Genomic DNA, 50,134 nt, shown 5'->3' with positions numbered 1-50,134 from the left:
GGCGGTGCGCCCGCCGCGACCGACGCGGCCCTGGGCGCCCTGACGACGGGGCAGGGATCCGCAACGACCTGGACGGACGGGCAGGAGTCCGCCAGCGGCAGGCAGAAGCCCAGCAGCACCAGGAAGAGGGCCACTGGCGACAGGCAGAGGTCCACCGGCAACCGGCGGGAGTCGTCCAACAGCAGAAAGGAATCCACGGGCGACAGGCAGGAATCGTCAGGTAACGAGTGGGAATCATCCGGTAACGAGTGGGAATCCTCCGACGGCGGATGGGAGTCCTCCGCTGGCAGGCAGGAGTTCCCCGGCAGGTCGTTGCGGCTGGGCAGCCAGGGCGACCCGGTGGCGCGGCTGCAGATCCGGCTTGGGATCTTCGCCGACGGGAGGTTCGGCCCGCGGACCGCACGCGGCGTCCGCACCTTCCAGTCCGGCGTCGGCCTGACCATCGACGCCGTGGTCGGCCCGCGGACCTGGGGTGCACTCTTCGGCGCGTCAGCCGCGCCGGCGGTGTCCGCCCCGGCCTCAGCCCAGCCGGTGCCAGCGCTGCTGACAACTCCGGCGGTGGCACAAACGGCGGTGGCGTCAACGGCGGCGCTGACAGTGGCTCCGGTCGGGGCGTCCACCTCGGTCGCGGCGGCGGCGTTCGCGGTCGCCCAACAGCAGATCGGCAAACCGTACCGCTACGGCGCCGCTGGGCCGAACGACTTCGACTGCTCTGGTCTGATCAAGTACGTGTACACCCAGGTCGGCGCCTCGGTCCCCCGTACCACCTACGACCAGTTCGCCGCGTTGCAACCGGTCAGCCGCGCCGACGCCCGGCCAGGAGACGTGATCTTCTTTCTCGACGCCGAGGGGGAGGCCTACCACGACGCCATCTACGCCGGAAACGGACAGATGATCGTTTCGCGTCGGCCCGGCACCAATGTCCAGTACCAGGAGATCTGGTCGGGCGACTATCGCATCGGACGGGTCTGAAGACCGGAGGACCTGTAGCTTCCAGCCGGACGGGAAGCATGATCGCATCACCTTGGGCGCTCTGACCGTAGACTCTGCGCCACGCGCTGCCGGCGATCATAGCTGTGATTCTGCTCACCCTTGCGATCGTCAGGAACACCGTCCCCGATTCCCCGGGGGCGGGCGGGGACCCGGGATGCCCGGTTTGGTAGCACCGGGCATCTACTACGAGTGGTAGTACATATACACAACGCTGCGATTTGACAACGGAACGCCGATCGACAGGGCCAGAACCGGGTGTGTTGGGCGCGCTGCGGACGCGAGCGTTCCGGAACCCTTGCTATCCCGTCGAGAGCCGTCTACGTTCCTCGGTTAACGAGACGAGACGGGTTCGTTTCCGACGAAGAGGGTGTCCAGGCGTGCGCAATTCATGCCGGACAACCCTGAGTCCGTCCCTCCCCGAGGTTGTGGTTCCGCGTGAGCAGAGGAGTCGATGTGCCTTCCAACACATCCACTCGTTGCCGCGCATTGTCATGTCCGCCGCAAGCGACGTCCCCAGGAGACATCATGCTGAGTCACCTGCGGCTGCTGCCCACAGGTAGCACTGCCGCCTACCACCATCGGCTCGGATTGTGCCCCGATAGAGGCAGAATCGGCGGAATCTCATGAGCGCCGGCGTACCGGTCCTGCCCGGACGAGACCTTCCGCCGCAGCCCTACGGTGCTGGCTGGCCCACCTACTGGCGGCAGGAAGCCGCCTGCCGGGACGGGGATCCCGACGCGTTCTTTCCGCCGGACGGACGTAACACCAAGGCCCGGGCCGCGGCGGAAACCCGGGCGCGGAAAGTATGTGCCGGCTGCTCCGTGCGGCGGGCCTGTCTCGCGACCGCCTTATTCCGCCAGGAGGAACACGGCGTGTGGGGTGGGCTTACCTCGGACGAACGCAATTCCGTGGTTCCCCGCGGCCGGCTCAGCGCGGACGAAGCCCTTGCCTTTGCCGACCGTCTGCTGCTTTCCACGTACGCAACCAGCTGATCCTTTCGGTTGGTTTTTAGCTCCACCGTAGGACATCTTTCATCACCTCGGGTGAGGCACCGCCGTCGATGTGAGCTGTCGATGTGAGCGGGTGCCTCGCCCGGCGCCATGGCCGGGGCACCGATGATCGGCAACGGTCGGCACGGCACCGGCAGGCGAGGCTTCCCTCGTCCGGGTGCGTGAGGCTTCCCATGCGGGTGAGATGCCGCCGGATGCGGCGGGCGCCCCGCGGCGGGCGTAGAAAAGAACCATTGACGCCCCGGTCCGAGATGGGCAGGCTGCGTGTCGTCGCCGTCCGAGGAGGAGTTGCGTGTCGCCTCGTCCCGCGCCCGGTCGCGGCGTCCGGGTGTCTGCCAATCTCCCTCCCTCCACGGGTCTCCCCCCACGGGCCGCGCGGTGAGGCCGCCGCGTCGCCTGTTGCTGCTGCGCCACGGCAAGTCCGACTGGGCCGACGGCAGCATGCCGGACGCCGATCGCCCGCTGTCGCCGCGCGGCCGGGCCTCCTGCCGGCTCATCGCCGAGCATCTGGCAGCCGACCAGCTCGCACCCGACCTGGTGCTGTGCTCCTCGGCCCGCCGGACCCGTGAAACCGTCGAGCAGATCGCCGGAGCGCTGCCGGCGGCCGTCCCGGTACTGACCGAGGATCGGCTCTACCTCGCCGACGTGTCGGACCTGCTCGACCGCCTCCGGGAGCTCGACGACGGCGTCCCCACCGTCCTGCTGGTCGGCCACAACCCGGGTATCCACGCTCTCGCCACCGGTCTGCTCCCGGTCGGCGAGCGCTCGCGCCTGCCCACCTTCCCCACCGCGGCGCTGGCCGTCGAGGACCTGGCGGTGGGCCGCTGGGCGGAGCTGGGGCCGAGTACGACGCGGCTGGTCTCGTTCGTCACCCCACGCTCGCTGGCTGGCTCCAGCAGCCACTGAAGCCCCTGGGGTCCCTGGGCCCCTGACCCGCTGGTGGCTGGCAGCTACCCCGGCCGGTCCTGGCCCGGTGCGGCCCGGCGCGGAACACGGATATGGCCGGATGGTGACGGCTGCCGCGGCAACGTACGAGGCCACGGCAACGACGAAGGACGGCACCTCGTGCCGCGCTGCGTGCCGCGGACAACGGCCTGTGCGCCGCGGGCGTCAACCGTCGTGCGTGGCGACGTGCCCTGCCCGGTCGGGCAGGGCGGTACTGATCATGTCTTTCGGGTATTTCCCGCAACCGCGGTACAGGAGGGGAGCGTCAGTACGCCTGTTCCATGATCTGGGAGGCGACAGCGGTGATCAGGCCGACGACCAGGGCCACGCCGGTCACGATCCACAGCGGTACCGAGTGCAGGACGAGAGCGAAGACACCGACCGTGAACGCCGCAATGATCAGAAAAACCGCGGTCCACGAACCCACGTTCGCCTTGTGATGACCGCTGGAACTCGCCACGTCCGCTCCTCAGCCCATCAACGATCAGCCAACCTGGGTGGTGGCTGCTGTCACCGCCCGAGACTACCGGTAAGCCACGGCAGAATCCTGCCGGTTACCCACAGTAAGACCAATAGGACCCAGGCCGTCTTCTGCTCAGGCCCCTGGTCAGATTGTCAAAGCTCGGGCAGGTCTTCAAAGGTAGCCGGCGAGCTGGGCGAGGTCGTCGAGCTGGTCGCTCAGCCAACGTCCCACGTCGTGCGTGCGTACCTGTTCGGCCGCCGCGGCCAGCCGCCGCTGCCGCTCCTCCAGCGGCATGGTCAGAGCCTCGTACAGGGCGTCCGCCATCTGCTGGACGTCGAAGGGATGCAGGGTGACCGCATATTCCCCCAGCTCCTCGTGGGCTCCGGCGTTCTCCGACAGGGCCAGCACGCCACCACGCCGGTTGACCACCGCGACCTCCTTGGTCACGAGGTTCATGCCGTCCGCCAGCGCGTTGACCAGGATCACGTCGCAGATCGAGTAGGCGGCCACCGCGAGCGGGAAATCCTCCGCCATCCGCAGGTCGATGGGCTGCCGGCCGTCCTTGGTGTGCCGGGCGTTGATCTCTGCCACCACCGCGCCGATCAGCGCGATGTAGTCGGCGTACTCGGGCACGTCGGTGCGGCTGGGCTGGAGCAGGGCGAGGAAGCTGACCTTGCCGACGAGCTCCGGATGCTGGTCGAGCAGTGCGCCGAAGGCCAGGAAGCCCCGCACGACGTTCTTGCTCGGGTCGGTGCGGTCCACCCGCAGGATCAGCTGCCGCTCCCCGTCCAGGAAGGTGTACCGCAGCATGGCGACGTGCCCGGCGACATCCTCGGTGCTCAGCGTCGCCTCCAGGGCGGCGGTGTCCACCGAGATCGGGTAGTAGCGGGCCCGCACGACCCGGTCGTCGACGAAGACCAGCAGGTTGTCCAGGTCGACGTCCAGGCCGAGCAGGTCCTGGGCGCACAGGACGAAGTGGCGGGCGTAGCGCCGGGTGTGGAAGCCGACGACGTCGCTGCCGAGCAGGCCGCGCAGCAGCCGTTCTCGGATACCGGCCGGCAGGATCCGCCACTCGTCCGGCCCCGGCCACGGGATATGGATGAAATGGGTGAGCACGACGTCCGGGCACAGCTCGCGGACCCGCTCGGCCACCAGGTAGAAGTGATAGTCCTGCAACAGGACCAGCGCCTTGCCGCCGCGGGCGCGAACCTCGTCGACGACCGCGTCCGCGTACACGCGGTTGACCGCCGCGTAGCCGTTCTCGAACGCGTCGTGCTCGACCAGGGTGATGACGGGTGACAGCGCCCGGCCGTAGAGCCCGTGCTGGACGAACCACAGGATCGGGTTCGACCAGACGCTGTAGAAGTCCGCGTAGGCGGCCGGGTCGGTGGTGACCAGCCGGACCCGGATCGAGGGGCCGTCGGGTTCGTCCTCGACGACGTGGGGGTATGGAGACGTCTGCACGAGGATCGAGCCGCCCTGCGCTTCGCTGGCGACAGCAGCGTCCTCCTCGGTGGACGCCCCGCACACCCAGACGGCGTCGTCAAGATGCTCGGCGAGGCCGGAGAGGGCTGACACCAGCCCGCCCGCCCCGCGGTTGACGGTGCGTCCGGACACGTCACGGTCGAAGCTCACCGGGCCGCGGTTGGACAGCAGCACCAGCGGCAGGTTCAGGATGGGGGTAGCCGGCACGGTGGTGGGGCCTCCTTAGTGATCCACGGCGGGGACCTCGGCAGTACGGAAAGATCGTTCCCGCGCCGCCCACGACCCTCTGGTCGCACATGGCAGTGGCACCGGATGGCCGTCAGACCGGTGAACGCCTACGCACTAACGTCCCCGCGGACCTCCGACCGCGCGATGAGAGCATGATCGCTTCACCCTCGGCCTCTCTGGATGATTCGGACTTTAGTGAGGCCCGCTAAAAGATGCATCGGGTTGCAGGGAACATGCGGACTTGCTACCCAGACCCGCACCTACGACACGCTGGCGACCGACAGCGGGCACCCGCTCACGGAGAATATACCCCTTGTCGGCATTCACGCGCAGCCGATCCAGATATGTCCGTTTGATCCCGACCGGGCCGCGACAGCCCGGGCCGGCCCGCGGCGGTCCTGCGGTGAGTACCGGCCGACGCGAACAGAGATCACCGACGGCTGCCCGCGGCACGTCCGGTGCACCTCCGGGGCGGTCGGCCGGCGGCTGCCCCGGACATGGCCGGCCCCTGGAGAACCGTCCGCGGCCCACACGGAAGAAGCCGGTCGGCCCGGACGAGCGATCTACAGGCTGTCGCTGTAGTCGCGGACCTCCTGCACCGCCGACCCGAGCGCCGCCAGCGAGTCCTGGATGCGCTCCCGGGTCTCCACCAGCGCGCTGGTCAACTGCTCCACGGCGCGGTGCGCGCTGCCGTCGGTCGCGGCCAGGACGATCGCCTGCGCTTCTTCGATCATGGTCAGCGCACCGTCCAACTGACCGGTGACCTCGTCGGTACGCCGGAACGCCTCACCAAGCTGGGACTTGACGTCGGCGATGGTGCTCGTCACGGAGGTCCTGCCCTTCTTCTGTCACGTCCGCTCTTGTATCCCACCTGTGGAGCCATGTCCCCGGAGGCCCCCCACGAGGCCTGCGCCCCCGAAAGCCCCTGCGGGGCTGCGCCCTCGAAGGCCCCTGCGGGCTTGTACCTCCGGGGACGTGCATGCCCCAGGGACAGCGCCCCGGACGGCCGGCGGCCGGGTCACTTCCGCTGCGGATGTCGCGGCGCGCCGACACCGAGCCCGAACCGCAGCGCCAGCACCAGCGCCACCAGCGAGGCGATCACGTCGGTCGGGTCCAGCGACGCCACCCGTATGGTCGCCAGCACCGCGGCACCGGCCGTACCGGCCCCGAGCAGCGCCGCACGGGCAACCTCCACCCGAGCCGCGTCGGTCGCCACCGCCACACCGACGGCGGTGAGCATGGCGGCACCGGTGAGGGACGGCAGCGCCGCAACCCCGAACAACACCCGCAACACGGTCACCCCACCAGCCACCAGCAGGCAACCCAGGCCGATGACGATCGCGGCCGAGGCCGACGAACCGGACCGGGTGACCGCCCGCAGCTCGGCTGCGTGCCCCATCGCGATCAGGCACAGCTCGTGGGCACGCCCCGGCGCCTCGGACGGCTCGAACGGAACCGCCGCACCGGCGGAGGCCGCCCTGACCACCTGTCTGGTACGTGCCCGCCGCTGCGGCGCGGCGCCGCCGGCCGTGCGCGCCCGGCCCGGCTCACCGCGGCGGTGCTGGGCCCGGGCGATCGGCCGGCCACCGGGCCCGTGCCCACGGCCAGGCCCGGTGACGACGGGTATGTCACGGTCGGACGTGCGGCCGGACCCATCGTGGCCGGCTACATCGTGGCCGGACATGTCATGGCCAGGTACGTCATGGTCGGACAGGTAACGATCAGAAAAATCGTGATCGGCTGCGGCGACGGCGGGCACGTCGTCGGCCCGCTCCACCGGAGGCGGCCGGAGCTGGTCAAGGCTGCTGATCCCGTGGTGCGCGAGCGGTTCGGCCACCGTCCGCCACACCTCGTCGACCTTGGCGCGGATCGCCTCCGCCGACTCCCGGTGCGCCTGCGCGAGCGCGACACGCCGCTGCCGGCCGGCGGACATCCGGTCCTCCACCTTGTTTCTGGCCTGGTTGAGTTCGGCGAGCAACGCCCGGTAGCGCACGGCCGCGATCAGCGGGTCGTCGAGGTCGGGATCACGCAGGGCGGGCTCCAGGACGGGCTTGTGGTGGAGGTCGACCCGGCGCCGCGGGTCGGCCTCCGGTACGGCGAGGAAGCCACCCGGCTGGTCGGGCACGTCAACCATGATCCTCGTTTCGTGGGTTGCGGGCGCGCCGGTCACCGGCCCGGTCGTTGCCCCGGTGGCCGGTGGCCGGCGGCACGGGAGGGGCGCCGGCGCCGTTGCCGTCGGCTCGTCCAGTGTCGTCGACGCGTCCAGCCGGCCCGGTCACCCCGGTAGCCTCCTCCACGACTCCTGATCGTGCCGCGGGTCACCCGCCACCGCCGCCGACGGCTCGGCCTGGGCCGGCAGCGGCGAGAACGGGACGATCGTGCGGGCCTCCGCATACCCGTTCCGGTCGAACAGAACCGCCCGGTTCGGGCCCGTCCCCGCGGTGACCGACCGGTTGCCCGCGAGACTGAACAGGTCGCTCGCAGGCACGCCGACCGCGACCCACGCCCCCACGTCGTCGCGGTGCATGGGGCCGAGGTCGTCGAGCAGCCGGCCCGGGCCGCGCCACCAGCCGAGCAGGTGCACCCGCTGGCCAGGGCCCCGACGGGTGACGAAACGCAGGTCGTCCAGGCCCGAACGGCGGGCGGGAGGCTCCTTGGCCTCCAGGACGGCCCGCCCGGCGTCGGCAGCGAACAGGACGAGCAGCCGCACCGGCCGGGCGAACCTCTCGTAGGACCGGTCGCCGGGCCAGGGGCCGCCGGCCGCGCCGGCCAGCGCGGTCTCCTCCCGGTCCCGTACCTCGTCGCTGACCTCCCGCAGCACCCGGCGCAGCGCCGCCGGCGGATGGACCCGGGCGGACTGCCCGACGGCACGAACCCGGCCGGCGAGCACCTCCGCCGCCTGCGTGGTCTCGGCGGTGACCGCGACGATGTCGACCCGTACGCCGCCCGGCGCGTCCTGGCCCGCGACGCTCACCACGGCCGCCTGCAGCACCCCGGTCGCCTCCCGGCGCAACGGGCCGAGCACCGCGAGGTTGCGTCCCGGCAGCGGGGACAGCCGCACTCCCACGGCAGCCGGATGCAGGTCGAGGGGGACCCCCACCAGGGCCAGCGGCTCGGCCGTCCCGGCGGCGTCCGCGCCGTCTCCGCTGTCGGCACCGCCGGTCGCGCCACTGCCGTCGGGGCTGCCCTCGAGGGCCGCGGCGTCGGCGGCGCCGGCACGCTCGGCGCGCTCCACCGGGACGGGCGTGCCCGCGAGCGACCGGTAGAGCTGGTTGTCGTCCAGGATCGCCGGTGCGTGGCCGACGAAGACCCGTGGCCCGGGTCGACCCGGCGCGCCGGGCGCCCCCGCCCCCGCCCCCGCGAGGCTCGCGCGCAGCGACGTGAGCACTGCCGGGGTGGGGTAGGCCACCCGGACGAATTCGTTGCCGGCCGGGTGGCCGTTACGCCGGTTGACGATGGCCTCCCCCACGCCCGCGAGCGCGCCCGCCGCCTCGTTGGTGGTCGACAGCAGCACCCGGGACTCCGAGATCGAGGTGCGCAGCGCGATCCGCAACGCGAACTGACCGAAGATCGAACCGCGCTTGCCGGCGGTGGCGTCCAGGGCGTCGATGCCCGACAGCGTCTGGCTGGCCAGCAGCAGGTGGATGCCGTAGGCGCGGCCCTGGCGGGCGAGCGCCTCCAGATGCGAGACCGCCTCCCGCGACACCGCGTCGAGCGGCGTGAGCATCACCTGGAACTCGTCGATCACCACCAGGATCCGCGGCCAGCCGGCGCCGCCCTGCGCGGCCCGCAGGCCGCGCAGGTCCCGGGCGCCGACGGCCCGCATGGCCAGGGCCCGGCGCTGCATCTGGGCGCGGACATGGCGCAGCACGGCGACGCCGAACTCCCGGTCGCTGTCCATCCCGACGGTGTCCGCGTGCGGCAGCACGAACGGGTCGTCGGCCCGGGGGGCGAACTGGGCGAACTCCAGGCCCTCCTTGAAGTCGAGCAGGTGGAAGCGCAGCTGCTCGGGGGCGTAGCGGGCGGCCAGCCCGTACACCACGTCGAGCAGCAGCGTCGACTTGCCCGAGCCGGCCTGCCCGCCCACAAGAGCGTGGACGGTGTCGTCGTCGAAGCGGAGCGTGACCGGACCGTCCGGCCCGAACGCCACCGGGACGCTCAGACCACCGGCCGCGTCGAAGCTCCACAACGTGTCGGGAAGCAGCGCCCGGGCGTCCGGGGGGCGGGTGGCCTCGACGGCCGTCGCGGCCGCGACGGACTCGGCGACCGCGGCCACCAGCTCGGGCGGCGGCGGGTCGTCCAGCTCGCATTCCAGCGGCCCGGCCAGCGAACAGCTCCAGACCGTCGGGGCGGCCGCGGAAACCCGGTCGCCGTCGGGCACGCCCCCGGCAGCGGTGAACAGACCGTCCACGGCGGGATCCTCGGCGGGCCCGGTCGCGCGCAGGGTCTCGGCGCCCGTCAGCGTCTCGTGCCCCCGGCGGCCGACGGCCGCACCNGGCGGCCGACGGCCGCACCGCCGTCCTCCACCAGCGCGATCACGTGCACGCCGCACGCGGGGCCCTGGGCGGCGACCGCCTCCAGCGCCCGCGCGGCGTCGTCGGCCAGCGACGGCCAGGCCAGCAGCACCAGCAGCCGCCACGGCTCGGCCCGGGGCAGGCCCGCGGCCTCCCGTTCCCGCAGGGAGGCGAACCGGCCACCAAGCCGGTCGACGGTGATGCGCCCGACGTCCGCGGACAGCTCCCCCAGCGCGGTCTCCAGCCTGGTCCGGGTGGTCAGGGTAGGGCTGACCACGCCGGCGGCCCGCAGCGGGGCGAAGCCGGCGAGCCCGGCGCCGAGCTCGTAGGGGTCGTAGACGGTGACCCGGACCGATCCCGGCGGTGCCGCCGCGAGCACCCGGGTGAGCAGGGCCCGTACGACGCCGACGCCCTCGGCCCGGCGGTCCCGGTCCACCACGATCCGCAGGTTGCCGCCGTCGAGGAGACTGACGGCCAGCGGCACCTCGGCGGTCTGCCCGCCGGGCAGCAGAGGTGGGACGAGTACCCGGCCCACCCGCCACAGCCCCGGCCGGTAGGGACGCCCGGCCGCCGGCCGTGGTCGCGGACGGCCTGGCAGTTCCGGCAGCTCGGGCAGAGCGGTGGCGGCCTCGCTCCCCGGCGCGTGGCCGGCCGGTTGGGGTGGCGGCCACAGCGGTGACGACCAGGGCGCGCTGGCGAGGTCCGGCGCCTGTCCACGGGCGATCGCGGCGGCCATCCCGATCGCGGCCGGCAGCTGCTCGTCAGCAACGTCGGGGATGGCGTGCCAGACATCCGCGGAAGGCGCCCGCTGGCCGGCCCGGCCGCCGGATGCTGGCCCGTCCGCGCCGGGCCGTTCGACCTGGTCGGCCAGCGCGTCCAGTTGGTCGGCAAGGCTCAGCGCCTCGCCCAGGCATGTCTGAATACCGGTGACGAGTGTCCGGACCCGCCGAGTGCCCGACACCACGACCTCCCCGCGCTCACACCGATGCCACGACGGAGCACCAACCTAACGGCAAGATCCGGTCAGGGCGGGGTTTTCCCTGACTCCAACGGTGTCCGCGGATGTGACGCTACCGGACGAGGACATCCGTACATCGTGCCCGGGCCAGGTGGGGATGGTCCAGTACGGACGGCTGGGCATCCGCGGTGTCGGCCCAGCCGACCAGGCCGGTCGGGCCGGCGGCCGGGCCGGTGACGTTGGCGGGTCAGCCGCCGGTGGACCGCCGGTAGGCCCGGATACACCATGGCACGAAGACGACGAGCATCCCAACACACCACGCCAGCGACTGGAGCAGCGCGGAGGCCACCGGGCCGCCGAGGAACAGCGCCCGCGTCGCGTCGATCGTCACGGTGATCGGCTGATGCTCGGCGAAGGCCTGCAGCCAGCCCGGCATCGTGCTGACCGGGACGAACGCGGAGCTGGCGAAGGTCAGCGGGAAGACCCAGATGAACCCGGCCGACTGCGCCGCCTCCGCGTTGCGCACCGACAGCCCGATCACCGCCGACACCCAGGCGAACGCGTAGGAGAACAGCAGCATGAGGGCGAAGCCGACCAGCACCGCGGGCACGGTCGTGTCACCGAAGCGGAACCCGACCGCGATCCCGACCAGCAGCATGATCGCGACTACGAACACGTTGCGGAACAGGTCCGAGAGGGTCCGGCCGGCCAGCAGTGCGCCCCGCGACATCGGCAGCGAGCGGAACCGGTCGATCAGGCCACGCTGGCGGTCCTCGGCGAGCCCGACACCCGTCACCATGCTGCCGAAGATCGCCGTCTGGATGAAGATCCCGGGCATCAGGAAGTCCACGTAGTCCACCCCGGGCCCGACGTTGATCGCGCCACCGAACACGTAGACGAACAGCAGCACGAACATCACCGGCTGGATCGTGGAGAACACCAGCAGCTCGGGCACCCGCCAGGTCTGGATCAGGTTGCGCCGGCAGACGACCCAGGCGTCCAGCAGCGACCAGACAAACCGGCTGCGGCCCTCGACCGGCCGGACCACGACGGCGGCGGCGCTGCCGCTGATGATGGTGCTCATGTCGTCACCAGCTCCTCGGTGGTGGTGCTCTCGTGCGGGCTCGTGGCCGTGCCCTCGTCGCGCGCGTGATGGCCGGTGAGTGCCAGGAAGACGTCGTCGAGGGTGGGCCGGTGCAGCGCGATGTCCTCGAGGGTCACGCCCACCTCGTCGACGCCGCGGACCATGTCCGGCAGCACGCCGGCACCGCGGTTCATCGGCGCGCTCAGCCGCCGACGGTCGGCGTCGACACTCACCTCGCCGGAGGCGAACCGTGCCAGCACGCCGCGCGCGGCGTCGACGTCCCCGCCCCGGGCGATCACGATGTCGAGACGGTCCCCGCCCACCTGCGACTTCAGGTCGTCGGCGGTGCCCTCCGCGATGACCCGGCCACCGTCGATCACCGAGATGCGCCGGGCCAGCTGGTCGGCCTCCTCCAGGTACTGCGTCGTCAGCAGGACGGTGGTGCCGTCCCGGACGAGTTCCTCGATGACCTCCCACATCTGGATCCGGCTGCGCGGGTCGAGCCCGGTCGTCGGTTCGTCGAGGAAGAGCATGGGCGGCGCGAGGATCAGGCTGGCGGCCAGGTCGAGCCGCCGGCGCATACCACCGGAATAGGTGCCGGCCTGTCGGCGGGCGGCGTCGGTGAGGTCGAAACGTTCCAGCAGGGTTTCGGCACGGGCCCGCGCCGAAACAACCGACAGCCGGTAGAGCCGGCCGAACATCTCCAGGTTCTCCTGGCCGGTGAGCCGTTCGTCGACGGCGGCGTACTGACCGGTGAGCCCGATTCGGGACCGCAGTTCACCCGCGCGTCGGCTGACGTCAAGACCGAGAACCTCGGCATGTCCGGAATCGGCACGCAACAAGGTGGTGAGAATTTTCACAGCGGTCGTCTTGCCGGCGCCGTTCGGACCGAGGACCGCATGTACTGTCCCGGTCGCCACGCTGAGATCCAGACCGGCGAGCGCGACGCTCGTGCCGAAGCGCTTGTGCAGGTCGTGCGCGAGTACCGCGGGTTTGTCAGACACAGTTGGCGATCGTACGGCACGCCACCGACAGGTCCGGGAACGGCGAAGTGACCTGCCGCTACGCGTGTACGGCGGCTCTCCCGGCCTACCCCGACCACTCGACGATCATTCAGCCGGGCGGCCGGCCGGGGCCGGCGCGAGACAGCGCGGACCGTCGACGGCGACGGGAACGGCGGTGGCGCCGGCGGCCGTGCGCACCGCGGGCACCGCTGCCGCCCGGGCATGTCACGGGCGGGAAGCCGTCCCGGCTGTGACATCCGGAGAAATCGCCCGCCCGGATGTGGGAAACGGACGGCGGGAAAACAGCGCCGCTTCCCGGAACACTGAATCCGATATCGACAGCCATTTTCAGCGCAAATGACGGGACCGGTTGAAGGAAGTAACGTTGAAAGTGGGGGCGGCCACGGCAGGACAGCGGCAGGCCAGGAAAGGAAGACCGGTGGCGGAGAATACCGGAACAGCGCACGGCCATGGCCGCGGCAGCGGCCGGCACACCGGCCACGGACACGACACTGGTCACAACACCGGCCACGGACACCGTGCCAGCCACTGGCGCGACACCGGTCACGGGCAGCACGCCGGTCACGGGCACGACGTCGCCGCGGACGCGGACCGACGCTGGCTGATGATCGCCCTCGGCGTCATCCTCGCCTACCTTGTCGTGGAGGTCGTCGTCGGCCTGCTCGCGCACTCCCTGGCGCTGCTGTCGGACGCGGCCCACATGCTCACCGACGCAGCGGCGATCATGCTGGCACTGGTGGCTCTGCGGGTCGCGGCACGGCCGGCCGGCGGCGCCTACACGTTCGGCCTGCGCCGGGTGGAGATCCTCTCCGCCCAGGTCAACGGGCTCACCCTGCTCCTGCTGGCCGGCTGGCTCACCGTCGAGGCGATCCGCCGGCTGTTCACCCCGGGTGATGTGGCCGGTGGGCCCGTGCTGGCCGTCGCGCTCGTCGGGGTAGCCGTCAACCTCGCCGCGGCCTGGGCGATGAGCCGGGCCAACCGGACGAGCCTGAACATCGACGGCGCCTTCCAGCACGTTCTCAGCGATCTCTACGCGTTCGTCGCCACCGCCGCCGCGGGCATGGTCGTTCTCGCCACCGGCTGGAAGCGCGCGGACACGATCGCCTCGCTGACCGTCGTCGTCCTCATGGTCAAAGCCGGTGCCGGCCTGCTGTACGCGTCCGGCCGGATCTTCCTCGAGGCTGCTCCCGACGGGGTCGACCCGGACGGCATCGGTGCCGCGATGGCCCGCCGGCCCGGTGTCAGCGAGGTCCACGACCTGCATATCTGGCAGATCACCTCCGGTGAGCCGGCGTTGTCCGCGCACGTGCTGGTGCAGCCTGACGCGGACTGCCACGCTGTTCGGGTCGGGATGCACGCCTGGCTGCGGGAGGACCATCACATCGACCACATCACCTTGCAGGTCGACCATCTGCCCACCGCGGCGCACCCCACGGCCGGGCGGCCTGACGACCCGCACTGTGCCGCGCCGCACGGCACCACGCACTACGCCGCGCGCCGCGCCGCCGCGAACCCACGCTGACCGCTGCGGATCATCATCGATGGCCGGCCGGCTGGCCGCGGGGCCGTCAGGCCGAGCTGCGCCGGCTGCGCCGGCTGGCCAGTTCGTCCCCGGGATGACCGACCGCTGTCGGCCCGGTGTGCCCGCGCTCGGGGCGTTCCGTCGGAAGCTGGGACAGCTGCCCGCGCATGTCCTGGACGGCCCGGCCGACCGCGATCGCGAAAACCCCCTGGCCGCCCTGGACGAGGTCGATGACCTGGTCGTCGGAGGTGCACTCGTACACGGTCGACCCGTCGCTGACCAGCGTGACCTGCGCCAGGTCCTCGATCCCGCGCAGGCGCAGGCAGTCGGCGGCGGCGCGGATGTTCTGCAGCGAGACCCCGGCCTCCAGCAGCTTGCGCACGACACGTAGGACCAGCACGTCCCGGAAGGAGTACAGCCGCTGGCTGCCCGACCCGGTGGCGCCGCGCACGCTCGGCACGACCAGGCCGGTACGGGCCCAGTAGTCGAGCTGCCGGTAGGTGATGCCCGCGGCCGCACACGCGGTAGGCCCCCGGTAACCGACATCGTCACCGGGCGGCAACGGAAGATCGTCCGGGAAGAGCTGCCCCTGTCCGATCATCGCCATCCGATCATCGCTGTCGTCGTCCCGTCCGCCAGCCAGTCACCCGGACTCGCTCAGCCGCCTCGACTCGACGGTAAGAGCCTCGGGCGATCCCATCAATGATCGTGATTGGCGTGTCTCGTGACAGACCCACAATGTTCCCAGATCAAGCCTTTGTGAGGATACAACCGCGCACGGCCACAGTGGTCAGCGAACCGTACGAATCGGCCGGGAAGCCTTTCGGCGGCCCGAGAACCAGGCGGCTGACAGGGCGTCCTGACGCGCCCGCAGGCTCCTGGAACCTGACGACGGTCGACCCCGGACCGCCTGCCAGGCACGCTCGTACGGCCGACACACTGACGGCGCTCCCGTCCACGTCATGGTCTATACGGAAAGTCCCAGCATGTGACCTTCTGTACGGCCCGTCGGCCGGCGCGTCACAAGCTCGGACCCTGCCTTCAGGAGCCTGGCGTGTTGAAGTCCTCCGGTGAGATCGTGTCGAGGAACTCCCGGAACTTCTCCAGCTCGTTCTCCTGCTCCTGTTCCTGTTCCTCCGGCACGGTGATCCCGGCCTCGGCGAGCACGGACTCCTCGCCGTAGACCGGCGCCCCCATCCGCATCGCCAGTGCGATGGCGTCCGACGGCCGGGCCGAGACCTCGACCCCGTTGCCGAACACGAGTGTGGCGAAGAACACACCGTCCTGCAGATCGTTGATGGTCACCCTGGTGAGCTCGGTCCGCAGGGCACGCAACACGTCACGCATCAGATCGTGCGTCATCGGGCGGGCGGTCGTGATGCCCTCCTGTGCGAAGGCTATGGCCGTCGCCTCCACCGCGCCGATCCAGATAGGCAGGTAACGCTCACCGCCGACCTCCTTCAACAGGACGATCGGCTGCTTCGACGGAAGCTCGACACGAACGCCGACGATGTCCAGCCGATGCACCGATCTACCTCCTCGCGCAGGTGGGCAGGACGGGATGATCCGACCGGAAACTGTAAACCGCCACCGGCTGACACTATCCCGGTCTCCGGACTTCGTCAGCGGCCCGACGCCTCCGACAAGATCTCCTACAAGATCCCCGATCAGATCCCCGACAGGGTCGGTCGCTGTCCGGACCTGCCACCCCAGTCAACAATAGGTGCCCGTACCTGGGCCGGCCCACGCAACCGACAGACGCCGCATCCCCGACCGGCGGTGTCACGTGCCGGCCCGGGGCGCCGCCGGGGACGTGACGTGCCCGGCCCGGAGCGCAGCCGGGAGCGCAGCAAGGCCGCGTGCAGCCGCACGAGCAGCCCGGCGATCTCGTCCAGCGCCTCCTCTGCCCGCCCGCCGCTGAACGGGTCACGCTGCGCCCGCAGCGGTACCGTCACCTGCTCGACCAGCCCGGCCTCCCGGTCGGCGGCCACCCGCGACGGGCGCAGATGCCGAGGCTGGATGCCAAAGCCGCTCAGCGCGGCGAACGTCCGCGCGACAGCCAGCGCGTCCCCGTCGAAGTAGCTGCCCCCGGGACGGGGCGCGACCAGCCCGTACTGCTCGAGTTCGGTGAGTTCCTGCTCGCTGACACCGGCCGCGGCGAGCAGCTCCCGTCGTGACATCCGCACCTGCTCGCCGTTGTCGAGCAGGGCGTCGAGGGGGCTGGGTGACGGCGGCGCCACCGCACGTGGGCCGGGACGCTCCCGGGGGAGCAGCCCGCGGTCCAGCGAATCCAGCTCCTGCTTGATCACTCTCAGCGGCAGGAAACGCTCGCGCTGCGCCCCGAGGACGTAGCGCAGCCGGGCGACGTCGTCGGCGGAGTACTTACGGTAGTTCGCGCTCGTGCGAGCGGGGGTGACGAGCCCCTCCGCCTCCAGATAACGGATCTTGGACAGGGTCACGTCCGGGTAGTCCAGCCGCAGCTGGTCGAGGACCTCACCGATGGTGAGGGTCTTCGCGCTGGAGGCATCCGCCTGGCCCCGCGGCGTCCGCGCAGGCGCGGGCGCGGGCGCGGAACGGGCCGTGGCGCGGCCGGCGCTCATCGACGCGACCCTCGACTCACCGCGAACCGCCTGCTCACTGCGGGCCCCCGCCACCCGTCAACGGCACCGGCCCGGTCAGGAACACCAGCCGGAACTTGCCGATCTGCACCTCGTCGCCGCTGGAGAGCTCGGCGGAGTCGATCCGCTCACGATTGAGATAGGTGCCGTTGAGGCTGCCGACATCGCGTACCGCAAAGCCCTTGGTGTACGGCGAGCGGTGGAACTCGGCGTGGCGGCGTGAGACGGTCACGTCGTCGAGGAAGATGTCGCTTTCCGGATGGCGGCCGGCGGTGGTCAGATCGGCGTCCAGCAGGAAGCGGCTGCCCGCGTTGGGGCCGCGTTTGACGACGAGCAGACCGGAGCCGGGTGGCAGCGCGTCGACCGCGGCGACCGCGTCCCGCTCGCTCGACTCGTCGACGTGGTCACCCTCGACGCCCGACAGGGCGGCGGCGAGGTTGAGCGTGGAGGTCTGTTCGGCAGGCCGCTCCGGCGCGATGGGCTCACCTGGACGTACCAGCGGTGACCCGCACCGTGCACAGTACAGGGCATCGGTCGGGTTCTGCTGTCCGCACCTCGTGCAGAACACGGTCGCGTCTGCTTCCTGCCGGACCGCCGCGGACGCGGTTGGCCGGCCACTCGGGCCACCTCGCCTGGGGGTGGCGAAAACGTTCGTTGCCTCCTCAGAGCCACGCCCGTCCCCTCGTCCGGTAACGGCTCCGAGACCGGAACAGGCAACACCGACCGTGAGATCGCGGCCTCGTATCGCCTTCCCGGCGCACAACGAGGCTAGTGCATCAGGCCCACTGCCGCGAAAAGGGGAGCGGGAGAGCTATTCCGGCGTGGCGTCCGTAGCGTCAACGCGAACGACTGACGGCATTCCGTAGATGTTCCGTGGATGCTCCGTAGACCTTTACTGTGCTTTCACATGCTGGACGTACGCAGCGGCGTCCAGCAGTGACACGGTCGCGGACGTGTCGTCGACAGCCAGCTCGACCAGCCAGCCCTCCCCATAGGGATCGGAGTTGACCAGCTCGGGGGTGCTGTCGAGCACCTCGTTACGGGCGATCACCTCCCCTGAGACCGGAGCGTAGACATCGGAGACGCTCTTGGTCGACTCCACCTCTCCGAACGGCTGGCCGGCCTCCACCCGTTCCCCTACCGCTGGCAATGTCACAAAAACGATGTCGCCGAGAGCCTCCTGGGCGTAGGAGGTGATACCCACCCGCACGGTGGCCTCGTTCGCCCGGACCCACTCGTGCTCCCTGGTGTACTTCAGGTCCTCCGGGTACACGCGGGACTGCCTCCGATACTCCTCAAGGCCGCCGGCGACACGCGACGAACGCCCGTATCACCGATCAGCTCCAGACACTGCTGGACACCATGGCCGGCCAGCTACCCGGCGGGCCGAGCGTAGCGGGGCATCGCAAGCCGTCGCAATGCGGCACCGCGACACACCCACCTACATCCGGCACATCCCCGCGGAACAACTACGAAGATTCCCCCACCACGCCGCTCCAGCGCTGGAGGAGCTGGTCGGCGTCGGTGGTGGCGCTTCCCTCGGCCCACAGGTGGGTGACGGCTTCGGCCGGGTCGGGCAGCACCAGCACCCAGGAGCCGTCCGGCCGTATCACCCGGACACCGTCGGTGGTGTCGATCGTGCATCCCCCGTCGGGGTCGACCGATTCCACGATCCGGCGCATCACCGTCCCCTTGGTTGCCCACGGTGTCGCCACGGAACGGCGCAGGACGGAGACCGGTGGAATACGCGCGTCGATGGCGCTGAGGGTCAGCCTGGTCCGGGCGACCAGGGCGGCCAGCCTGACAAACGCGGCCAGGCCGTCGATCGCGGAGGCGAACTCGGGGACGACGAAGCCCCCGCGGCCGTCCGCGGCGAAGACGACGCCCGGGTCGGCCGCGGCCCGGGTCAGGTCTGCGGCGGACAGCGACGTCCGTCGCACCGTCAGCCCGTGGAAGCGGGTCACCTGGTCGGCGACCCGCGTGGTCGTCACCGGCAGCACGACCTCGGCCCCGCGGTTCTCGGCGGCGACCAGGTCGAGGAAGACCAGCAGCGCGCGCTCGTCATCGATCGGGTCACCCCGCTCGTCCACGATCGTGATCCGTTCGCCGATGTGGTCGAAGCGGACCCCGAACGCGGCCCGGGAGCTGGCCACCAGCTCGCCGAGCCGGTCCAGCGCGTGCCGGTGACGGGCATCGGGCGGATGGGTCTGGACGGTCTGGTCCAGCCGGCCGTTGACGGTGAGCGCGTCCACCCCGAGATGTCCCAGCAAGGTGGGCAGGACCAGCGCCGCCGTTCCCCCCGCCGCGTCGATCACGATCTTCAGGCCGGCCTCGGCCAGGCCGGAGGTGTCCACCCGGTCGAGCAGGTCCCGGGCGTAGCTGCCGGCGGTGCGGGCCGGGAAACGCAGCTCCCCGATCTCGTCGGGGAAGGCCCGCCGGAACTCCTGGCGGTTGACGACCCGGTCGAGCGTGCGCTGGACGGCGGGGGAAAGGTCGCTCCCCTCGGCGTCCAGGAAGATGATGTCGACGCGTTCGGCGTCCCCCGCGGTCGCGCGGATGACGACGCCGCCGGCCGCGTCGGAGGAACGGACGTCGAAGCGGACCAGCGGCATCGGCGCGACCTCCAGGTCCCGCACGTCGATCGCGCTGGCGGTCAGCGCGCTGGTCACCGCGCGTTTGAGCGCCCGGGCGGCCCGGGAGGTGTCCCGGGCGGTGGTCACCGTCGAGCCCTTGCGCAGGGTCGTGGCGTACGCGCTGCCGAGCCGGACCACCAGCTCCGGTGTGATCTCGACGTTGACCAGCCCCGACACCCCGCGGGGGCCGAACAGCGAACGCTGCCCCCGGGACTCCCAGATCACGCTGGTGTTGACGACCGCCCCGGCCTCGATCGTCTTGAACGGGTAGATCTTGACGTCGTGGGAGACGAACGCCTCCTCCTCGATCACGCACTCGTCCCCGATGACCGCGCCCTCCTCGACCCGCGCGGCCCGCAGCACGTCGGTGCTCTTGCCGATCACACAGCCGCGCAGGTGCGTCCGCGGCCCGATCTGGGCGTTGTCCTGGACCACCGCCCGGTGCAGGAAGGCACCGGACTTGACCATGACGTTGCTGCCGACAACGGTGAACTCACGCAGTTCGGCGCCGGCCTCGACCTTGGTGTAGTCGCCGACGACCAGCGGTCCGGCGAGCAGCGCGTCGGGGTGGACGTCGGCGTCCCGGCCGATCCACACCCCCGGCGAGACCTCGAACCCGCCGATGTCCACGTCGACCTTGCCGTCGAGCACGTCGGCCTGGACCCGCAGGAAGCTGTCGAGGGTACCGACGTCCTCCCAGTAGCCGGCGACGACGTGGCCGAACAGCGGTGCCCCGGCGGCGACGAGCTTCGGGAACACCTCACCGGACCAGTCCACCCGCTCGCCGGGGGGAACGTGGTCGAGAACCTCCGGCTCCATGACGTAGATGCCGGTGTTGACCGTGTCGGAGAACACCTGCCCCCAGGTCGGCTTCTCCAGGAAGCGGGCGATCCGGCCGTCGTCGGAGGTGATGACGATCCCGAACTCCAGCGGGTTCGGGACGGACTTGAGCGCGACGGTGACCAGCGCCCCGCTCTTGCGGTGGTGAGCCATCAGGGCGGTCAGGTCGATGTCGGTGAGCGCGTCCCCGCTGATCACCAGGAAGGGGTCGTGACGCAGCGCGTCCTGCGCGTTCTTGACGCTGCCAGCGGTCCCCAGCGGCGTGGTCTCGGTGGCGTACGACAGGCGCATCCCCAGCTCGTCGCCGTCACCGAAGTAGGCGCGGACGTGGGCGGCGAGGAACTGCAGGGTGACCACGGTCTCGTCGACCCCGTGCCGTCGCAGCAGCCGCAGCACATGCTCCATGATCGGCCGGTTGACGACGGGGAGCAGCGGTTTGGGCTGGTTGGCCGTTATCGGGCGCAGCCGGGTCCCCTCCCCGCCCGCCATGACGACGGCTCTCACCGGCCCACCTCCGCGTCCAGCCGACCGGCTTCCTCCGGCTGCCCCGGATCCCCGCGCGGGCGCAGCGGCGGCCGTGGGCCGCGGGNGCGGCGGCCGTGGGCCGCGGGCCGCCCGGACGAGCCGGCGCAACTGCACGCCGTAGAGGATCCCCGACCACCAGTACAGGGCCACGCCCCAGACGGCGAACGCCCAGCCGAACGGGCGGGATGCGGTGGCCAGCCAGCCGTCCCCGGCCGAGAGCAGCAGCAGCGGGAAGGCGTAGAGGAGGTTGAAGGTCGCGGCCTTGCCCAGGTAGTGCACGGGCAGCGCCGGACCGTACCCCAGCCGCCGCAGCACCGGTGGTATGGCGACCGCGATCAGGACGTCCCGGCCGACGAGCAGCGCCGCGAACCACCAGGGGACGATGTCACGCAGCGTAAGAGCAATGATCGTCGCGAAGATGTAGAGACGGTCGGCGAGCGGGTCGAGCAGGGTGCCCAGCCGACTGGTCTGCCCGAGTGCCCGGGCGAGCTTGCCGTCGAGGTAGTCGCTGACACCGGCAAAGGCGAGAACGCCGAGCGCCGCCCCGTCGGCGTGGGGTCCCAGCGCCAGCCACAGGAAGACGGGGACCCCGACCAGCCGCAGGGCGGAGAGCAGGTTCGGGATCGTGAGCACCCGGTCGGAGGGGGCTGCCGTAGCGGTCACGCTCGGCACCTCCTCTCCTGTAGGACAGCAGGGCGGTGACGCCGCCCACCGCACAGGGAGAAGGTTAGACGACGGGCGGCTGCCAGCCGTGCTCTACAGGAAACGTCCCACCCAGTAGGTGCTGGTGTAGATGGGCTGGAGATTGATCGTCCGCCCGGTCTGGGGAGCGGCCCACATGTAGCCGTTGCCCGCGTAGATGCCCATGTGCGTGATGTTGTCCGGCGAGCCGAAGAAGATCAGGTCGCCGGGCTGCTTGGCCGCCTTGGGGATGCGGATGGAGGCGTCGAACTGCTGCTGCGCCGTCCGGGGGAGATATCGGCCGAGCTGCTTGAACACGTACTGCGAGTACCCGGAGCAGTCGAAGGCGTTGGGGCCGGCCGCGCCGTAGACGTAGGGCTTGCCCTTCTGCAGCGAGGCGAGGTAGACGATCTTCTGGCCGATGGAGCTGCCCGGGATGACCGTGGGGGTCGTCGTCGACCTGCCGGTGGTCGAACCGGCGGCCGAACTGGAGGTCGTGGGGCTGCGCACCGTGACGGTGGTCGCGCTGGCCAGTGACGGGCGCAGGGCGTTGGTGCCGTCGAACACCGCGGTCAGCGTCGTGGTGGACAGCAGCCGCGTGCTGATCTTCGCGGTTCCGCTGGCGTCGGTCTGTAGCTGGGCGGTGGTGGTCCACTGCGGCCCGTTCGCCACCGCGATCCGGATCCGCTGGTTGCTGACGGGTTGGTTGGTGCCGATCTGGGTGGCGCGGACGGTGAAGACGACGGGGGCGTCCGGTGCGATGGCCGTACGGTCCGGGACGATCGACACCTCGGTGAGGGTCGGATCCGGGTCGCCGATCCGGCTGGCCAGCCCGACGGCGGACGCGGCCAGGGTACTTGCGCGCGACCCGCCGCCGATCACCGAGGCGGCGGCGGTGTCGGTGGTGGCGGCGGGCTCCAACGAGGCGTTGCCACCCGGGCCCGGCATCGTCGCGGCAAAGCCCGCGGTCGACGCGGCCAGGGTCCCGGTCGTGACCGCGGCGATGGTGGCGACCCGGCGGGACTGTGGGCTCAGCCAGATCCGGCGGTACAGGGATTCGTGATCGGCCTCGTCCACCGATGCCTGATCACGATGGCGACCGCGACCAGCGGATTCCCCGCTCGCGGGGAAGCGGATCACGCCACGTGGGAGCAACACGTGTTCCTTCCCGTACGCCCGCAAGGCACCGCGATCCCTGACTTTCGAACCATGACGTGGACATGGTTCGGCGACGATTCGGGGGCAAATCGTCAGGATCGGGGGCCTCACTCCTACCTTTGACTACTCGGAGGGGACATCGGATCAGGGCAGGACTGGGCGTTTCGATCCGACGTGTGTCTTCTGGGGGACAGAGACACTGGGCTGGCGCTGGTCTCTGGGGTGCGCTGGTGCTGTGTCAAACGATATCGGGTGGCACACATGGGGACGCAACACCCCCAAAGCAAACAGTCCGGCACATTCATCTCATGATCCGGCGTAGTCCTGGTATTGATGATCGTGTTCGGTTGGGCGTTCCTCCCGGCGCTCTCCGTGAGGGGAACGGCCCGCCACCGCCCGGACGGGCTCTGACCCCCGGCCGGGCGGCCGGGGCGAACGCGCAAAGGCCGCCGAGAGCCTCTGCAAGCACTCTCGGCGGCCTTGTCGCACCGGTCCCGGCACCCGTTCGCCCGCCCCCGCCCGCGCCGGCGCGCGGTGACAGCCCGGGCCCCGTTGCCCGGTCGCGTGCTACTGGACCAGCAGCGAACGCAGAACGTAGGGCAGGATGCCGCCGTTGCGGTAGTACTCCGCCTCCCCCGGCGTGTCGATGCGCACGACCGCGTCGAAACGCCTGTCGTCCGCCTGGACGGTGAGGGTGGCGGTCCGCTCGTCGACGTCCGCGAGCCCGACGATGGTGAACGTCTCCTCCCCGGTCAGGCCGAACGAGGTGACCGACTCCCCGGGCGGGAACTGCAGCGGCAGGACCCCCATCCCGATCAGGTTGGAGCGGTGGATGCGCTCGTACGACTCGGCGATCACGGCGCGGACACCGAGCAGTGCCGTGCCCTTGGCCGCCCAGTCACGCGACGAGCCCGAGCCGTACTCCTTGCCGGCGAGGATGACCAGCGGCACCTCGGCGGCGGCGTACTTCTGCGCCGCATCGTAGATCGCCAACTGCTCGCCGTCGGGCAGGTAGCGGGTGACCCCGCCCTCGACGCCGGGCACGAGCCGGTTGCGCAGCCGGATGTTGGCGAACGTCCCGCGGATCATCACCTCGTGGTTGCCCCGGCGGGAGCCGTAGGAGTTGAAGTCCTTCGGGTCGACCCCGTGCTCGACGAGATAGCGACCGGCCGGCGAGTCCCGCTTGATGGAGCCGGCGGGTGAGATGTGGTCGGTGGTCACCGAGTCGCCCAGCAGCGCCAGCACCCGGGCGCCGACGATGTCCGGGCGCGGCGCCGGCGTCGCCGAGATCCCCTCGAAGTACGGGGGGTGGCGGACGTAGGTCGAGTCAGGGGCCCAGGCGAAGGTCTGGGAGACCTCGCCCCCGTCGCCGGTGGGCAGCGACTGCCACTGCTTGTCCCCGGTGAGGTCGCCGTAGTCCTCGGTGAACATCTCCGAGCGGATCGCGTCGCCGACCACCTCGGCGACCTCGGCCTCGCTCGGCCAGATGTCCCGCAGGTAGACCGGGTTGCCGGCGCTGTCGGTGCCGAGCGGGTCGCTGGTCAGGTCGATGTCCATCGTGCCGGCCAGCGCGTAGGCGACGACCAGCGGCGGGGACGCCAGGTAGTTCATCTTGACGTCCGGATTGATCCGGCCCTCGAAGTTGCGGTTGCCGGACAGGACGCTGACCACCGCCAGGTCACCGTCGTTCACACCCTGGCTGATCTCCTCCTGCAGCGGGCCGGAGTTGCCGATGCAGGTGGTGCACCCGTACCCGACCAGGTTGAAGCCGAGTTTGTCCAGGTACGGGGTGAGCCCGGCGCGCTCGTAGTAGTCCATGACGACCTTGGAGCCCGGGGCGAGGGTGGTCTTGACCCACGGCCTGCGGGTCAGGCCGCGCTCGACGGCGTTGCGGGCCAGGATCGCCGCGCCGATCATCACCTGCGGGTTGGAGGTGTTCGTACACGAGGTGATCGCGGCGATCGCGACCGCGCCGTGGTCGATTTCGAAGCTGGTGCCGTCCGCGAGCGTCACCCGGGTCGGGCTGGACGGGCGGTCGGCGACGTCACCGGCGACACCGTTGGACGACACGGGCGCGTCGCCGGCCTTGTCCGCGAACGCGGCCGCGGGGTCGCTGGCGGGGAAGGACTCGGCGCTGGCCTCGTCCGCGCCACCGTTGACCAGCGCGGCCGGGGCGGTCGCGGAGGAGCCGGCGTAGTCCGTAAGCGCCGTGCGGAAGGCGGTCTTGGCGGTACGCAGGGGCACTCTGTCCTGCGGGCGCCGCGGCCCGGCCAGCGACGGCTCGATCGTGGACAGGTCGAGCTCAAGGGTGGTCGTGTACACCGGCTCGTGGCCGGGATCGTGCCACAGCCCCTGCTCCTTGGTGTAGGCCTCGACCAGGTCGATCTGCTCCTGGGGACGGCCGGTCAGCCGCAGGTAGGCCAGCGTCTCCGCGTCCACCGGGAAGATCGCGCAGGTCGAGCCGTACTCGGGGCTCATGTTGCCGATGGTGGCCCGGTTCGCCAGCGGGACGTTGCCCACGCCCTCGCCGTAGAACTCGACGAAACGGCCGACCACACCGTGCTGGCGCAGCTTCTCGGTGATGGTGAGGACCAGGTCGGTGGCGGTGGTGCCGGGGACGAGCTCGCCGGTGAGCTTGAAGCCGACCACGGTCGGGATGAGCATGCTGACCGGCTGGCCGAGCATGGCGGCCTCGGCCTCGATGCCACCGACACCCCAGCCGAGCACCCCGAGCCCGTTGATCATCGTGGTGTGGCTGTCGGTGCCGACCAGCGTGTCCGGGTAGGCCAGCCGACCGTCGGGGGTGTCCCTGGTGAAGACCACCCGGGCGAGGTACTCCAGGTTGACCTGGTGGACGATCCCGGTGTTCGGCGGGACGACGGTGAAGTTGTCGAAGGCCGCCTGGCCCCACCGCAAGAACTGGTAGCGCTCACGGTTGCGGCCGAACTCCAGCTCGGCGTTGCGGGCGAAGGCGTCCGCGCGGCCGAAGACGTCCGCGATGATCGAGTGGTCGATCACCAGCTCGGCGGGCGCCAGCGGATTGATCTTCGCCGGATCCCCGCCGAGGGCCACCATGGCCTCGCGCATGGCGGCGAGGTCGACCACGCACGGCACCCCGGTGAAGTCCTGCATGATCACCCGAGCCGGTGTGAACTGGATCTCCTGGCTCGGTTCGGCGGCCGGGTCCCAGGACGCGAGCGCGTTGACATGATCGGCCGTGATGTTGGCACCGTCCTCGGTGCGCAGCAGGTTCTCCAGCAGGACGCGCAGGCTGTAGGGCAGCCGGTCGGCTCCGGGCACCGCGTCCAGCCGGCGGATCGTATACGTATGGTCACCGACTTTGAGATGACCTGTGCTGCCGAAGCTGTCCATATCTCCTCCTTGCCGCGTTCCCTCGCGGACCATCCTGGCGTGTGCCGGGCCTTTCGGGCCTGCGTCAGAGAGAAGAAGCATGCTCTCACCGACGTGGTCAGGGCCCGCGGGGCCGACGGTTGCGCGGGCGGAGCCGATGAGCGCGCCCCGCCGGCCGGCCGGCAGCTCCCTCCAGCCGGTCGCTGCTTTTCCGATCGTTGCCACCGGTCGTCATCCGACCGCCACCTGACTGCCGCCCAGGTGCCACCTTGCTGTCACCTGGTTGTCACCCGATTGCCACGACATCGTTATCTGGCTGCCACCTGGTAGCCGTCCGGTGGCCGTCTAGTTGCCGTCTGATCGCCGCGCCGCCGTCCGACCGCCCCATCCGGCCATCCCGGCGGAGACGGTAATATCCCTTTTACTTAGTATTGCTAAGGATATACCAGCCGGCACCGCTGACGCGTCGAGCTCCGCATCCGCGACAGCACGGAAAGACCATGATCGCGTAGTTGGTGGCCCGTTCGCTAGGCGTTCTCGAGAAGATCCGGAGAGACACTCGCCTCGGTGTTCGGCAGCCCGAGCGCGTGCGCCCGCTTGTCCGCCAGCGCGAGCAGCCGCCGGATACGGCCGGCCACCGCGTCCTTGGTCAACGGCGGGTCCGCGAGCGCGCCCAGCTCCTCCAGGGACGCCTGTGCGTGCTCCAGACGCAGCCGGCCGGCCGCGAGCAGATGACCGGGCGCGTCGTCCCCCAGGATCTTCAACGCCGCCTGGACCCGGGCCCCGGCCGCCACCGCCGCCCGGGCGGAACGGCGCAGGTTGGCGTCGTCGAAGTTCGCCAGGCGGTTCGCGGTCGCCCGCACCTCCCGGCGCATCCGACGCTCCTCCCAGGCCAGCAGGCTGTCGTGGGCGCCGATCTTCGTCAGCAGCGCGCTGATCGCGTCCCCATCCCGGATCACCACCCGGTCCACCCCGCGCACGTCCCGGCTCTTGGCCGCCACCCCCAGCCGCCGGGCCGCGCCGACCAGCGCGAGCGCCGCCTCCGGCCCCGGCGAAGTGATCTCCAGCGAGCACGACCGGCCCGGCTCGGTCAACGAGCCGTGCGCCAGGAACGCCCCGCGCCACGCCGCCGCGGCATCACAGGACGCGCCCGTGACGACCTGCGGCGGCAGCCCGCGCACCGGCCGGCCCCGCTGGTCGAGCAGCCCGGTCGACCGGGCGAGCTGCTCACCGTCGCGTTCCACCCGGACGATGTAACGCACCGACCGGCGCAGCCCGCCGGCGGCGAGCACCGCGATACCGGACGGGAAGCCGAAGACCTCGGCGATCTCCCGGCGCAGCCGCCGCGCGGTGGCACCCGCGTCGAGCTCGGCCTCGACGACGATACGACCGCGCACGATGTGCAGCCCGCCGCCGAAACGCAGCAGCGCGGCCATCTCCGCGCGGCGACAACACGGCTTGGCCACCCGCAACCGGCTGAGCTCGTCCTTGACGGTGGCGGTCATTGCAGCCACACGAATCATTCCTCACCTTCACGCGACCGGCCGGCGGTGGCGGGGCCACCGCGCGTCCCACCGGTCGATGCCGCCTCGTCGCTGACAAGCTCGTCGTTCCCGACCGGCCGCCCGGCGCCTGCCCGCGCGCCACCGGACGCGGCGCCGGTCGAGGGCCCGTGGCCCGATCGGAAGATCCCTGTTCTTCCTGCATGCTCTTCCCGCCCCGGCTGCCCCGGTCGTGCCGGCCGGCTGCCCGGCGTCAGCCCGAACACCGTCTCGAACGCGGTGGCCAGCCGTCGGGGGTCGTGCCGCGGTTCGCCGGGATGGGCGACGGGCACCAGGTGCAGCCGCGCCCCCAGCCCGGCCGAGGCGTGGGCGAGCGCGACCGGGTCGGGCACCGCGTCGGGATCGGCGATCACCACGTCGAGGGCCAGCTCCGGCGCGTGCGTCCCGATGACCCGCAGGTGCTCCTCCGGCGGGTAGCCCTCGGTCTCACCCGGCTGCGGCACCAGGTTGAGCACCATGACCCGGCGGGCCGGCGAGCCGNCCGGCGAGCCGAGCAGCCGGTCGGTGATCTCGGGCACCAGCAGGTGGGGCAGCACGCTGGTGTAGAGCGACCCCGGGCCGAACACGATCCACTCGGCGGTGTCGATCGCGGTGAGCACCTGCGGGCAGGCAGCGGGCTTGGCCGGCTGCAGACACAGGCTCACCACCCGCCCGGCCGTGGTGGCCACCGCCGCCTGGCCGCGGACCTCCACCGTGGCGTGCGGGTCGGCCGGATCGAGGCCGGCGACCCGGGCGACGATGTCGATGCCGTCGTCGGACAGCGGCAGTACCCGGCCGGCCACCCCCAGCAGCCTGCCGGCCAGGTCGAGCGCGTCCACCGGGGAGCCGTGCCGCTCGGCGAGCGCGGTGAGCACCAGGTTGCCGACGGCGTGCCCGGCCAGCGGCCCGTCCCCGCCGAACCGGTGCTGGAACAGCTCCGCCCAGGTGGACGACCAGGTGTCCGGGCCGGCCAGGGCGGCCAACGCCATCCGCAGGTCGCCCATGGGCAGCGCGCCGAACTCGGCCCGCAGCCGACCCGACGAACCCCCGTCATCACCCACAGTCACAACCGCGGTGAGATGGTGGGTGATGCGCCGCAGCGCCCGCAGGGACGCGGCCAGCCCGTGCCCCCCGCCAAAGGCCACCACCGCGGGGCCGGGCAGCGGCGCCTGATCGATGACGGTCACTCGCGCCCCAGGTCACGGTGCACCACCCGGACGCCGACGCCGTCCCCGGCGAGCCGCCCGGCGAGCTGTTCGGCCACTGCCACACTGCGGTGCTTGCCGCCGGTACAGCCCACCGCGAGCGTCAGATACCGCTTGCCCTCACGCACATATCCCTCCCCCACCAGCCGCAGCAGCGCCGCGTACTGTTCGACGAACTCCTCCGCCCCGGGTTGCTCGAGGACGTAGTCACGCACCTGCGGGTCACGGCCGGTGTACGGCCGCAGTTCCGCCACCCAGTGGGGGTTCGGCAGGAACCGGCAGTCGGCCACCAGGTCGGCGTCGAGCGGAAGACCGTACTTGTAGCCGAAAGAGACCACCGTCGCGGCCAGCCTGGTCCCCGACGGCTGGCCGAACGCCGCGTCGATCTTCGCGCGCAGCTCGTGGACGTTGAGGTCGGTGGTGTCCAGCACCAGGTCGGACTCGCCGCGCAGCTGCGCCAGTAACGTGCGCTCGCGGCTGATGCCGTCGACCACCCGGCCGTCGCCCTGCAGCGGATGCGGCCGGCGGACATGGTCGAACCGGCGCACCAGCGTCTCGTCCGCAGCCTCCAGGAACAGCACCCGCGGGTGCATGCCGCGGGCGGAGTGCGCGTCCAGGGTCGCGCGCAGGTCGGAGAAGAACGCCCGGCCGCGGACGTCCACGACCACCGCGATGCGGTTGACCGCGCCCTGGGAACGCAGCCCGAGCTCGGTCATGGTGGCCAGCAGCGCCGGCGGCAGGTTGTCCACGACGAACCAGCCGAGATCCTCCAGACACTTGGCCGCGGTGCTGCGGCCGGCTCCGGACAGCCCGGTGATGATGGCGAGCTCGAGTGGCGCGGCGGAGGTCATGTGGGAACACCCCGTGTCTGTGTGGCGTCGGGACCGGGGTCAGGGGCGGTGGCGCGGGCGGTAGTGGATGGCGCGGGGGTGCCTGCCTGGGTCACGGATGGCGGGGCATCCGCACTGTCCAGGATCTCTCCGGTGGACGGGTCGACCGCGCCCGGGGTGGCGTCCGCGCCGCCGGGGCTGGTGGGAGCGAGCGCGTCCACGATCGCCCGGGCCGTGTGCCGGCCGATGCCCGGCACCTCGGCGATCTGCTCGACGGTGGCCTGCCGGATCCGCGCGAGCGAGCCGAAGGCACGCAGCAGCGCCTTGCGGCGGGTCTCCCCGAGGCCGGGAATGTCGTCGAGGGCCGAACGGACCATGCTCTTCGAGCGCTTCTGCCGGTGGTAGGTGATCGCGAACCGGTGCGCCTCGTCCCGGATCCGCTGCAGCAGGTACAGCGCCTCGCTGGTGCGGGGCAGGATCACCGGATCCTCCTCGTCCGGCAGCCAGACCTCCTCCAGGCGCTTGGCCAGCCCGCACAGGGCGACCCCGCCAGGGCCGCTGTCGATGCCGAGCGCGTCGAGGGCCCGGCGCGCCGCGGCGACCTGCGGTGGGCCACCGTCGACGACGACGAGGTTCGGGGGGTAGGCGAAGCGCCGCGGCCGGCCGGTGGTGGGGTCCAGCGCGGCGCTGGCAGCCTCTGGCGTCGTGCCGGGGGACCCTGCCCCGGCTGCCGGCCCGGCCGGCGTGGCCGCCTCAGGGGAGCCCGGCAGCGCCGGTGCGCCCGACGGGTCCGGGGCGTCGGCGCCGCCGACGGGATCCTCGAGGTCCGGCAGGCCCGCGAACTCCCCGGTCCGGGCCTTCTCGGCGAGGTACCGGCCGAACCGCCTGGTGATCGTCTCGTGCATGCTCGCGACGTCGTCCTGCCCGTCGACCCCGCGGATGGCGAACCGCCGGTACTCCGACTTGCGCGGCAGCCCGTCCTCGAAGACGACCATGCTGGCGACGACCTCGGTGCCCTGCAGGTTGGAGATGTCGAACGACTCGATCCGCAGCGGCGGGTCGGCGAGGCCCAGGGCGTCGGAAAGCTCCGACAGCGCCCGGCTGCGGGCGGAGAGGTCGCTGGCCCGCCGCATGCGGTGCAGGGCGAACGCCTGCCTGGCGTTGTGCTCGACGGTCTCCATCAGGGTGCGCTTGTCCCCGCGCCGGGGGACCCGCAGGTCGACCCGGCCGCCGCGGGCGATGCCGAGCAGGTCCGCGACCACCTCCGCGTCCGGTGGCAGCTGCGGGACGAGCACCTCCCGCGGGATCTCGTTCGTCACCCCGGTGCCCACCCGGCCCGCGCCCGCGGACGACGCCCCGGCCCCGGCCCCGGCGCTGGCGCTGGCGCTGGCAGGAGAGGCGCCCGTGCTGTCGGAGAGGTACTCCTGGGTGAGGAACTGCTCGACCAGCTCCCCCGTCGTCAGGTCCTCGATCTTGTCCACGACCCAGCCGCGCTGGCCCCGGACCCGCCCGTCGCGGACGTAGAAGATCTGCACGGCGGCCTCGAGCTCGTCCTGGGCGAACGCGACGACGTCGGCGTCGGTGCCGTCGGGCAGGACGACCGCCTGTTTCTCCATCGCCCGGCGCAGCGCGCCGATGTCGTCGCGCAGCCGGGCCGCCTGTTCGTAGCGCTGCTCGGCCGCGGCCTCGCCCATCTCGCGCTCGAGCCGGCGGATGTAGCGGCCGGTCTGACCCGACATGAAGTCGCAGAAATCCTCGACGATGCGGCGGTGCTCGGCGGCGTCGACCCGGCCGACGCACGGCGCCGAGCAGCGGTCGATGTAGCCGAGCAGGCAGGGACGGCCGATGCGGGCGGCCTGTTTGAACACCCCCGTGCTGCACGTGCGCGCCGGAAAGACGCGCAGGAGCAGGTCGAGCGTCTCCCTGATGGCCCACGCGTGGGCGTAGGGGCCGAAGTAGCGGACGCCGGGGCGCTTGGCGCCGCGCATCACCTGCAGGCGCGGGAACTGCTCGTACAGGGTGACGGCGAGGCTCGGGTAGCTCTTGTCGTCCCGGTATCGGACGTTGAAGCGGGGATCAAACTCCTTGATCCACGTGTACTCGAGCTGAAGGGCCTCGACCTCGGTCGATACGACGGTCCAGTCGACCGAACTCGCGGTCGTCACCATGTGCTGGGTGCGGGGGTGCCGGTTGTGGATGTCGGTGAAGTAGTTCGACAACCGGGCGCGCAGGTTCTTCGCCTTGCCCACGTAGACCACCCGGCCGTGCTCGTCGAAGAACCGGTACACCCCCGGGGTCTCCGGAACCGATCCCGGCGCGGGACGGTAGGACGCCGGATCAGCCATGAACCGAGCCTACGGCGAGCCGGATCGGCACAGAACAACACCTCCACGTAACCATTTCACCACGCTGAGCACTTAACCGTGCGGGGTGGCCGTGACCTGGGGCGCGAGCACGCCCGGCGGTGAACGCGGGCAGGCATATCTCACAGCTCGCGGACACCCGCTCACCGCGCCCGGCGGGAAGCGGTGTAAGGGTCCATGCTCGAAGACCATGAGCGGTGTGCGAAGCATGATCCGTCGGACGCTCGGTGGCGGATGGGTGTGGTGGGCCGGACGTGGGCGCGCTTCCGGCCGGCCGGGGGAAGCCTGGTTGGTGAGGCACGGCCAGCAGGGCGAAGCGCGGCCGGCGGAACAGGGCCGATATGATCGACGGAGCCGGCCGGCCCTGTACGGCCGGCGGANNGGCCCTGTACGGCCGGCGGAGCCGACAGACGCCTTCCCCACGACATCGAGATGACGACCTCCCCGGCCAGGGTCCCGCAGTGTCGGCGCCGGCCTTGTCCCGGCTGGTCCCGAACAGGTCCCGCCACGCTTTCCGGGTGGCGTCTTGCCTGACTGGCTGTCACCCTCGATACCGCGGTGCACAGCGTCGCAGGACGACGAAGGAGGCACGACGGATGCAGGTGGAGGACGTGACCACCGAGTTGGTCGTCGATGACGCACCTTCCCGCGGGCGGCTGACCGTGCTGCAGGTGAACTGGCGACGGGCCGACCCGCTCGCGGTGACGTTGGAGCTCATCTCCCGACCTGATCACCCCGCGCTGCCCCGCGGGACGTGGGTGGTCCTGCGTGACGCGCTGCGGGCCGGGCTGGACGTGCCCACCGGCACCGGCGACGTGCGGATCACCCCCGAACCCGAGCGTGGTTGTATCCGTCTCGATCTGACCGCTGGTGAGCTGCACTCCGCCGTCCGGCTGAGCATGGACGCCGCCCGGGCGTTCCTCGACGCGACCGAACGGGTCGTTCCCCGCGGGCAGGAACGCGCCGCCGAGGAGTTGGACGCAGTCCTCGCGAACCTGCTGGAGAACTGATCCCCCGTCCCCCGACGGAGCCCTCCCCGCCACGGGGGCTATCCCGCCACGGCATCCGCGGCGGGGCGCAGTGGGGCGCGGGGCGACCGCTGACCTGAGACGGCCCCCCGCACGGCCGGGGTCTTCGCCGAGGATGCCGTGGCCGGAGGCAGCGCCGTGGCGTCGCCCTGGGCCGTGTCCAGGCGCTGCCCGAAGATCTCCCGCAGGAAGAGGCCGGTGTGGCTCTCCTCGACCGCCGCGACCGTCTCNNNCGACCGCCGCGACCGTCTCGGGCGGCCCCTCGGCGACCACCCGGCCGCCGCCGGTGCCGCCCTCCGGCCCCATGTCGATGATCCAGTCGGCGGTCTTGATGACGTCCAGGTTGTGCTCGATGACGATCACCGTGTTGCCGGCGTCGACCAGCCGACCGAGGACCCCGAGCAGCTTGCGGATGTCCTCGAAGTGCAGCCCGGTGGTGGGCTCGTCCAGGACGTAGACGGTGCGTCCGGTGGAGCGCCGCTGGAGCTCGGCGGCGAGCTTGACCCGCTGCGCCTCGCCGCCGGACAGCGTCGGCGCCGGCTGCCCGAGGCGAACGTAGCCCAGCCCCACGTCGTCGAGGGTGCGCAGGTGCCGGGCGATCGCGGGAACGGCGGCGAAGAACTCCGCGGCCTCCTCGATCGGCATGTCGAGGACCTCGGCGATGCTGCGGTTCTTGTAGTGGACCTCGAGCGTCTCCCGGTTGTACCGGGCGCCCTGGCAGACCTCGCACGGCACGTACACGTCCGGCAGGAAGTTCATTTCGATCTTGATCGTGCCGTCGCCGGCGCAGGCCTCGCACCGGCCGCCCTTGACGTTGAACGAGAAGCGCCCGGGCAGATAGCCGCGGACCTTGGCCTCGGTGGTCTCGGCGAACAGCCGCCGGATGTGGTCGAAGACGCCGGTGTAGGTGGCCGGGTTCGAACGCGGGGTGCGCCCGATCGGCGACTGGTCAACCCGGACGGCCTTGTCGAGATGCTCGACACCGGTGACGGTGCGGTGCCGGCCCGGCACCTCCCGGGCGCCGTTGAGCCTGTTCGCGAGCACCGTGGCGAGGATGTCGTTGACCAGGGTCGACTTGCCCGAACCGGAGACGCCGGTGACCGCGACGAAGCAGCCGAGCGGGAACGACACCGTCACCTCGCGCAGGTTGTGCTCCCGGGCGGCGTGGACGGTCAGCGCGCGGCCCCTGGTCGGCTGCCGCCGGATGTCGGGCACCGGGATCTCCCGACGGCCGGACAGGTACGCCCCGGTCAGCGAGGCCTCCGCGGACAGCAGCGCGTCCACCGAGCCGGAGACGACGACCTTCCCGCCGTGCTCCCCGGCTCCGGGGCCGATGTCGACGACCCAGTCGGCGGCCCGGATCGTGTCCTCGTCGTGCTCGACGACGATCAGGGTGTTGCCGAGGTCCCGCAGCCGTACCAGGGTCTGGATGAGGCGGCGGTTGTCCCGCTGGTGCAGCCCGATCGAGGGCTCGTCGAGCACGTAGAGGACGCCGACCAGCCCGGAGCCGATCTGGGTGGCGAGCCGGATCCGCTGCGCCTCACCGCCGGCCAGGGTGCCGGCGGCCCGGTCCAGCGAGAGGTAGTCGAGGCCGACGTCGAGCAGGAACGCCAGCCGCGCGTCGATCTCCTTGAGCACCCGGCCGGCGATCGTGCGCTCCCGCTCGGTGAGCTCGAGGGTGCGCAGGAAGCCGGCGCACTCCCCGATGGCCATGCCGGCGATCTCGGCGATCGACCGGCCGCCCAGCGTCACCGCCAGCGACTCGGGTTTGAGCCGGGTGCCGCGGCAGGCCGAGCAGGCGACGTCGCGCATGTAGCCCTCGTAGCGCTCCCGGCTGCTGTCCGACTCGGCCTCGCGGTGGCGGCGCTGGAGGAAGGCGATGACGCCCTCGAAGGCCGTGTAGTACTGACGGGAGCGGCCGTAGCGGTTGGTGTAGGAGACCTGGACCTCGGTCTCGCCCCGCCCGTACAGCACCGCCTTGCGGGCCCGTTCCGGCAGCCCCTCCCAGGGGATGTCCATCCGGAAGCCGAGGTCGGCGGCGAGGGCCTCGAGGAGCCGGGTGAAGTACTCCTTGTTGTGGCCGGCCGACCAGGGGGCGACCGCGCCGGCTGCCAGCGACAGCGACGGGTCGGGGACGACCAGGTCGGGGTCGACCTCCTTGCGGGTACCCAGGCCCGAGCACTGCGCGCAGGCGCCGTACGGGGAGTTGAAGGAGAACGAGCGCGGCTCGAGCTCCTCGAACGACAGGTCGTCGTAGAGGCAGGCGAGGTGCTCGGAGTACATCCGCTCGCGGTCGGGATCGGCGGGATCCCGGTCGACGAAGTCGACCAGCGTCAGGCCGCCCCCGAGGCCGAGCGCGGTCTCGACGGAGTCCGTCAGCCGCTGTTTGGCGGACGCCTTCACCGCCAGCCGGTCGACCACCACCTCGATGGTGTGCTTGCGCTGCTTCTCCAGCTTCGGCACGTCGGTGAGCGCGTGGACGCCGCCGTCGACGCGCACCCGGGCGAAACCCTTGGCCTGCAGCTCCGCGAACAGCTCGACGTACTCGCCCTTGCGTCCCCGCACGACCGGGGCCAGCACCTGGAACCGGGTGCCCGCGGGCAGCTCGAGCAGGCGGTCGACGATCTGCTGCGGGGTCTGCCGGGAGATCGGCCGGCCGCATCTCGGGCAGTGCGGCCGGCCCGCCCGCGCGAACAGCAGCCGCAGGTAGTCGTATACCTCGGTGATCGTCCCCACGGTGGAACGGGGGTTGCGCGAGGTCGACTTCTGGTCGATGGAGACCGCCGGTGACAGGCCCTCGATGAAGTCGACGTCGGGTTTGTCCATCTGACCGAGGAACTGGCGGGCGTAGGCCGACAGCGACTCGACGTACCGTCGCTGCCCCTCGGCGAAGATCGTGTCGAACGCGAGGCTGGACTTGCCCGAACCCGACAGGCCGGTGAAGACGATCAGTGAGTCCCGCGGCAGGTCGAGGTCGACGTCACGCAGGTTGTGCTCTCGCGCGCCGCGCACGACGAGACGGTCTGCCATCGTGGGAATCCTTCGCGCTCTGCTCTGGGGACGGGACCAGGCTCGGGGCCAGGGCCAAGCGTGGGGCTTGGGACCAGGGACCGGCCGTGCCACGGCCGGACGTGGCATCCGCCGCGCCTGCCATGCTACGGACCGGCTCCGACAGTTCCGGAACGGAGGATGCCGGAGCGGAGGATGATGAACCCGTACAACCGACAGCCGACGAGGGATGATGGGACACGAGATCAACGGCGACGGCTACACCGGCGCGGTACGTGTCGGTGGGCCGGCGGACGTCCGGACGCTGCCCGAACTGACCATTTCCAAGGTCGCGGTCGGCCCGATGGACAACAACGCCTACCTGCTGCGATGTGCCGCGACGGGCGAACAGCTCCTGATCGACGCCGCGAACGAGCCCGACACGCTGCTGGCCCTCGTCGATGACGGCGGCCTTGCGACCGTGGTGACCAGCCATCGCCACGGCGACCACGTGCAGGCGCTGTCCGCGGTGGTCGCGGCCACCGGCGCGCGCACGGTGGCGCATCCCGACGACGCCGGCGCCATCCCGGTGGCGACCACGACCCTGGTGCGTGACGGCGACGAGGTGACCGTCGGCGAGGTCACCCTGCGGGTCATCCACCTGGTCGGGCACACCGCCGGCTCCATCGCGCTGCTCTACGGCGCCGGCTCCGCGGCGCCGCACCTGTTCACCGGCGACTGCCTGTTCCCCGGCGGCCCGGGTGCCACGTTCGGGGATCCCGTCGCGTTCAGATCCCTCATGGACGATCTGGAGAGCAAGGTCTTCGGCTCGCTGCCCGACGCCACCTGGATCTATCCGGGCCACGGCCACGACACCACCCTTGGCGCGGAACGCCCCCACCTCGCCGAATGGCGCGCCCGCGGCTGGTGACCGGCCGCCCCGCCTTCGGCGAACGAGAATCGGTGGTGTGGCGGAACCGGACCGGGGGGTGGGCCAGGCGCTTGCGGGCAGGACCCCGTGGCCGGGCGGCCGGTCGCCGCTGCGGGAGTTCCTGCGCACCGAGACCGGTGGTGCCGCGGTCCTGCTGGCGGCGACGCTCGCCGCCCTGATCTGGGTGAACGTCGCCGCCGCGTCGTACGAGACGGTCTGGGGAACCGAGCTGTCGATCGAGATCGGCCATCGGGGCGTCGCGCAGGACCTGCGGGAATGGGTCACCAACGGGCTGATGGCGCTTTTCTTCTTCGTCGTCGGGCTGGAGACCCGGCGCGAGTTCGACATAGGCGAGCTGCGAGAACGACGCCGCCTCGCCCTGCCCGTCGTGGCCTGTCTGGCGGGGATGGCCGTACCCGTCCTGATCTACCTGGCGGTCAACGCGGGGGAACCGTCCGCGCGTGGCTGGGGGATCACGATGTCCACCGACACCGCCTTCGCCCTGGGTGTGCTCGCCGTCGTCGGGCCACGCTTCCCCGAGCGGCTGCGGACGTTCCTCCTGACACTCACCGTCGTCGACGATTTCGTCGCACTCGTCGTCATCGCCGTCTTCTACAGCGAGGACGTCGTCTGGAGCGCGCTCGCCACCGGGCTCGGCATCTTCGCGGTGATACTCGCGGCGCGGGTGGCGGGCATGCGCTCCGGTCTGGGATACGCCGCGCTGGGGTTCGCGTCCTGGGTCGCGCTGTTGCGCTCCGGGATCGACCCGATCGTCGTCGGGCTCGCGATGGGCCTGCTGACCTACGCCCACCCGGCGGAGCGCGGCGACCTGGAGCGCGCCACCGACCTGTTCCGGTCGTTCCGCGAGCAGCCGACACCGGAACTCGCCCGCAGGGCCCGGGTCGGCGTCTGGTACGCGATCTCGCCGAACGAACGCCTCCAGCAGATCATCCACCCGTGGACGAGCTACCTCGTCGTCCCGCTGTTCGCACTGGCGAACGCCGGGGTCGAGATCAGCGGCGACGTCCTCGGCCGCGCGCTGCGCTCACCCGTGACGCTCGGCATCATCGCCGGCTACCTGCTCGGCAAACCGGTGGGCATCGTCGGCTCGGTGTGGCTGGTCAGGGCGGTCACCCACGGCCGGGTGCGCCTGCCCGTCGGCTGGGACGCGATCACCGGTGCCGGGGCGCTCGCCGGGATCGGCTTCACCGTGCCACTGCTGATCGCGACGATGGCGTTCACCGGCGAGCGCCTTGCGGAGGCGAAGATCGGTATTCTGGCGGCGGCGCTCGCCGCGTCCGTGCTCTCCTGGATCGTCTTCCAGGTGGCGGGCATGTTGCCGGCGCGGATGCGGGCCCGCGCCGAACGCGGCGTATCCGAGATCATTATCGACCTCGCAGAGCCCGTCGACCCGGAGCGCGACCGGATCCGGGGGCCGCTCGACGCCCCGGTGACCCTCGTCGAATACGGCGACTTCGAGTGTCCCTACTGTGGCCGGGCCGAGGCCGTCGTCCGCGAACTGCTCGCGGATTTCGGCGATCTGCGCTATGTCTGGCGGCACCTGCCGCTGACGAAGGTGCACCCCCATGCCGAGTACGCGGCCATCGCGGTCGAGGCCGCGGCCGAGCAGGGCGCGTTCTGGGAGATGCACGACCTGCTCTTCGATCGCCAGTCGGCCCTCACGGTCAGGGATCTGCTGCGGTACGCGGGCGAGCTGGGGCTCGACCTCGAGCGGTTCCGGGCCGACCTGCGCGCCAGGGCCGGCGCCGACCGGGTCGAGCGCGACATCGCCTCCGCCGACGTCAGCGACGTCTCGGGAACTCCGACGTTCTTCATCAACGGCCGGCGCCACCACGGCGCCTACGACGCCGCGACCCTCACCCTGGCCATAACGGCCGCCCGCCAGACGGTCAGGCAATGACGGACGACGACGGATGGTGACGAATGGTGACGGAAAGCCCGGAGCGGCCGTAACCGCGGCCGCCCGGCCACTGTCGCCTCGGACACAGACACGGGCCCTCCGCCATGCCGTTGCGGCAGAGTATCCGATCGGGAGCGGAGCATCCTCCGGGCGTGGCCCGTGGACGGGCCGCGGGCGGCGGGTGCGACACTCAGGTGGGCTCGGGGCGCCTGTGGCGGCCCGGAGAACTAGCCTGGTGGCCATGTCCGCATCCCGGCTGATCCGCATTGGTACCCGTTCCTCCCCGATGGCTCTTGCCCAGGCCGAGCGGGTCCGCGCGGAGCTGACAGCCCTCAACCCCGATCTCACCGCCGAGATCGTGCCCATCACCACCAGTGGGGACAGGTGGACCGGTCCGCTGTCCGCGCTCGGTGGCAAGGGTGCCTTCACCAAGGAGGTCGACGAGGCACTGCTCGCCGGCCGTGCCGATCTCGCTGTGCACTGTATGAAGGACGTCCCTGGGGACCGCCCGGTCCCGGCCGGCACCGTCTTCGCCGCCTACCTGCCCCGGGACGACATCCGCGACGCCCTGATCCACCCCGGCGGCCGCACCCTGGACCAGCTGCCCGCCGGCACCCGGGTCGGTACCTCCGCCGTACGCCGGATCGCCCAGCTCGCCCAGTCTCACCCGCATCTGGAGACCGTGCCGATCCGCGGCAACGCCAACACCCGGCTGGCCAGGCTGGACGACGGCGCGGCCGACGCGCTGCTGCTGGCCGTCTCCGGCCTGGAGCGCATCGGCCAGGCGGGCCGGATCACCGAGATCCTCTCGGTGGAGACGATGTGCCCGCCGATCGGCGCCGGCGTGCTCGGCCTGCAGTGCCGCGAGGACGACACCGACACCGCCCAGCTCGTCGCCGGCATGGACGATCTCGACGCCCGGCGGCAGGTCACCGCCGAGCGCATGCTCCTGCACGTCCTGCAGGGCCACTGCAACTCGCCGATCGCCGGGCACGCCCACACCGAGCCCGACGGGCGGCTGTCCCTGCGGGCGAAGGTGTTCAGCCCCGACGGCAAGACCGTCCTGGACGCCCACGAGTGGGGCCCCGGTACGGACCCGACCACGCTGGGGGCGTCGGTCGCGGTCGCGCTGCTCCGCCAGGGCGCCCAGGACCTCCTGAACGCCATCCCGCACTGACGCACTGAACGGATCCTTCCCCGATCCGTTCAGTGCGGTCGCGGGCTCGGCGGTCAGGCGCTGAGTTCGCCTCGTTGCCATGCCCGCACCCGGCTGATCGTCTCGATCGTCCGGGTTCCGGCCGCGTGTGGGCGGACCGCGCCGATCCAGCGGTCGGCCTTCACCGACAAGGCCCCGGTACGGCGGTGCAGCGAGATGGTGACGGCATCCTCGACGAGTTCGGCCGATCGTTCCAGGTCGAGCCGCCCACCGCCGAGGACGAGCGCGGTGGCCAGCGTGAAGCGGGCACCCGACGACCAGCCGGGCATGTCGATCGCGTCGAAGACGGGCACACACCACCGGTAGAGATTTTCAGCGCGGCGGACCCGGCCGACGAGCGCGTTCGCGGTCAACGCCCGTTCCTTGGCGTCCGCCGGATGGTAGCTGGTGAAGAACAGCCCGGGCATGCCCTGTTCGGCGACGGGCAGCGCGCTGGCCGCCGCCAGGGCTCTGTCGGTCTGCTGTTCTATGACGTCCGGGTGCGCTCCGGCCAGCGCGTGGGCCTGTACCTGCCGGGCCAGCAGCGCGGCGGCGACAGGGCCCTCGGGGCAGCGCCGTAACCCGTCCGCGAGCAGCTGCAGGGCCTCAGCGGGCCGGCCCGCTTCCATCGCGATCGCCGCCTGCTTCCGCCGAGCCGAACCGATCATGACCCGGTCGCGGGACGCTACCGCCATCCGGTAGGCGCTGTCGGCGATGCGTTGCGCCGTGTGCAGGTCGCCGGCCATGGCGGCCAGGTCCGAGCGGGTGATGGCGATCCTCGCGGCAAGCCCGTCGAACACCATTGCCTGCGTCCGGCTCGGGTTGCGACCGGCGCGCAGCGCCGCGGCCCTGGACTCGATGGCCCGGGCGATCTCGCTGGACTCCGCCGGTGGGCGCATGTTCACCTCGACCAGGAGTGTGCCGAGCTCCTGGTCGAGTTCGTGCACCCCCGACTCGAAGTCGTCGCTGAACGGCGGGGTCACAGGATCTTCGGCAGGAACGGCTGGCCCCCTGTGCGGGAGCCCGGAGCCGTCCGCGCGGACGTCCCTCTCCCGTGCGCCTTCAGCGTCCGGCTGCGGCACCGGCTTGTCCAAGAGTCATTGCTCCTTGTGTCTGACAGTGATGTCGTGTACGCGATAGTGACCGGACAAGTTTCCCATGAGTGAACTATTGGACGCCAAAACAATAATCTGATCTTGTGAATATCACCGTTTGGTCGACGGCAGGCCGGTCGATGAAGATCAAATTGTCGAGACGTGGCGTCAACAGCGTTGACTACGGTGTAGTCTTCCGAAAAGATCTCGACGGGACGCCGACGTGACCGATCCCGATCGGCCCCAGCCAGCCTCGACCGGCCCTGGCCGATCCCGGCGGAAGGCACCGCGACGATGGAGACCGCAGGGAGACCGTATGGAGACCGCGCAGCCCCGCCACACCCGCACCCCTCGCGGCACGCTGTCCCGGCAGCTCCTCCTCGACACCGCGATGGAGATCGTCGACATCGGCGGGGTCGGCGGCTTCAGCATGCGGGCCCTGGGCGCACGCCTGAACATCGACCCGACCGCCGTCTACCGGCACTTCCGGACCAAGAACGAGCTGCTCGAGGCCCTCGCCGACCGGGTCGTGCGCGGTGACGAGCCCCTCCCCCACACCGGCGATCCCCGGGCCGACCTCAGGGAGACCTTCGCGCAGCTGCGCGGGTCGCTGCTGCGGCATCCGACACTCGCGCCCATCGTGCTGCGCCGCCCACCCGGCGGAGAGGCCAGCTGGGAACGGACCAACCACGCGATCGGCCTGCTACGGCAGGCAGGCCTGCCCGACCGGCAGGCCTCCGACGCCTACACGACCCTGCTCTTCTACACGCTCGGGCACGCCCTGACCGAAGCCCGGCACACCGCGGCGACCATCGCCAGGAAAGGACCGGACGCCACCGTGACACCGATCACCGCGATCGGTTCGTCCGCGTCCCGCTATCCGCATCTCGCCGCGGTAGCCGACCATCTCGCCGCGGACATGCGGGAGCAGTTCCACGACGGCCTCACCCTTATCCTGTCCGCCCTGGCCATCTGACCGAACCCCCTGCCAGGCGGAATCCTCACCGAGGCAGCGATACCCGCCACCATCAGGATCTTCCCTTGTCGGTCACCTCTCCGGTCGGCCTCCTGGCAGGAGGTGCGCGGGCGCCCGGCCGGCCGGATCGCCGGCGGTGCCCGGACCGTCCGGCCGGTCAGGATCGTCCAGGTTGTCCGACACCGACGGGACCCAGCGCAGGCGGACGAGTTGACGGGCGGCGGTGACGGCCTGGTCGGCGTACCGCTCGTAGTAACGGGACAGCAGGGCGAGGTCCACCGCCTGTTGGATGCCGTGGGGCCAGCCGGGGTCGGTGAGGGCGGCCATCAGCTGCCGGTGGATGCGGTCGATGGGATCGTCGCCCACAGTGACCCGCCAGGCGGCGGCTGCCGGGTCGTCGGCGCAGATCGCGGTGGCCAGACTGCTCGCCTGCTCGGCGCACAGCCGGCCGAGCTGGCTGAGGGTGGGGCGCAGCCCGACCGGGACCACCACGGTGGGTGCCCGCAGATCGGCGGTGGCGGCGACGTGGTCGGCGAGCTCGGCCATCCGCTGCACCGCCGCGGCGGTGCGCAGCCCGGCCACGACCAGGTGCAGATCCCCCGCGACCGGATTCTGCCGGGCCAGCAGCAGCACCAGGTCCTCGTCGAGGTCCTGGCAGCAGTCCCGCAGGCAGGCCACCGCGGCGTGCACGCCAGCGGTGTCGGCCTGCCCGGTCACCGCGCTGGTCGCGTCGAGGAGGATCTTGCTGGTCTGCTCGGCGAGGTCACCCAGCATGAGCCGCAGGCGCCGCAACGCCTCCGTGTACTCCAATCGGCGTGGTTCGGGAACGTCCATGCCCCCCATCGTCCACCGTGTGCCCGCACACATACAGCCGCACACACACAGTTGCCGTGGTACCTGCCCTCCGCGACCTGCGCCCTCCGGAGGAGTCACCCGCTCAGTCACGAAGAGCCATCAATACAGTGCTCAACATAACCATTCACGGCTCCGCCGCAACCACAGTCCCACCCGAGCCCACGAACCACCCGACACGCGGTCCGGCCAACATGCCGCCCCGAACCCGGACAGCCCGGATCGTCCGCGGAGTTACGGACAGGGGCGAAAGGGAAGGGACAGTCGAGCCAAAAAAGCAAGATCAGAACACTGATTGAACAACTATCGGCCGCTTGAAACCGTGACACACGGCAGAACACACCGGAAGCACCCGTCCGGCCACCGGACGACAGCCGACCGGCCAAAGCCTGCGCGACCGCTTTTCCGTGCCATCGACCTCCACCGAATCGACAAACCGATCCGCCGGGACGGGCCTGGACCGACACCAGCGCGCTGCGTGGCATAGTGCTGACTTATGGGGACGATACGGGGGAGACTCCGCGAGCGGTACTCCGGCGGCGGAGGGACGGCACCGGACAGCGGCGTCACGACGGGACACCCGGCGTCGACCAACCAGGGAATTCGGCCGCCCAGGGCAGCCGGGCACGCTGTTTGACGGGGAGCAGTCATGACGAACGATGACCCTGGCCGGAGCCTGCTGCCATGATTCCATTTTTCGACGGTGTGGGCGCCGTTCTCACCCTGCTCCGCTCCCTCGCCATCGATCTCAGACGGCGCCGGTCGGCACCGCTGATATGCCTGGTCGCCAACCCGGACAGCGGCTCCTGGCTCGCCGAGGTACACAACCGGATACAGGAGTCATCGCCACCCTCGCTGCTGCCGCACGCCTATCTCGACCTGACGCCCGATGACCGCCGGCATCCGGACTCCCCGCCCCTTCCCGGGGGTGACGACCCACCGGTACTGCCGGTACTGCACGCGCTCTTCGAGCAGCTACGCACGGCACCGTCCGGCTTCGGATACCATTTCCGTACGTACGCGTTCACGGATTGGTTGACCCGACAGACACTGAGCTCCCCTGCTGGAAAAGCCCAGGAGAAAGAGCTCACCCGACGCCTGCGAGATGAGCTCAGGGGCACCGGCAACAATACCCATCTGCTTTTGGACAGCACGCCAGGATGGTTTCGGCCCCTGCTGGCCGTACTGATTGTTTTCGGACCGCCACTGCGCTTTGTGCTCTGGCTGTCCGGCCGTGTCCCCGTCCCGGGTCTGGTGCGCACCCGCTGGTTCATGAAGCAGCAGCTGTTTCCAGCGGTAGGCAGGAAGAAATTCGTCCCGTTCGCCGTCAGCCTCACCGCGAACGCGTTCCGCGCCCCTACACAGCAGACTCAACGCGAACGGCTGCTGATCGGCGCCTTTCTCCACGACCTGCGGCTGGCCTACCGGCGCCGACTCTGGCGGCCATGGGCGTGGCGGCGCACCGCCCGGGTCCTGACCCTCATCGACAACATCGCCGGTGACCCGCGGGGCGAACAGTTCCTGAACCTGCTCACCACCGTCCGTGACCATGGTACGCCGCCGCGCGGGCGCGTGACGCGGTTCCTGAATCTGATCCCGGTCATCCGCAGCGGCGGCAGGAAGGACGACCCCCTGCTGATGGTCGCCGGCTACCAGGTCAACGCCATCCCGCAGCCACTCCCTCGCCATCCCCTGACCGCTGCCAACGCGGCGGACGCGTTTGACGCCTGGAACGCGCCCCAACGCCCCATCGGTGCGGGCTGGCGGCTGTGGCTACGGATACCCACCTTCGTGGCACCCCCGCCCGGCGTGACCGCCAAATCGGACGCTCGAGGATGGGGACAGCCTCTGTTCGCCCCGTCGCCCCCGGTATGGGCGCGCCGATGGGTACTGCGTTCGCTCGCGGTCGTACTCGTGCCCGTGCTCCTGGCGTCCGTGGCCACAGGGATTCTTCGGCATGGAACCCATTTTTTCGATCATGAAGGCTGCTGGTCGCGAGCGGGTGTCTCGGTGTCCTGGGTCGACGGCCAGTGCATCGGCTACAGTGACGGCGGCTATCTGTTCAACGCCGGGGAGAAGTCGGCTCCCGCCGACCGGTTGCTCATCGTGCAGCAGGAGATTGCCAGGCAGAACCGGTGCGCGGCGGAAATCGCCGGCCTTTCACCAGCACAGTCGCCGAGCCAGCTTGTGACGCTGGTCTACTTTGCCGGTCTCACCGGAGAGATCGAAAGTGACTGGACCGCGGCGCAGGTCGCGGAGCTGGAGGGACTGCTGACCTGGCAGCACACGCTCAACCAGAGAAAAGATCTTCCGCTTGCGGAATGCCGGAACACGGCGGGAGTGACCTCGCCGTCCGCGCAGACCGTACTACGCGTCGTCATCGCCAACGGTGGCAGTCGGATGAGGTACGCCGACCGGGTGGCCCGGGATCATCTCGTCCCGCTGGCCTCCGACACGAGAGCGAAACTGCTCGGTGTCATCGGCATGGACCGCAGCACCGCGGACACCCGTCAGGCCGTCACCACGCTGGGGAACGCCGGCATACCCGTGGTCGCCACAACCCTGTCCGGGGACGGTATGAAAAACTCCTCGCTGCTGTATCTGCAGATGGTGCCGGACAACCGGCGGGAGGCCCTGCTCGCCGTCAGCTACGCCAGGCAGAAGAAGAAAAGCAGGATCAGCGTGTACTACCCGTACTCACCTGACAGTGATCCCACGGGCCAGCGTCTGCCGACGGTGGATGACTTCTATGTTTCGACCCTGGTACGCGACGTCCAGGAGGAGGCCGCGCGCGCCGGGCTCACCTATGAGCCACGCGGATGGGCACCTGCGCAGGGAACGGCGGACTGGTTCCGCGACCGGTGCGGGGAGCAGCAGCCAGCGGATCTCGTTTTCTTCGCCGGCCGGTACAACGATTTTCGCGAGTTCCTACGGGGCATGGAACGCTGCGGGGAGCTGCTGCTGGCCGACGACTCGGTCTCAAGAGTGGTCAGCCAGGACGTGGGCCGCGGCACCGGCGGAGAGTTCAGGTTCGTCTCCAAGGGAGCACCCGTGCTGCTCGCCGGCAGAAAATGCCTGAACGGAGAGCTGGAACAGAATCCCCCGCCGTTTGCGAGTAGATCGCTACGGGACTTCTGTGGCCGCCTGAAGGACATGTACGCGGTGACCGGGATCAAGAAGAAGTACGCACCGGACACGGTGGACCCCTCGGATCCCCCCTGGGTGGACGAGCGTACCGGTCTGGCCTACGACACGGCCAAGCTGTTCGTCGACGCCATCAGAAAATCAGGCGTGGGGATCAGCAGAGCACAGGCCTGGAAGACCCTGCGGGAGGAACCCTACCTGGACAACAGGAATCCTCGGCAGGACGACCAGGAAAGGTGTGAGGACCCCACCAGCCCGCAGGCGTGGCCGGGCGCGACCGGATGTGTCGATTTCCGTACTTCTCAGGTCGCGATGAGCAAGCAGATGACGATCATATACGTCGACCTCTCCCGCCCGGAGCTCCCGGCCGGACCGACCAGAGCGGGCCAGGATCCGGAGAACGACAACGGGCAGCCGTGCAGATACGTCATCAGCGGCCGGGAGCCGAGAATCAGCAACGACTGCCTCGACCCCGGCAGGCAGCCGCTCGCCCCCACCGCGGACGACTGACGACGGACCGTTCCACCGGCCCGGTCGCCGTCGTCCGCGTCCGTGACGTGGAGGGAGTCACCGGGCCGTGTGGTCCTGTGCGGTGGGGAGGCGGATCTGGGAACGGTCGCGGACGTAGCGGGGGGCGTCGGCGGTGAGGCCGCGGAGCAGGATGCGGTTTTCTGACAGCAGGTAGCGCACGCTCCCGGACACCGACGCGGCGATTGTGGAGATGAAACTCTGGGACGCCTCCCGCAGTGGGCTGAGCCAGCGTCCCTCGACCGCCTCCTGTACCCACAGCTGCTCGATGTGCATCTTCTCCCGGATGCACGAGGCGGGATGGGTCGCCTGCTCCAGGCGCCGGTAGGCGTCCATCAGCAGCATGGCGGCGGGCATCTCCCGCACCTCCTGGACCTTCTGGCCGTTCGCGATCTCCTCCAGGCCGATGAAACGGCCGAGGCCGAACTGCCCGACGACGTCGTTCAGCCGGGAGAGCAGGGAGACACCGTCTGTTTCGACGCCGTCGAGGGCCACCGGTGTCCCGGCTTCGAAGGACACTTCGACCTCCACCGGGTCGGTGCCGCGGTACCGGGTCCAGTGGAAAAGCGACTCCGGAATCTCTATCTTCTCGGGGTCGTCGAGCCCGGCGGCCTCGAACTCACGGCACCAGATGTTGACATCGGTACTGAAGATTGATGCGCCGTCGTCGATGATGCCGGCCTCCGCCAGCGTCCAGCGCTTTTCTCTCCGATGCGGCGGACGGGCGGAAAAAGGTGACCCGTAGTGTCCCCTGAACCCGAGGTCGGCGAGGGTCTGGTTGAAACGCCGCAGACTGTTCTGGGTGGCGTCCGCGGTGTGCAGAATGACCGAGCAGTCACGCCGGGTGGCCTCGTCGAAGGCCGTCCGGGCGAGCAGCGGCCGGGACAGCGAAGCCGATATCGGATGCGTCCCCCCGTAGCATGCCTGAGCCGAGATCGAGGGGAACGCGTAGTCCCGTACGAAGGCCGCGGTCCGGTCCAGCACGATGTGCTCGAAAGGGAGGTTCGCACAGATCATCCGGGCCCGGTTGGTATCCACTCCCCCGCCGAGGTCGCAACTGAGAACAACTACCTCGGCGCTCGGGCGGACCCGGTGGATATGGTACAGCAGGTACGTGCCGTCCAGCCCACCACTGTAGAGAACCACCAGCCTGTTGGCCGCGAGAAAGGCCTCGTCGACTTCCTCGATCTCCTTGATGACGGTGTTCACTCTTCCCCCTCGCCGGCATCCACGATTTCTTGTATGAGGCGGTTCGTCAGTACGAAGCAGTCGTCGGCGAGCTCGGGATCGTCAGGCGGGTAGTCAAAGGACTGCAAGGTCTGAACGCAGCGATGATACCGCGGGCCGGAAAAATACTCGGCCAGCATCTTCCGCATGCGGTCCTCGTCGCTCTGCCAGGCCGCCTGAAAGGCGCCGCGGGTCCACACCAGCGACGTGGCGTACTCGTGGCGTTCGCGGTGGTAACTGCTCCCGACGAGCCCCCGTAAGGCGCTGAACAACGGGCCGCGCTCGAAGGTGATGACGAAGATGTCCTCCCGCTCATTTGTCGACTCGTAACGCACCGAACGGACCCGGGTCGCCGGTGGCATGCTGATGCTACCGGTACGCTCCTCCTCCGGAATCCGCAGGATGATAGCTGATATCTCCGGCAGGGCACGGTTGAGGAATCCTTTGATGTAGCCCTGCCAGAACGTGTAGAGCTGGCGTGTCTCGTCCAGGTCGGTGGTCCGCAGGAAGTTCTCCCGGATCGCCAGGTGCCAGGACTCCTCCGTCACGTTCCGCAGCTCGTACGTGCCCCAGCCGCCGGTACGGTCCCAGTAGTTCCACAGCGCGACGAAGGCCGCCGGGCTGGAGGGCATCCAGCGTCCGTAGTGCAGGGCGTGGTCGACAAGGTCGCGGGCCGCGCTGCGGCCGATCTCCTGGCCGGTCTTCTCGAATTCGCGCGCGTCCAGCCGGCGCGGTGTCTGCAACATCCGCACAACCGTCTCGGTACGCATGATCACATGACGGACGCCGGCTCGCCGGACCACGCCGTCCGTCACCGACAGGCCGACCTCGGGAATCAGGTCGCTGAGCCGTCGTTTCGCCTCGCGCAGGATCGGATGGTCGTTGTAGGAATCCGGGCTGATCGCGAACAACGGCCGGAACTGCTCCGCCAGGAACTCGATGAAATCGGCCACCTGGGCCCGGGTCGACTGATTCCGCGTGTCGAACACGTCACGGACGGACCGCAGATCCGGATGGAAGACGCGGTACGGGCTGTTCGGCTGGCTGAACTCCTGCACAAGACGGGCCAGGTCGTGCCGCACCCGCAGCTGCAGATCCGCGGCGCTGTCAAAGGACCACGGCGAGAAACGCAGCATGAGCTCCCGGCGGAACTCCGCCTGGAACTGCTGGTGATCGGACTGTCCGGGACCTCCCGGCCAGGCCTCGCCCGAATCGACAAGATAGATCAGCAACTGTTTCCCCAGCACACGGGCGCGATCGTACTCGGCCATCGTCGCGGACCGCGCGGGATCTGCGGAGGCGTCACCGAAATGATGCCCGATGATCCCGACATAGACGTCGCAGGCACTCACCTCGTCCAACAACGGCTGCCGGTTCCGCTGGTCGCGGCTTTTCAGGATTTCGATGGCCGCCTCTTCACTGCTCTGGGCGACGATCCGTTCCCGGGCCGGGCGCCAGTATTCGTCGAGATCGGTCACGGTACCGCTGACGAACACCCGCATGGGGCTGCTCGTGTGCTCGAACGCCACCGCCACCGCGCCGCCGGAGCTCGGTGGCGGTCCCTCCAACAACGTCAGAGCGATTTCCGAGATCTTCTCGTTCTCGTAGTTCTCGATGGTGTCGGGATGCAACCCCACCACGTCGGCCAGCCGCCGGCGCCGGGCCGTGAGAATCCCCGGGTCCTCGAAGAACCTGGACGTACCCGCGGCCGAGGGCTCGGCGAGTGCGTAGGCGTTGCGCAGGGACCTGCTCCGGATGCTCAGGTCCAGGTCCGACAGCAGCTGGACGAGCACCGCGAACGCGCTCGACACAGAACCGTCCCGGCCGGCGGCGGCGCTCCATTCCCGCAGGACCGCCAACAGGCCGTCCCGTTGTTGCAGCGCGGGCAGGGAGAGGCCCCGGCCTTTCCGGAGAGCGGTCAGATCGTCGATCAGCGCCTGCCGGGCCCGCTCACGTGGAAGGCTCCCCCCTTTTTGCACCCCAGCCACTCTCTCTTCCGATTTTTTTCCGGCTGCCCGAAACTATCCCGTCATCTCTCCGCTAGCCACAAGGTGTTGGCTCATGTGACTCTAGGGCTGGTCGGTTCGGCAGGGAAGGCACCGGTCGGCGTGAGATGGCCGACGGTGCCGCGTTCTTCTAACCGGGGGTGTTCACGTGAGCCCGATCCTCGTCTTCTTCCTCTTCCTGATCTCGCTGCTCTCGGTCGGCTGCGTGTTCCTGCTCCTTCTTCTGCGGCTGGCCGAGGAACGGCGTGACGTCATGGACGCCCGCCGGCTCG

General features: G+C 70.5%; 34 protein-coding genes and 2 pseudogenes. 10 read left to right on the top strand and 26 right to left on the bottom strand.

What is annotated here, in order from left to right:
• Positions 1-339 precede the first annotated feature (339 nt).
• From FrCorBMG51_RS13830 to FrCorBMG51_RS13820, 3 genes are all read left to right on the top strand, one after another.
• Entirely contained in the window at positions 340-972 is a 633-nt protein-coding gene (locus tag FrCorBMG51_RS13830) for a C40 family peptidase (protein WP_052914659.1), read from the top strand.
• A 644-nt stretch (positions 973-1,616) separates the two neighbouring features.
• A complete protein-coding gene (locus FrCorBMG51_RS13825; RefSeq protein ID WP_013873533.1) occupies positions 1,617-1,985 on the top strand; it encodes a WhiB family transcriptional regulator in 369 nt (122 codons plus the stop codon).
• Between the two features lie 396 nt (positions 1,986-2,381).
• On the top strand, positions 2,382-2,909 hold the full coding sequence (locus FrCorBMG51_RS13820; protein ID WP_047223478.1) for a SixA phosphatase family protein: 528 nt from the start codon (positions 2,382-2,384) through the stop codon (positions 2,907-2,909).
• Positions 2,910-3,213: 304 nt separating this feature from the next.
• Here FrCorBMG51_RS13820 and FrCorBMG51_RS13815 read toward each other — a convergent pair whose 3' ends face one another.
• From FrCorBMG51_RS13815 to FrCorBMG51_RS13785, 8 genes are all read right to left on the bottom strand, one after another.
• Positions 3,214-3,408 carry a hypothetical protein gene (locus FrCorBMG51_RS13815; protein WP_013873531.1) on the bottom strand — a complete coding sequence of 65 codons (195 nt, stop codon included), beginning with the start codon at positions 3,406-3,408 and terminating at the stop codon, positions 3,214-3,216.
• Positions 3,409-3,582: 174 nt separating this feature from the next.
• Positions 3,583-5,103 carry an alpha,alpha-trehalose-phosphate synthase (UDP-forming) gene (locus FrCorBMG51_RS13810; protein ID WP_047223477.1) on the bottom strand — a complete coding sequence of 507 codons (1,521 nt, stop codon included), beginning with the start codon at positions 5,101-5,103 and terminating at the stop codon, positions 3,583-3,585.
• A gap of 584 nt (positions 5,104-5,687) precedes the next feature.
• Positions 5,688-5,951, bottom strand: coding sequence for a hypothetical protein (locus tag FrCorBMG51_RS13805; RefSeq protein ID WP_013873529.1), 264 nt, complete (start codon positions 5,949-5,951; stop codon positions 5,688-5,690).
• Between the two features lie 191 nt (positions 5,952-6,142).
• Positions 6,143-7,258: a hypothetical protein gene (locus FrCorBMG51_RS13800; RefSeq protein WP_139342330.1), complete on the bottom strand. Its 1,116-nt coding sequence runs from the start codon at positions 7,256-7,258 to the stop codon at positions 6,143-6,145.
• Positions 7,251-7,403, bottom strand: coding sequence for a hypothetical protein (locus FrCorBMG51_RS28255; RefSeq protein WP_162233216.1), 153 nt, complete (start codon positions 7,401-7,403; stop codon positions 7,251-7,253). Before FrCorBMG51_RS28255 ends, FrCorBMG51_RS13800 begins: the two co-directional genes overlap by 8 nt.
• Positions 7,400-9,535, bottom strand: a complete 2,136-nt coding sequence (locus FrCorBMG51_RS13795; protein WP_338052751.1) for an FtsK/SpoIIIE domain-containing protein — start codon at positions 9,533-9,535, stop codon at positions 7,400-7,402. Before FrCorBMG51_RS13795 ends, FrCorBMG51_RS28255 begins: the two co-directional genes overlap by 4 nt.
• Before the next feature lie 1,308 nt (positions 9,536-10,843).
• Entirely contained in the window at positions 10,844-11,680 is an 837-nt protein-coding gene (locus FrCorBMG51_RS13790; protein WP_047223476.1) for an ABC transporter permease, read from the bottom strand.
• Complete coding sequence (locus tag FrCorBMG51_RS13785) at positions 11,677-12,684, bottom strand: ATP-binding cassette domain-containing protein (protein WP_047223475.1); 1,008 nt, start codon at positions 12,682-12,684, stop codon at positions 11,677-11,679. Before FrCorBMG51_RS13785 ends, FrCorBMG51_RS13790 begins: the two co-directional genes overlap by 4 nt.
• Positions 12,685-13,123: 439 nt before the next feature.
• Between FrCorBMG51_RS13785 and FrCorBMG51_RS13780 the strand changes: the two genes are divergently transcribed.
• Positions 13,124-14,227 carry a cation diffusion facilitator family transporter gene (locus tag FrCorBMG51_RS13780; protein WP_047223474.1) on the top strand — a complete coding sequence of 368 codons (1,104 nt, stop codon included), beginning with the start codon at positions 13,124-13,126 and terminating at the stop codon, positions 14,225-14,227.
• Positions 14,228-14,273: 46 nt separating this feature from the next.
• Here FrCorBMG51_RS13780 and FrCorBMG51_RS13775 read toward each other — a convergent pair whose 3' ends face one another.
• From FrCorBMG51_RS13775 to uvrC, 13 genes and pseudogenes are all read right to left on the bottom strand, one after another.
• A complete protein-coding gene (locus FrCorBMG51_RS13775) occupies positions 14,274-14,834 on the bottom strand; it encodes a MerR family transcriptional regulator (RefSeq protein WP_235433563.1) in 561 nt (186 codons plus the stop codon).
• A gap of 434 nt (positions 14,835-15,268) precedes the next feature.
• Positions 15,269-15,754: a bifunctional nuclease family protein gene (locus tag FrCorBMG51_RS13770; RefSeq protein ID WP_047223472.1), complete on the bottom strand. Its 486-nt coding sequence runs from the start codon at positions 15,752-15,754 to the stop codon at positions 15,269-15,271.
• Positions 15,755-15,894: 140 nt separating this feature from the next.
• On the bottom strand, positions 15,895-16,827 hold the full coding sequence (gene ftsR / locus FrCorBMG51_RS13765; protein WP_476742162.1) for a transcriptional regulator FtsR: 933 nt from the start codon (positions 16,825-16,827) through the stop codon (positions 15,895-15,897).
• 34 nt (positions 16,828-16,861) lie between these two features.
• Complete coding sequence (locus FrCorBMG51_RS13760) at positions 16,862-17,413, bottom strand: FHA domain-containing protein (RefSeq protein WP_047223471.1); 552 nt, start codon at positions 17,411-17,413, stop codon at positions 16,862-16,864.
• Between the two features lie 324 nt (positions 17,414-17,737).
• Positions 17,738-18,118, bottom strand: a complete 381-nt coding sequence (gene gcvH, locus FrCorBMG51_RS13755) for a glycine cleavage system protein GcvH (RefSeq protein ID WP_047223470.1) — start codon at positions 18,116-18,118, stop codon at positions 17,738-17,740.
• A gap of 196 nt (positions 18,119-18,314) precedes the next feature.
• Entirely contained in the window at positions 18,315-20,807 is a 2,493-nt protein-coding gene (locus FrCorBMG51_RS13750; protein ID WP_047223494.1) for a mannose-1-phosphate guanyltransferase, read from the bottom strand.
• A gap of 132 nt (positions 20,808-20,939) precedes the next feature.
• A pseudogene (clsA, locus tag FrCorBMG51_RS29665) lies at positions 20,940-21,506 on the bottom strand (cardiolipin synthase ClsA); the annotation flags it as partial.
• Positions 21,507-21,599: 93 nt separating this feature from the next.
• Positions 21,600-22,682 carry a C40 family peptidase gene (locus FrCorBMG51_RS13745; RefSeq protein WP_420848618.1) on the bottom strand — a complete coding sequence of 361 codons (1,083 nt, stop codon included), beginning with the start codon at positions 22,680-22,682 and terminating at the stop codon, positions 21,600-21,602.
• 567 nt (positions 22,683-23,249) lie between these two features.
• A complete protein-coding gene (acnA, locus tag FrCorBMG51_RS13740) occupies positions 23,250-26,054 on the bottom strand; it encodes an aconitate hydratase (RefSeq protein WP_047223468.1) in 2,805 nt (934 codons plus the stop codon).
• Between the two features lie 506 nt (positions 26,055-26,560).
• Positions 26,561-27,547: a DNA-binding protein WhiA gene (gene whiA, locus FrCorBMG51_RS13735; protein ID WP_043603436.1), complete on the bottom strand. Its 987-nt coding sequence runs from the start codon at positions 27,545-27,547 to the stop codon at positions 26,561-26,563.
• A gap of 5 nt (positions 27,548-27,552) precedes the next feature.
• Complete coding sequence (locus FrCorBMG51_RS13730) at positions 27,553-28,719, bottom strand: gluconeogenesis factor YvcK family protein (RefSeq protein ID WP_476742165.1); 1,167 nt, start codon at positions 28,717-28,719, stop codon at positions 27,553-27,555.
• Between the two features lie 38 nt (positions 28,720-28,757).
• The gene (gene rapZ, locus FrCorBMG51_RS13725; RefSeq protein ID WP_047223466.1) at positions 28,758-29,630 is read right to left on the bottom strand and encodes an RNase adapter RapZ; all 873 of its coding nucleotides are present in this window, start codon (positions 29,628-29,630) and stop codon (positions 28,758-28,760) included.
• Entirely contained in the window at positions 29,627-31,954 is a 2,328-nt protein-coding gene (gene uvrC, locus FrCorBMG51_RS13720) for an excinuclease ABC subunit UvrC (RefSeq protein ID WP_047223465.1), read from the bottom strand. Before uvrC ends, rapZ begins: the two co-directional genes overlap by 4 nt.
• A gap of 359 nt (positions 31,955-32,313) precedes the next feature.
• On the opposite strand from uvrC, the gene FrCorBMG51_RS33170 reads away from it, so the two are divergent.
• Positions 32,314-32,982, top strand: a complete 669-nt coding sequence (locus tag FrCorBMG51_RS33170; RefSeq protein WP_338052750.1) for an SsgA family sporulation/cell division regulator — start codon at positions 32,314-32,316, stop codon at positions 32,980-32,982.
• Between the two features lie 312 nt (positions 32,983-33,294).
• Here FrCorBMG51_RS33170 and uvrA read toward each other — a convergent pair.
• Positions 33,295-36,030 (bottom strand): annotated as a pseudogene (gene uvrA, locus FrCorBMG51_RS13710) (excinuclease ABC subunit UvrA); the annotation flags it as partial.
• 211 nt (positions 36,031-36,241) lie between these two features.
• On the opposite strand from uvrA, the gene FrCorBMG51_RS13705 reads away from it, so the two are divergent.
• From FrCorBMG51_RS13705 to hemC, 3 genes are all read left to right on the top strand, one after another.
• Positions 36,242-36,919 (top strand): MBL fold metallo-hydrolase, encoded by a 678-nt coding sequence (locus FrCorBMG51_RS13705; RefSeq protein ID WP_235433562.1) that lies wholly within the window; start codon positions 36,242-36,244, stop codon positions 36,917-36,919.
• Between the two features lie 37 nt (positions 36,920-36,956).
• Positions 36,957-38,840: a Na+/H+ antiporter NhaA gene (gene nhaA, locus FrCorBMG51_RS13700; RefSeq protein WP_083731112.1), complete on the top strand. Its 1,884-nt coding sequence runs from the start codon at positions 36,957-36,959 to the stop codon at positions 38,838-38,840.
• 241 nt (positions 38,841-39,081) lie between these two features.
• The gene (hemC, locus tag FrCorBMG51_RS13695; protein ID WP_047223491.1) at positions 39,082-40,017 is read left to right on the top strand and encodes a hydroxymethylbilane synthase; all 936 of its coding nucleotides are present in this window, start codon (positions 39,082-39,084) and stop codon (positions 40,015-40,017) included.
• Positions 40,018-40,070: 53 nt separating this feature from the next.
• On the opposite strand, the gene FrCorBMG51_RS13690 is transcribed toward hemC, so the two are convergent.
• Positions 40,071-41,018 carry a hypothetical protein gene (locus FrCorBMG51_RS13690; protein ID WP_047223464.1) on the bottom strand — a complete coding sequence of 316 codons (948 nt, stop codon included), beginning with the start codon at positions 41,016-41,018 and terminating at the stop codon, positions 40,071-40,073.
• Positions 41,019-41,445: 427 nt separating this feature from the next.
• On the opposite strand from FrCorBMG51_RS13690, the gene FrCorBMG51_RS13685 reads away from it, so the two are divergent.
• Entirely contained in the window at positions 41,446-42,105 is a 660-nt protein-coding gene (locus tag FrCorBMG51_RS13685) for a TetR/AcrR family transcriptional regulator (protein WP_013873504.1), read from the top strand.
• Positions 42,106-42,177: 72 nt separating this feature from the next.
• Here the strand turns inward: FrCorBMG51_RS13685 and FrCorBMG51_RS13680 are convergent, their stop codons facing one another.
• Positions 42,178-42,939, bottom strand: coding sequence for a phosphate signaling complex PhoU family protein (locus FrCorBMG51_RS13680; RefSeq protein WP_052914657.1), 762 nt, complete (start codon positions 42,937-42,939; stop codon positions 42,178-42,180).
• A 702-nt stretch (positions 42,940-43,641) separates the two neighbouring features.
• On the opposite strand from FrCorBMG51_RS13680, the gene FrCorBMG51_RS13675 reads away from it, so the two are divergent.
• A complete protein-coding gene (locus FrCorBMG51_RS13675; protein WP_047223463.1) occupies positions 43,642-46,611 on the top strand; it encodes a hypothetical protein in 2,970 nt (989 codons plus the stop codon).
• Positions 46,612-46,668: 57 nt separating this feature from the next.
• On the opposite strand, the gene FrCorBMG51_RS13670 is transcribed toward FrCorBMG51_RS13675, so the two are convergent.
• Positions 46,669-47,838 (bottom strand): argininosuccinate synthase domain-containing protein, encoded by a 1,170-nt coding sequence (locus tag FrCorBMG51_RS13670; RefSeq protein WP_047223462.1) that lies wholly within the window; start codon positions 47,836-47,838, stop codon positions 46,669-46,671.
• Positions 47,835-49,835, bottom strand: coding sequence for a DUF4062 domain-containing protein (locus FrCorBMG51_RS13665; protein WP_047223461.1), 2,001 nt, complete (start codon positions 49,833-49,835; stop codon positions 47,835-47,837). The genes FrCorBMG51_RS13670 and FrCorBMG51_RS13665 overlap by 4 nt, the downstream gene beginning before the upstream one ends.
• Positions 49,836-50,134 lie beyond the last annotated feature (299 nt).

Origin of the sequence: Protofrankia coriariae, assembly GCF_001017755.1 — a bacterium.
Lineage (GTDB): Bacteria > Actinomycetota > Actinomycetes > Frankiales > Frankiaceae > Protofrankia > Protofrankia coriariae.
The sequence above is the reverse complement of the archived record's forward strand: the minus strand, read 5'-3'. Positions and strand labels throughout refer to the sequence as shown.

Bases quoted from the DNA above. Each gene is read 5' to 3' on its own strand.
- FrCorBMG51_RS13680 (WP_052914657.1), bottom strand. From the start codon at position 42,939: ATGGACGTTCCCGAACCACGCCGATTGGAGTACACGGAGGCGTTGCGG.
- ftsR (WP_476742162.1), bottom strand. From the start codon at position 16,827: ATGAGCGCCGGCCGCGCCACGGCCCGTTCCGCGCCCGCGCCCGCGCCT.
- uvrC (WP_047223465.1), bottom strand. From the start codon at position 31,954: ATGGCTGATCCGGCGTCCTACCGTCCCGCGCCGGGATCGGTTCCGGAG.
- rapZ (WP_047223466.1), bottom strand. From the start codon at position 29,630: ATGACCTCCGCCGCGCCACTCGAGCTCGCCATCATCACCGGGCTGTCC.
- FrCorBMG51_RS13825 (WP_013873533.1), top strand. From the start codon at position 1,617: ATGAGCGCCGGCGTACCGGTCCTGCCCGGACGAGACCTTCCGCCGCAG.
- FrCorBMG51_RS13750 (WP_047223494.1), bottom strand. From the start codon at position 20,807: ATGGCGGGCGGGGAGGGGACCCGGCTGCGCCCGATAACGGCCAACCAG.
- FrCorBMG51_RS13800 (WP_139342330.1), bottom strand. From the start codon at position 7,258: ATGGTTGACGTGCCCGACCAGCCGGGTGGCTTCCTCGCCGTACCGGAG.
- FrCorBMG51_RS13685 (WP_013873504.1), top strand. From the start codon at position 41,446: ATGGAGACCGCGCAGCCCCGCCACACCCGCACCCCTCGCGGCACGCTG.
- hemC (WP_047223491.1), top strand. From the start codon at position 39,082: ATGTCCGCATCCCGGCTGATCCGCATTGGTACCCGTTCCTCCCCGATG.
- FrCorBMG51_RS13775 (WP_235433563.1), bottom strand. From the start codon at position 14,834: ATGGCGATGATCGGACAGGGGCAGCTCTTCCCGGACGATCTTCCGTTG.
- FrCorBMG51_RS13675 (WP_047223463.1), top strand. From the start codon at position 43,642: ATGATTCCATTTTTCGACGGTGTGGGCGCCGTTCTCACCCTGCTCCGC.
- FrCorBMG51_RS13790 (WP_047223476.1), bottom strand. From the start codon at position 11,680: ATGAGCACCATCATCAGCGGCAGCGCCGCCGCCGTCGTGGTCCGGCCG.
- FrCorBMG51_RS13705 (WP_235433562.1), top strand. From the start codon at position 36,242: ATGGGACACGAGATCAACGGCGACGGCTACACCGGCGCGGTACGTGTC.
- acnA (WP_047223468.1), bottom strand. From the start codon at position 26,054: ATGGACAGCTTCGGCAGCACAGGTCATCTCAAAGTCGGTGACCATACG.